Origin of the sequence: Adlercreutzia shanghongiae (assembly GCF_035830635.1) — a bacterium.
Lineage (GTDB): Bacteria > Actinomycetota > Coriobacteriia > Coriobacteriales > Eggerthellaceae > Adlercreutzia > Adlercreutzia shanghongiae.
Map to the genome: position 1 here is coordinate 172,356 of NZ_JAYMFI010000011.1, position 46,682 is coordinate 219,037.

Genomic DNA, 46,682 nt, shown 5'->3' on the forward strand with positions numbered 1-46,682 from the left:
CAGCTTCTTCGGCTACGAGTCCCAGGTCATGCTCTGCCTGCCTACGGGGGATGTGGTGGCCTCAACCGATGCGGCCTGGGTGGGGCGCAACCTTCTGGAAGAGGCAGCCGTCGATTCCTCCGATTCCTCCGGCGCTCGCAGGCTGGAACGCGCTTTCGTCCATCACGAGGGCATCACGTTCACCTATCAGACCGATCAAGGCCCCGGTTCGGCCTGTCTGCGGGAAGTGTCCGGGCTCGGCTGGATGGTGCTCGAGACCTTCCCGGCTGCCGCCACCGAGCAGATGATCAGCGAGGCCAACGAGGGCGGCTGGAACACCCTGTTCATCATCGTCGTGGTGTTCATTCTCGTTATCGCCGGCATCATCGCCTACAACAATCGGCGCCATCGCTCGCTTACCCGGTCGATGCGCGACCGCGAGGACGTGCAGCGCGGTGTGGCCAAGCTCACCGAGCGGCTCGTGCTCATCGATCTGGATGAAGAGCGCTACCTGCTCATGAGCGCGCCGGCGCCCGGCGATGGCCCCGACGACGCTTCGGGCACCTACAGCCAGTTCGTCGAGCGTCTGCAGCGCAGGGTGCTCGGCGACGAGGCCAAAGAGGAGGTGGCGAAGCTCTTCGACAAGCATCGCATCATCGAGCTTCTGCCTCCCGGCACCGATAACGTTCGCTTCGAGTATCAAATGAATCGCGTGGGAGTTCCCACCTGGGAAGACATCAACTTCATCTGCGTGCAGCGCGACACGGCGGGGCATCCGGTGCGCCTCGTGTACACCACGCAGGACGTGAGCGTGCTCAAGCAGCGCGAGAAGCTGCTGCAAAACGCCATGGAGGATTCCTACCGGGCGGCCGTGGCGGCCAATCATGCCAAGAGCGATTTCCTCTCGCGCATGTCCCATGACATTCGCACGCCCATGAACGCCATCATCGGCATGACCGAGCTGGCGCGCATGAGCGAGGGGAGCTGGGATAAGGTGGATGCCTGCCTGGCGAAGATCACGCTGTCGAGCAACCATTTGCTTGCTCTCATCAACGAGGTGCTCGATTTGTCCATGATTGAGAACGGCCGGCTGGAGCTGACCGTGGGCGAGGTGGATCTGCGGGCCCAGGCCCTTGAGATGGAGACCATCTTCTCCCAGCGCTGCGAAGAGCGCGATATCCACTTCGTCGTCGATGCCGACCAGCTCGCCCATCCGTTGGTGGAGGGCGACGAGCTGCGGCTGCAGCAGGTGTTTATGAACATGCTCGGCAATGCGGTGAAGTTCACGCCCGCCGGCGGCACGGTGTCCCTGCGCATCCTAGAGCACCCGTCCCGGGTCGAAGGGGCAAGCGACTACGAGTTCGTGTTCTCCGACACCGGCTGCGGCATGGCCCCGGAGTTCATCGAGCACGTTTTCGAGCCCTTCGCCCGCGAGCACGATTCGCGCACCGAGCCGGTGGAGGGCACGGGCCTCGGGCTTTCCATTGCCCTGTCGGTGGTCTCGCTCATGGGCGGCACCATCGATGTGGAAAGCGAGCCGGGCAAGGGCACCACCTTCACGGTGCGCGTGAGCCTGCGCCACGCCCAGGCCGGGAGGGCCGGCGAGACGCCCGCCTCCGACGGCGGCCGAGCGCCCGCTTCCGCCTCCGCGGTGCCCGACCTTGCCGGCGCATCCGTGCTGCTCGTGGAGGACAACGAGCTGAACAGCGAGATTGCCGTGGCGCTTTTGGAGTCTCTCGGCGCCTCGGCGGCGACGGCGGCCAACGGCCAGGAGGCCCTCGAGGCGCTTGAGGCCAGCGAGCCGGGGCGCTTCGATGTGGTGCTCATGGATATCCAGATGCCCGTTATGAACGGTCTTGAGGCCACCCGCCGCATCCGCCAAAGCGAGCGCGAGGATTTGCGGACGCTGCCGGTGGTGGTGCTCTCGGCCAACGCCTTTACCGAAGACGTTCAGGAATCGAAGCGCGCCGGCGCCGACGACCATCTTTCCAAGCCCATCAGCGTGAGGGATTTGGCCGCCACTCTGGGCGGAATCCTCGGGCGCGGACGAGGGCCCGAGTGTTAAGATAGCCTGCACGTAACAGCGAAGGGGAGCGGCGGCGTCATTGGTCGCATCGCGCCCGGAAAAGGAGCCATGCAGGCATGTCCAAGGGAACTTTCAGCGTCACTACGCCCATCTACTATATCAACGCCGCGCCGCATCTCGGCACCGCCTACACCACGGTGGCCGCCGACACTATCTGCCGCTACCAGCGCATGAACGGCTACGACGTGGCCTTCGTGACCGGCACCGACGAGCACGGCCAGAAGATCGCCGAAACGGCCGAGAAGAACGGCATGACCCCGCAGCAGTGGTGCGATTCTCTGGCTCCGGCCTTCAAGGAGGCCTGGGAGCTGCTCGATATCAACTACACCGACTTCGTGCGCACCACCGAGGAGCGCCAGACCCGCACGGTACAGGATTTCTGGTGTGGCCTCTACGATGCCGGCTGGCTGTACAAGGGCGCCTACGAGGGCTGGTACTGCGTGCACGAGGAAACCTACTACGCCGAGAGCGACCTGGAGAAAAACGACGAGGGAGAGTTCGTCTGCCCCGACTGCAAGCGCCCGGTGCGCCGCGCCGCCGGCGAGGAGAACTGGTTCTTCAAGCTCTCCGAGTTCCAAGACCGTCTGCTCGAGTTCTACGAGGCCCATCCCGACTTCATCCGCCCGGAAAGCCGCAAGAACGAGATCGTCTCCTTCGTGAAGGGCGGCCTGCAGGATCTGTCCATCTCCCGCTCGTCGTTCGACTGGGGCATTCCGCTGCCCTTCGACGAGGGGCATGTCTGCTACGTGTGGGCCGATGCGCTTTTGGCCTACTTCACCGGCATGGGCTACGACCAGACCGAGCGCGGCGACGAGTTCGAGCGCCGCTGGCCCATCCAGTACCACTTCGTGGGCAAGGACATCACGCGCTTCCACTGCGTCATCTGGCCGGCCATGCTCATGGCCGCCGGCATGCCCGTGGCCCACACCGTCTTCGGCCACGGCTTTCTACTCACCAAGGGCGAGAAGATGTCGAAGTCGAAGGGCAACGGACTTATGCCCGCCGATCTGGTGAAGGTGTTCGGCGTGGATGCCTACCGCTACTACTTCATGAGCGACGTGCAGTTCGGCCACGACGGCTCCATCTCCATGGAGCGCATGGTGCAGGTGTACAACGCCGATTTGGCCAATACCTGGGGCAACCTCGTCTCCCGCGTGACGAACATGACCACGAAGTACTTCGAGGGCCGCGTGCCCGAGGCATCGGCCGGCGCCGAGAGCAATCCTTTGCGCGAGATCGCCGACGCGCTGTACGCGGAATACGATGCCTGCATGGCCGAGGTGGACTTCACCGGTGCCGCGGCGGCCGTGCAGAAGCTCGCGGGCCGCGTGAACCTGTACGTGGAGGAGAGCGCGCCGTGGGCCTTGGCGAAAGACCCGGAGAAAGCCGACGAGCTGGCCGCGGTCATCTACAACTGCTTGGAGGCCATCCGCATCATCGCCCTGTACATGGCGCCGTTCATGCCCAACACCTCGGCGGACGTGTTCGGCCGCTTGGGCCTGGGCGACATCGCCGAGGTCACCGATATCGAAGCTGCCACAGCCTGGGGCCAGCTGCCCGCCGGCAACCCCATCGAAATCGGCGATCCCCTGTTCCCGCGTCTCGACGTCGACAACCTCCCCGAACTGTAATGGTTGCAGAAGACCCGCTGTTCTACGACGCGCTGTTCCGGCAGAAACGCAAGGGGGGCAAGTGGCGCGTTGTGCCCGCGCCGGTGCTCCCGGGTCCGGTGGCCGACACCCATGCTCATCTGCAGATGCTGCAGGACCCGGCGCTGGAGCTGGCCCGGGCCGGTGCTCACGGCGTCAGCTTCGTGGAGACCATCGTGGATCCGGCCGACGACGGTTTCACCACCTTCGAGGCGCTTCCCGGCTGGCTCATGGAAGCGGCGCGCGTTCTCAAGGTTATGGAAGACGAGGACGACGGCGAGGCCGGCGTCGTGGCCCATCCCGCTGTGCCTGCGGTGCGCATCGCCGCCGGCGTGCACCCGCACAATGCCAAGGATTGGACGCCGGCGCTCGCGGCCGACCTGCGCGAGCACCTGCGCGACCGCCGTGTGAGCGCGGTGGGGGAGATCGGGCTCGACTACCACTACGACCTCTCGCCCCGCGACGTGCAAAAAGACGTCTTCCGCGCCCAAGTTCGCCTGGCCAAGGAAGCGGGGCTGCCCGTCGCCCTGCATATGCGCGAGGCCCACGACGACGGGTTTGCCATCCTCTCGGAAGAGGGCTTTCCTGCGGCGGGCACGCTCTTGCACTGCTTCAACCTGGACGCGGCAGAACTTGCGCGCTGGGTGGAGGCGGGCTGCTACATTGCCTTTGGCGGGCCGGTCACGTTCAAGCGCGCCGACGAGGTGCGTGAGGCTGCGGCGCTCGTCCCAGCAGATCGCCTGCTCACCGAGACAGATTCGCCCTACATGACCCCCGAGCCTCTGCGCGGCACCGATTGCGGCCCGGCCCACACCATTTATACCGCCGAGAAGCTCTGCGAGGTCCGCGGTGCGCAGACGCCCGAGGCCCGCGCCGAGCTGCTCGCTCAGCTTTACGAGAACGCCCGGCGTCTGCTGAACTGCCCGGCTACTCCGTGGCAGAATGAGAGGGCGTAGATTACTTTCCGCCCGCGAAGAGGGCGGCGCTTGTTCCATCTGCAGCTCTTGAATCCCGAATGGGAAGATTCCGAGAGAAATCGAAGAATCTTCCCATTCGGTACTATAATGCCCATCATCGCTAAAATAGTACGAAATGGGAAGAATATGTATTCGGATGCGCAGATGACGTTCGGCCAAGGCAAGCCCCGCAATCCGCGGGGAAAGATTCGCGATGCCGAGGATTTGGGCCAGACTATTCGCAAACGCCGCAAAAAGCTCGGCCTTACGCAGGCGCAGCTTGCCGATGCTTGCCGATGCTCCCCGCGGTTCATCGGCGAGCTTGAGCGTGGGGTCGCAGGAGGCAACATCAAGCAAGTGCTCTATGTTTGCCAGTCCATCGGCCTCGATCTGTATGCAAAGGGGAGGGGGGAGGAGTGAGGCTGGAGGTTTATCGCGACTTTCACGGGTCATGGGAGCTGGTGGGAGCGTTCGCTCCAGCGAGAGACGAGGTGTGTTTCTTCTACGATGTGGGCTATGTGCAGCGAGGAGAAGAGCGAGGCGAATGGGGCGTCTCCGAGAGCCTGCCCCTTGATTTCGGGCCCTACGAGCCTCGGGAGTACGCCCCCTTCTTTCATGGTCTGTTGCCCGAAGGTACCGTGCTCGCCAACTTGGCCGAGCGCTACCAGGTGCCGCGCAACGACTTCCTTGCGTTCTTCGAGAAACTGGGATGCGAAAGCATCGGCGCGCTCACTTTTGTGGCAGAGGGGGCGAAGCTGGCCGACTTCAAACCATCCTACGCTCTCTTGGAATCCTCGACGATCGACCGGATGCGCGAGGATGCCGAGCGGGCAGTGACGGAGATGACCGACGAGCTGAGGCTTTCGCTCTCCGGAGCGCAATCGAAGGTGGCATGGTACTTGCCCGCGGAAATCGATGCACGGGATGCCGCCTTGTGCGATTGGCGGCTGCCGCTTGGGACTGCGCCGTCCTCGCATATCGTGAAGATTGCCCGAAAGGGCAGAGAGGAACTTGCCTATAACGAGTTTGCGTGTATGGAAATCGCTCGCCAGTGCGGCTTCGTCACGCCTGATGTTGCTCTCGTTCCCGAGATCCCCGGCGCCATTGCCGTCAAACGCTACGATCGTGTTTCGATTGGCGAGGGCGGTCTTGTGCGTTTGCATCAAGAGGATTTCTGCCAAGCGCGCGGGCTTCCCCTGTACTTGAAATATGCCGATGCTCACCCAGAGGTCAGTTACGTGAGGGTTATAGCCGAGCTCGTTGGCGCTGTGTCCGAGAATCCAGTGCAGGACAGGCTCGAGTTGGCCCGCCGGCTCCTCTTCCATTATCTCATCGGGAACTCGGACAACCATCTTAAGAACTACGCGTTCTTGTACAGCGCCGATTGGCGGCACCGCACGTTGGCGCCCTTGTACGATCTGACGTGCATTCCCCTTACGGGCTATTCGACCAAGATGGCCTTTGCTCTTGGCAGTCATCGGGAATTGAGCGAAATCACGCCCGGCGATCTTGCTCGTATGGCCCAAGACATGGGTGTCTCCTTGACGGTCCTGAGACGGGAGGCACGGCGAATCGCCGAACGCTTCGGGGCTATCGCCCCCGCGCTCTTCGAGATGTCCGAAGTGCAGACCATGGCAAGGCGCATTTTGGAGAACGCCGAGCCGCGTCGAGCGGTCCTGGAGTCTTTCGCCTCCCCGAATGCCGCGTGATAAGGCGCTGGATTTGCATTTGCGGCCTAAACGCGAAGATGCTGTAGATGCCCTTGCCGTCGGCTATATAATGCATCGGAGCGAAACAAGGAAAGGATGCCCATGCATCGAGTGATTCTCCACGGATCGTGCCGAGCCGACGGGCGTAGTGCCGCGCTGGCCGACGAGCTGTTCAACGCCTGTATCGAGGAGTGCCCCGATGACGGGGTGTCCATCGTGTCGGTGTCTTCCGCTGAGGTGCGTCCCTGCATCGGCTGCGATAAGTGCCGTGCAGTGTCGGAAGAGCCCATCCATGTGTTCCAAGAGGGCGACCCGCTGCTGCCCCAAGAGGCCGTGGTGGAAACCGACGCGCTGTTCCACCATTGCATTATCGACGACGACATGAACGAGGTGCGCAAGCACCTTGACGCGGCCGACGAGCTCATCGTGGTGTGCCCGGTGTATTTCGCCAGCGTGCCGGCCCAGATGAAGGCGCTGCTCGATCGCCTGCAGCCCTACTATTTCACTGACTTGCGCACGCGTCCGAAGCGCCCGGCGGTCATCCATGTGGTGGGCGAGGGCGGCGACCCCCATGGCTTCGAGCCGCTCATTGGCACGGTGCGCTCGGCGTTGTCCGTGGCGGGCTTTTCCGTGGAGCTCGTGCTCGACTGGGTGGGGAAGATTCGCGCCGATGGCGAAATCACCGCCGATGCCGAGGAGTACCCGCTGCCCCCCGTGGGCGGCTTCGGCGCCCTCGGCTTCGGCGGCGACTACGAGTGCATAGAGGTTGCGGATGGCGATGCGCCTGTAGACGGGGCCTTTGCCGACGGGGCCTTCGCCGGCGAGCCGGAAGACGAGCTCGGCGATGGCGCTGACGATGGTTTTGAAGACTTCGTCGTCGCCGAGCGCGCTTGCAGATCTGATGGCCGCGCCAAGCTCTCGGTCAGCCAGAAGCCCGCTCGTCCGAAGGAGGGCGCCGAGTCCGGGCGCCACGCCGGCGGCAGGGGAAAGGGCCCGCGCAAGCCCTCTAAGAGCGGCGGCCCGGCTTACGGCAAGAAGAACACCAAGAAGAAGGGCAACGGCCGTGGCGGGCGCCGTTAGCTTTGCCGAGGACGGCCGCCTGTCGCCCTTGTCCACGCCGAGCGCCACCCGCGCCGTGCTCGAGGCCCACGGCATCGGCACGAAGTACACGCTCGGACAGAACTTCCTCGTGAACGATGACGTCCTGAAGAAGATTGTCGCTTTGGCCGAGGTGGAAGAAAACGATCGCATTCTGGAAGTCGGTCCCGGTATCGGCACGCTCACCATCGCCCTGCTCAAGCACGCCCAAAGCGTCGTGGCCATCGAGCGCGACCCCGATTTGCCCGCCGTTTTGGCCGACACGCTGCATCCCTGGCGCGAGAAGTTCGCCCTCATAGAAAAAGACGCGCTCGACGTAACCGCAGATGACATCACTGCGGCTATGGAGGAGTGTAGAGGGGTTCCGGGTGGTGCTCACCAAGCGAGTTCCGCAGCGAACGCGATCAGCCCAGTGGGCTGTCGCGCCGAGCGAGGACTGTCTGAGCGACTGAGCGCTACCCGGAAGCCCGACCCCGGGGAGTCGCCGAGCGAGGACGGTCTGAGCGAATCAAGGTACCCTGCGGCTGAGCCCCCGGGAAGCTCTCAGTGGCGTTCTCCCAACAAGCTCGTAGCCAATCTTCCGTACGCGGTGGCCGCGACCGTCGTCCTCGACTTTTTCCAAAACTTCCCCTTCCTCGATTCCGCCACCATCATGGTGCAGAAAGAGGTGGCCGATCGCATGGCAGCGGCTGTGGGCACGAAGAGCTACGGCGCCTACACGGTGAAGCTCGGCCTGTATGCCGAGCCCGCCGGTCGCTTTGCCGTGGGTCCGGGCAACTTCTTTCCGCCGCCGCGCGTCGATTCGGCGGTCATTCGCCTGAACCGCCGCGTGCCGGCTATGGCCGACGGCGCAGAGGCAACCGCTGAGGTTATCGCCGCGGCGGGCCTCATGGCCGACGCCGCTTTCACCAACCGCCGCAAGACCCTCGCCAACTCCTGCAAGACCTACTTCTCTGGGCGCAAAAGCCTCACACTGCCCCAGGCGGAAGGCCGTGCCTGCGAATACGACGGCGCCGCCCTTGCCGCCCGTCTGCCCGAGCTCTTCGAGGCCGCCGCCATCGACCCCCGCCGCCGCGGCGAGACCCTAAGCCAGCAAGAGTTCCTCGCTCTCGGTGACGCCCTTTTGGAGACGATGGCGTCCTAATCTGCCTCCTGGGTTCGGCGGTGTACAATGGCGAACTCAGTGATAGCGATAGTGCGGGCCGCAAGGCCCTGGAAGTGAGTGCAGTATGGGGCAGGCGACAGGTTCGGGACGGTTCGTGCGCATCGGGATTGCCGTGGCGGCGCTGGTGGCGCTCGTCGGCATCGGGGTGGCTCTCGCTACGACTGTGGGCGATATCGCACCGGCGCCGGATTCGAACGCTCTGGTAGTGGAAGAGCCGACGACCCGCCCCATCGACACGTTGGAGGCGGAGCCCGAAGCTGCGCAAGACGATGACGCCGAAGCTCCGACTGAAGAGGCCGCGCCGCCTGTGCCCACGCCCTCCACGGCCGGCGCGTTGCACGTGGAGGGAACCCAGCTGGTGGATGCCGCAGGCGAGCCGGTGCAGCTGCGCGGCGTCTCCACCCACGGGCTGGCCTGGTACCCGCAGTACGTGAACCAGGAGTTCTTCACCGAGCTGCGCGAGGTGTGGGGTGCTAACGTCGTGCGCTTGGCCACCTATTCCGCCGAAGAGGGCGGCTATGCCACGGAGACGAGCGACCGGGCCGCGCTGAACGATTTGGTGGTGCAGGGCGTCAAGTGCGCCGCGGCCGCCGATATGTATGCGGTAGTCGATTGGCATACGCTCTCCGACGCCAACCCGGCGACGAACCAATGGGCCGCCGAGGAGTTCTTCCGCATGGTTTCCGGAGCGCTGGGCGACGCCGACAACGTCATCTACGAGATTTGCAACGAGCCCAACGGCACCACCACCTGGGCCGACATCAAGGCCTATGCGTCCGCGGTCATCCCCCTTATTCGCGCCAACGACCCCGATGCGGTCATCGTGGTGGGCACGCCCACGTGGTCCCAGGACCTGGCGGCCGCGGCGGCCGACCCGCTGACCGACGCCAACATTATGTACGCGCTGCACTTCTATGCGGCCACCCACGGGGACGACCTGCGCAAGACGCTCTCCACGGCCGTGGCCGGGGGGCTTCCGGTGTTCGTGACCGAGTTCGGCATCTGCGAGGCCAACGGCGCGGGCGAGATCGACTACGCCTCGGCGAACTTGTGGGTCCGTCTCATGAACGAGCTGAACGTGAGCTATATCTGCTGGAACCTCTCCAACAAAGACGAGACGTCGGCGCTGTTCAAGCCGGGCTGCGCGAAAACGTCGGGATTTGCGCTGGATGATTTGTCCGACGAGGGCCTGTGGCTCATCGATACGCTGAAAAGCCCCGGCTTCTCGCGGGAGGATGTGGCGCTGGCCCGGGCCGAGGTGAAGCCGAACGCCGCCGGCTCCGAGATGCTCGTGTCGGCCGAGGGCACCCTGCAGTGGACGTTCCAGGTGGCCGACCGCTGGGAAGAGGACGGTCGCACCTTCTTCCGTTATGAAATGGCCGGGTCGAATTACGGTGCGGGCGTGAAGAGCTGGTCGATAGACGTGCCCTTCAACGGCGAGATAACCCTGGAAGACGCATGGAACTGCGAAGCGTCGGCCAAAGGCAAGAACCTGACGCTTGCGAATGCCTCCCACAACGGCAAGGTGGCCGCCGGCGAGTTCGTGCGCGATGTCGGCTTCATCGTGAGCGGCCCGGCCGATTTGGCCGTGGTCGAGTACTGATTCTGCGCGCGGTGGAAAAGGTGCGACGGCGCTGAGAAGCGGGGGAGAAGTTGCGGGGACCACGGCCTTTGGCGGGCGGGGTATACTGACGTTGCGGGTATGGCGCTGAGGGCAAGGAGCAGCATGGAATTAGCGGCAATGAAACGGGCGCAGCAGGTGCTGGCCGAACGGTTCGGCTACGACGAGTTTCGGCCGGGCCAGAAAGCCGTGGTGTCCGCGGTGCTCGAGGGCCGCGACGTGCTGGCCGTTATGCCCACGGGCGCGGGCAAGTCGGTGTGCTACCAGGTGCCCGCTGTGGCAGCCGACGGTCTTGCCCTGGTCATCAGCCCGCTTGTGTCGCTTATGGCCGATCAGGTTCGTGCCGTACAGGAGGCGGGCATTCGCGGCGCCTATTTGAACTCGACGCTCACATTGGGCCAGCAGGCCGAGGTGTTGCGGCGTGCCGAGGCGGGCGCCTACGACCTTATGTACGTTGCCCCCGAGCGTTTGGCCGATCCGCGCTTCGCCGAGTTCGCCGAGCGGGTCGCGCTCTCGCTTCTGGCTGTGGACGAAGCCCACTGCGTGTCCCAGTGGGGGCAGGATTTCCGTCCCTCCTATCTGGCCATCGGAGATTTCATAACCTCGCTCCCGACGCGCCCGGTTGTGGCGGCTCTCACGGCTACGGCCACAAGCCCGGTGCGTCGCGATATCGCGCGCCTGCTCGGCCTGCGTGATCCCGTCGAGGTTGTGACCGGCTTCGACCGGCCGAACCTGCGCTTTGCCGTGGAGCGCCATGAGCCGAAGCGCAAGCTCGCGCGCCTGGATGCCTTCATTGATGAGCGGCGCGCCGAATCAGGCATCGTCTATTGCGCCAAGCGGGCGACGGTGGAGGAGGTTTGCGACCATCTGCGCGAGCAGGGCATTGCGGCCACGCGCTACCATGCGGGGCTGCCTGCCGCCGAGCGCGAGCGCAACCAGCGGGCCTTCGTGAACGACGAGGCGCCGGTTATGGTGGCCACCAATGCCTTCGGCATGGGCATCGACAAATCGAACGTGAGCTATGTGGCGCACTTCAACATGCCCGGTTCGATGGAGGCCTACTACCAGGAGGCGGGACGTGCCGGACGCGATGGGCAGCCGGCCGACTGCCTGCTGCTGTGGTGCGACGGCGATATCGCCACGGGCCGCTTCTTCATCGAGCAGGAATCGGCTCACGAGGGCCTCACGCCCGAAGAGGCCGAAGTGGTGCGTGCCAGCCGCCGCCGCATGCTGGAATCCATGGTCGGCTATTGCTACACCACCGGCTGCTTGCGTGCCTACCTGCTGCGCTACCTCGGCGAAGACGTTGCAAGCGAAGGCCGTCTGTCGCAGGGAGGGGCGGCTGAGGAAGCTCCCGCAAGCTCGTTAGCAAAGCGCTGCTGCTCGAATTGCGCCGGCGAGTTCGAGGCGGTGGATGTGACGGCCGAGGCCCGCGCGGTCATGCGCTGCGTGCAGGCGTTGCGCGGCCGGTTCGGCAAGACCACGGTGGTGGACGTGCTGCGCGGCGCCGATACGGAGAGCCTGCGCCAATGGGGGCTTACGGGCCTGCCCGTTTACGGCGCTTGCGAGGCAAGGCGCCCCTTGCTCATGGAGGTGGTGGAGCTGCTCGCCGCCGACGGCTACCTCGCCATCACCGAGGGCAAGTTCCCGCTCGTCGGCTTCGGTCCCCGCTACCGTGAGGCCGCCGAGCCGGATTTCTCGCTCACGATGAAGCAGACGCCCAAGGTGCGCAAAGGCGCTGCTGCCAAGGCGTTGAAGGTGGCCAAGCGCGCCGGCGCCACCGAGCTTTCTGCGGAAGGCCAAGTGCTCTTCGAGCGCCTCCGCGCCCTGCGTCTGCGTCTGGCCCAGGAGGCTGCCGTTCCGCCCTATGTTATCTTCCACGACGCCACTTTGGCCGCCATGGCCGCCGCCCGCCCAGCCACCGAAAGCGAACTGCTCGCGCTTCCCGGCGTAGGCGAGAAGAAGCTCGCCACGTACGGCAAAGCCTTCCTGGAGGCAATGGCATCAGAAGTCGAAGCAGCTATGGAAGAGTAGGGTGCGCGGGCGTGAGGGGAGCCCGCGCGCAGGTTGCGCAGCGAACGGAACAGTCCGGTGGACTATTCCGCCGAGCGAGCCATTGTTTGAGCACGGGCTTTCCTCGCGTCCGCGCGCCCGGATGTTCCTGTTCCCCGTTACAACCTTGTTTCTAGGCGAATTGCGGAGTGAATCGCTTACATTTCGCGGTAGCATTAGCGCCAGCAAGTTCGAAGCAAAGGAGCACCATGGCCAAGATTCAAATGAAGACGCCGCTCGTGGAGATGGACGGCGACGAGATGACCCGCATCATCTGGCAGATGATCAAGGACGACCTGATCTGCCCGTTTGTGGACCTCAAGACCGAGTACTACGATTTGGGCTTGGAGAACCGCAACGCCACCGATGATGCGGTCACCATTGAATCCGCCGAGGCCACCAAGCGTTTGGGCGTGGCCGTGAAGTGCGCCACCATCACGCCGAACGCCGCGCGCATGGACGAGTACGACCTCAAGGAGATGTGGAAGAGCCCCAACGGCACTATCCGCGCCATGCTGGACGGCACGGTGTTCCGCACCCCCATCATCGTGAAGGGCATCGAGCCCTGCGTGCGCAACTGGGTCAAGCCCATCACCATTGCCCGCCACGCCTACGGCGACGTATACAAGAACACCGAGATCCGCGTGCCCGGCCCCGGCAAGGTGGAACTCGTCTACACCGGCGACGACGGCACCGAGATCCGCGACCTGGTGTTCCAGTTCGAAGGTCCCGGCGTGGCCCAGGGCATGCACAACCTGGACGCCTCCATCGCCAGCTTCGCCACCAGCTGCTTCGAGTACGCCCTCGACACCAAGCAGGATTTGTGGTTCGCCACCAAGGACACTATCTCTAAGAAGTACGATCACCGCTTCAAGGACGTCTTCCAGGAGATCTACGACGATAAGTACGCCGCCCGCTTCGAGGAGGCCGGCATCGAGTACTTCTACACGCTCATCGACGATGCCGTGGCCCGCGTCATGAAGGCCGACGGCGGCTTCATCTGGGCCTGCAAGAACTACGACGGCGACGTGATGAGCGACATGGTGTCGAGTGCCTTCGGCTCGCTGGCCATGATGACCTCGGTGCTCGTGAGCCCGGCGGGCGTCTACGAGTACGAGGCGGCGCATGGCACCGTGCAGCGCCACTACTACAAGCACCTGGAGGGGAAAGAGACGTCCACGAACTCCGTGGCCACCATCTTCGCCTGGTCGGGCGCCCTGCGCAAGCGCGGCGAGCTGGACGAGCTGCCCGAGCTGGTCGCCTTCGCCGACCGCCTGGAGAAGGCCACGCTCGACACCATCGAGGCCGGCGAGATGACCGGCGACTTGGCCCGCATCACGAGCCTGCCGAATCCCACGACCCTCTCCACCGGCGACTTCATCAAAGCCATCGCCCGCCGCCTGGCCGCTTAAGCTGCAAGGGGCCCTTGCGTACCCTCCGGGTTCCTCAGCTGCGAAGCCCAACGCTTTCGGCCCGACCGCCCCTCCCGCGGCCGGGCCTTTTGCTTCTCCAACATGGAAATCGTGCTTTTTTGGAACGAGAATTTGGAAAATGTGCTTTCTTGATTTTGAAAAACACCTAGTTTGACCTGCAAAAACTCAAGAAATCCCAGGTCATAGCAGCGAACAAGAAAGCACATTTTCCAAGATTCCAGGCACGTTTTCCGTCGCTGTGAGCCGAGAAGCGCGTCGGTCTCAGCAGTCCGATTCGCAAAGTGCCCCTACTTCGCGAGCGCGCGGGGCAGCGCCTCGGGGTTCACGCAGGCCTCGGGATTGCGTCCGAGCACCACGTCGATGGCGTTCTGCGTGCAGCGGAGCCGCAGCTCGGCAGCCGACTCCTCGGACCAGTAGGCCGCGTGCGAGGTGAGCACGGTGCGGGGCGCGCCCATGATGGGGGCGTTAGGCGAGACAGGCTCGGTTTCGAACACGTCCAGCCCCGCGCCCCAGAGCTTTCCCGTGCAAAGCGCGGCGGCCACGGCGTCGTTGTCGATGACCGCGCCGCGGGAGGTGTTCACCACGACGGCGTCGTTCTTCATAAACCCGATGTTCTCGGCATTCAGCAGATGGCGCGTCTCGGGCACGAGCGCCGTGTGGAAGCTGACCACGTCCGCTTCGCGCAGCAGGTCCTCGAGGGCCAGATAGGGAAATCCCTCCGCGGTGGCGGTGCCGGGTGCGCCCTTGCGGTCCCACACTACCACGGAAAAGCCCAGGCCTGCGGCCTTGCGCGCCGTCGCGCGGCCGATGTTGCCGTAACCCACTACGCCGAAGGTGCGGCCGCGCACCTGGCCCAAGGGCCGGTGGCGGTGGAAGTCCCACACGCCGGCGCGCATGTCGGCGTCGATCTCGTTGATGCGCCGCAGGCAGGCGAGGGCCAGCGCGATGGTGTGATCGCTCACCACCTCGGTGCCGTAGTCCGGCACGTTGCACACGGCGCAGCCGGCTTCGGTGGCGGCGACCACGTCGATGTTGTCCACGCCGGTGCCGGTCTTGCTGATCACCTTCAGGTTCGGCAGCGCCTCGAACACCTCGGCGGTGAAGCGCCCGTAGGAGGTGATGGCCCCGTCGGCTCCGTGCAGATGCTCGATGATATCGCCGGGGGTGCGGGCACCCTTGCCGTTGAAGCTGGCGAAGCGAATGCCGGCGGCCTCCACCGCCGCGCGCTCGAAGTCGCAGTCGTCGAAGTCGAAGTCCGCCATCACGATTGTGGCCATGAGTGCCTCCCGTCCAGTTGTTTCGCTGAGGGCCATTGTAGGCATCGGGTCATCTTGCGGCCGCCAGAGCGCCGGGCTGGTCGGCAAGCTGTTATCGGAGGTGCCGCCTTTAGAGATAAGATTCTGGGGGCGGTCGCAGCGGCGAGCGAAGGGTTTCGCTCTGCGCTTCCGAAGCACAAGATGAACAGCTTGAAGACGCTTCGCTGCTGCAGGGACTCATTTGCCTTATACTGGGAATCGACCAGGGTCATTTATTCGAACAGAACGGAGTCGAATATGAAGAAACTCGAAGGACGCGTCGCCATTGTGACCGGCGCCAGCTCCGGCGTGGGCCGCGGGCTTGCCAAGGTGCTCGCCGAGAACGGCGCGAAGATCTGCGCCTGCGCCCGCCGCGTGGAGAAGCTCGAGGAGCTGAAGGCGGAAGTGGAAGCCTTCGGCGGCGAGGTGCTGCCGGTGGCGTGCGACGTGACCGACGTCGACCAGATCAACAACGTGGTGGCCCAGTGCGTCGAGTGCTTCGGAGGCATCGACATCCTCGTCAACTGCGCCCAGGGCGCCATGCAGTACCGCGAGATCAACGACGTGGACGAGGCCTATGCGCTGGAGGCCTTCGAGAGCGGCCCGCTCGCTTCCATGATGTTCATGAAGGCGTGCTTCCCCTATCTGAAGGAGAGCGGCCACGGGCGCGTCATCAACACCGCCTCGGCGGCCGGCTATGACGGCAATGCGGGCTTCGGAGCCTACGGCATGGCCAAGGAGGCCATCCGCGCCATCACGCGCACGGCGGCCAACGAGTGGGGCAAATACGGCATCACGGTGAACGTGTTCCTCCCCATCATCGCCACCGACTTCTTCCGCGAGACGCAGCCCGAGGCTTTGAAGAACCTGGAGTCGAAGACGCCGCTCGGCCGCATCGGCACCACCGAGGCGGACTGCGCCCCGCTCATCGTGCTGCTCGTCAGCGACGAGGGTGGGTATTTCACCGGCCAGTCCTACATGGTGGACGGCGGCATCCACAAGCACTCATAAGCGCTGCGGAATCTGTTGAAGCGCACTTCAAGTGAAGGCCCCGCTGGGGGCCTTCGTCGTTCCCGCAACCGAAAAAAGTTGCGAGGCTTGACAATCGTGGTATGATATGGGGCTGTACTTGTACCGCCAGCACACGTGAGGAAGTTCGTCAATGGATTTGGCCAAGCAGGCAAAGATCGTCGATGGCATTCATGATACCCTGAATGATTTCGTCGGTCAACGACTGAAGGTGCGCGCCAACATGGGCCGCTCGAAGATCGTCGAGAGCGAGGGTGTTCTCACTCAGGTTCATCCGCAGTTGTTCATCATGGAGGTCGATCGCAAGCGCGGTCGTACGGCCCGTCAGTCCTATCAGTACGTCGATGTCCTCACCGGCATGGTGGAGCTGTCCCAGAACGGCGAGCCCCTGTTCGCCCCGTTCGTGGACGAGTCCATGGAGCTTATCGACGTCACCGTCGAAGAGCGCATCGTCTCCTAAATCTACGGTTGACATTTGTCCTGAAAACGGGCAAACTATTGCCTTGCGCGATAAGCGCACCTTCGTGGGGATGTAGCTCAGCTGGGAGAGCATCACGTTCGCAACGTGGGGGCCGAGGGTTCGAATCCCTTCATCTCCACCATCGATTTATGGTACGAACACCTTCTGAACTGGCGTTTAGGGGGTGTTCGTTCTTTTTCAGGGAGACGAGTTCTTCCCATCCGAACACCTCGTCATCGTCGCCGATGGCGTAGACGATATGTATGTTCTCTCTATCTATGTAGATTTTGTCAATAAAGGTCTCGACAAGTATCTTGCACTGTTTGTCGTCGCACTCCGCGGCGTCGGCCATGCGGGCTATGTAGTCGCGCACGTCCTCCTCGTCGAGCAGCTTCCGGCGGTCGTACTCCTCGCGGGCCAGCTCCATGCCCAGGTGCAGGATGCGCCTCTCGTTCTCGTCGATCTTCGCCGATATGGTGGCGACGCCCTGGTTGTAGGACAGGGCCGCCGTCAGCGACTCGTTGGCGCGCTTGAGCTCCTCGCGCTCGGCCTCCAGCTCGTCCTTGCGGGAGGGGATCGAGGCGGCGTAGGCGAGCACCTCCTCCACCATGGCGTCCACCGCGCCGGGGTCCTCGAGGATCTCCCGTATCTCGGACAGCACGGCGCCCTCCACGCGGTCGGCCGGCAGCCTCATGCCGCCGCACGACCCCTTGCCGTTGCATATGTAGTAGCGGTACTTGTCCTTGGACTTGGAGGTGCCGCTCGAGCCGCACATGGGCGCGCCGCACTCTGCGCAGCGCAGGACGCCGGAGAGGGGGTACACGGCGCTCCTGGCGCGCTTCCTGCGCCCCTTGCGGCTCTTGCGCTCGGCGTCGGCGTCCTCCCAGAGCCACGGCTCCACGATGACGGGCATCTGCCCCTCGGCCACGACGCCGCCGTAGCGGTAGACGCCCTTGTAGGCCGGGTTCATGAGGACCTTGTTCACGGACGCCACCGTCCAGGGGTTGCCCATGCGCGTGCGGCTCTTGCGGTCGTTGAGGCGCTCGGCTATGGCGCCGGTGGACAGCCCTCCCACGTACCACTCGAACATGTCGCGCACGTTGGCGGCCTCGGCCTCGTTGACGACGAAGCGGTCGCGCTCGTCCACGTCGTAGCCGTAGACGCGCCTGCCGCTGGCGAGGTAGCGCTCGGCGTTCTTCCTCACGCCGTCGCGGATCAGCTTGGAGAGGTTGCGGCTGTAGTACTCGGCGATGACCTCTCCCATGGCCTCGTTCAGGAAGCCCTCGGCGGTGCCGGTGGACTCGCCCTCGCGGACGCTGGCGAAGCGGACTCCGGCGGCCCCGAGGCGCCGCTTGGCCGCCCGGGACACCTCCACGTTGCGGGCGAAGCGATCGGTCTTGAGCACCACCACGGCGTCGAACGCGCCGGACTCGGCGTCGGCGAGCAGGCGCTGGAAGGCGGGGCGGTCGGCGTTGGTGCCGCTCATGGCGAAGTCGCAGTAGGTCTCGCAGACGTCCCAGCCCTTGGCCGCGCACCAGTCGGCGCACTGCTCGATCTGTATCTCGATGGACTCCTCGCGCTGGCTGTCGGAGCTGTATCGGGCGTAGATCGCCGCCCTAGTCGCCGTCATTGTTCAGCACCTTCTCCTCGAAGTCGTACACGACGCTCATGAGCATGTTGCGCTGCCGGTTGTTGGCTGCGCTGTAGATGGCGATGAAATCGCGGATGTTGTCGTCCAGCTCCTCTCCGAGGGGGTGGCTTTTCGGCAGTGCGTGATCCACATTGACGACGATTGCCTCATCTGCGTCACTCGGCTCCGTCGTCTTGCTAACCAATTGTTGCTGCGAAAGCAGCTGCTTCTTGTTCTTTTTGCCAGTCGGTTTGACATCGGCAAGCCTCGTGCTGCCGTGAATGGACAGGACTTGGTCTATAGGGTCATCGAAAAAATCTGCAACTCTACAGTGCAAAAGATCGGCGAGTTTTTGGAGCTCGTCGGCCTTTGGGATTGTTCCGTTGCTTTTCCATGCAGAAGCTGCGCTTTTATTCTTTCCTAGCGCGATAGCCATGGCGCTAGGACTGGTCGCGTTCTGGCGACAAATGCGCTCAAAGTTCTCGTAAAACACAGTTCCTCCGAAAAAAGTTACAGATTACCTATTGACATTACAGTTCAACTCCGTAAAAATACGGAACAGTTCGATAACCTAATCAAGACATGAAACGAGCGAAACCTCGGACAATGACGAGGTCAGGACGTTTATTGCCTTAAATCAAGTTGGGAATCGATACTACCGTGACCTTACGTAAATGTCAATAACAAATACGTAAAGTTCCGCACCTTAAAAAGTGAATGACCGATGGACACGCTGGTCGGAAAAGCGACTCCAACATTCATCACGGGGGAATTAGGCCAGTGGCAGACCGCCGTGGGGCCCTCCAACAGAGACGCGGTGCGGAGGTTCGATTCCTCCATTCCCCCTAGACGCCGGGGCGTAGCCCAATCGGATAGAGCGCCCGCCTCCTAAGCGGGAGGTTGCCGGATCGTACCCGGCCGCCCCGGCCATTTCCATGCCATCCAACTATCAGAAATTGATAGCAGAACTATCAGAAATTGATTCTCCCGAACGGGAACCTTTACTAGCAACAGAGCGCTCGCCGCCCTCGCGGGCAGTGCGCGCCGAGATCGAGAGGAAATCGAATGTGCGAGATCAGAGAGGAGATTCGGCGCCTGTGCAAGGAGCTGGGCATCAGCCAGACGGAGCTGGCGCGCCAGCTGACGGCCCAGGGCCGCTACCGAGTGAACTCGAGCGAGTTCTCCCAGTTCATGCAGGGTCTGAACACCCCGAAGGGGAACCGCGTCCTGACGGACGCCCTGGCGCTGCTCGTGAACGAGCGGGACTATCGCGAGAACCTGGTGCGCCGCGCCAAGCACGAGGAGGTCCTGCCGGGCACGTGCAACGCCCCGGCGTTTACCGGCAACTGAGGCCCGAGAGGCGGCGGTCCTTCGCGGAGGCCGTCGCCCGCGCAATCAGAGAGGAGAAGAGATGCAGGGCACAAAAAAGCGCCGCCCCGACCAAGGAAAACGGCGCAGCAGCGGGAACGTGACCGCTGACCAGATTGTATCAAAGATCGCGCTTCTGTGCGCGTCGGCAGCGGCGCTCATCGCCGCCTCGTCGGCAGGGGGCGCAGACGCCCTCGTCGTCTGCGTGGCGGCCTACGGCGGAATCGTGGCCGGCTACGCGGTCGGCAGGAGCGAGGCGGCGCCGCGCCGCAGGGTGCACCGCAGGCGCGCGCCGAGGGGAGACGTGAGCATACCGAGAGGAGCCGCGAGATGAGCGGAATCAAGATTTTCGACAACCCGGAGTTCGGAGCGGTCCGGACATCCGAGCAGGACGGGGAGATCCTGTTCTGCGCCAAGGACGTGGCCGTGGCGCTCGGCTACAAGGACCCGACCAACGCAATCAAGCTGCATTGCAAGGGGGTGGTAAAACGCCACCCCCTTCAGACGCCAGGGGGAACCCAGGAGGTGCGCTTCATCGGCGAGCCGGACGTGTTCCGACTCATCGTGTCGAGCAAGCTGCCGAGCGCCCAGCGCTTCGAGGCGTGGCTCTACGAGGAGGTACTGCCGGCAATCCGCCGCGGCGGGGCCTACGTGGCCTCGATGCCCGACGAGACGCCCGAGCAACTCATCGCACGGGCGCTGGCGGCGGCCCAGGAGGCGCTGGCCCGCAAGAGCGCCCAGATAGACGAGATGCGCCCCAAGGCGCTGTTCGCCGACGCGGTGTCCGCGTCGAGCACGAGCATCCTCATCGGAGACCTCGCCAAGATCCTCAAGCAGAACGGCTACGACACTGGCCAGGTGCGCCTGTTCGAGCAGCTGCGCGGCGAGGGCTTCCTCATGAAGCAGGGCGCCTCGCGCAACATGCCGACCCAGCGCGCCGCCGAGGCGGGGCTGTTCGAGGTCAAGGAGTCCACGTTCCAGAACCCCGACGGGTCGGTGCGCGTGATCAAGACAACCAAGGTGACCGGCAAGGGCCAGGTGTTCTTCCTGAACCGCTACCTCGGCAAGGGCAACTGGGACGAGGGGGTGCTCGACCGTGATTAAGGTGCCGGCATCCGTGCTCAAGGCGGCCCAGCTGTTCACCGCCGCCTCGGGGCCCATGGCCCGCGTGAGCGTCCGAGGGGGCGAGTCGTTCTTCGACGTGTGCGCCACCGACCGCTTCTGCGTGTTCCGCGCGTTCAACGCCGGGCTGTCCAAGGGCGGCGAGGAGATGACCGTCGACGTGTCCGACCTCGCCAAGAAGCTGCGCGCGGGCGACGGGACGGTCGAGCTGTCCGACGTGGGCGGCGGCTACGTCCGCGCCGACGTCGTCGACGGTAGGCGCCGCTTCATGCGCCTGGTGGGCGAGATGCTCAAGTCCACCGACGCCAAGTTCCCCAACGCCCGCGACCTGGTGCCGCCCGACGCCGCCCCGGCCGTGGGCCTCGCCCTGGCCGACCCGAAGCACGTGCTGCGCGCGTGCCGCGCCGCCGAGGCGCTCAAGTCGGCGGGCGTGGAGGTGGGCTTCCTGCCCCGCGACAAGGGCGAGGCGCCCCTGCTCTTCGATCTTGCCCCGGGCAAGGAGGGGCTGTGCGCCCTCGCCCTCGTGGCGCCGAAGGTGCGGCGATGAGCGGCATCGAGCTGTACTCCCACCAGGAGACCGCGCTCGCGCTGCTGCGCGCCAACGACGGCTTCGCCCTGTTCATGGAGCAGGGCACCGGCAAGACTTTCCCCGTGCTCTTCCGGCTCGCCGAGCTGGCGGGGCAGGGCAAGGTCAGGAGCGCGCTCGTGGTGGCCCCCAAGGCCGTCTGCGACGGCTGGCGCGAGAAGATAGGGCAGCTGTCGGGGGAGCAGCGCCGCCAGCTCGGCTCCATCGAGCTGCGCATCGCCTCCTACGACATAGCGTGGCGGCGCGGCGACATAGCGGACGGGACCTTCGACGCCGTGGTGCTCGACGAGTCCCACTACGTGAAGTCGCCCTCGGCCAACCGCACCAAGGCGTGCATCAGGATAGCCTCGCGGGCGCGCTACCGGTGGATCCTCACCGGCACGCCGACGTCCAACGGGCAGCTGTGCAACCTGTGGTCGCAGATGGCCGTCGTCGACCCCGTCGCGGTAGTCTCGCGCGGCCGGGAGTACATATACCCGGGGTGCCTGGGAGGGGACTCCTACTACAAGTGGATCGAGCGCGTGGCGCTGCTGGACAAGTGGCGCAAGCCGCGCAAGTACATCGACGTGCAGGGCGTCCAGGAGGCCGTGGGCGCGCTGTCCTACCGCATCACCAAGGCCGAGTGCCTCGATTTGCCCGAGAAGCTGCCCGACGAGGTCCTGCGCGTGTCGCTCGACCAGACGGTCAAGCCCAAGTATCGCTCCATGGCGAAGAGCTCGGCGATCCTCGAGCTGGACGCCCTGGCGGGCAACCCGCTGGCGCGCTCGCTGAGGCTTCGCCAGATCGCCTCGGGCTTCATCGACACCGACGACGGCCGCGTGGAGCTGGCCTGCCGCAAGCCCGCCGCGCTCAGGGAGTTCATAGGCGGCTTCGAGGGCAAGTTCGTGGTGTTCTGCGAGTTCCGCCGCTCCATCGACGAGGTGTCCTCCGTGCTCGCCGCCGAGGGCGTCGGCCACGTCGTGCTGGACGGCCGCAGCCCCGACAAGGGGGTGTGGAGGGAGTTCCAGGCGGACCCGACGGTGAGGGCGATTATCTGTCAGTACCAGACCGGATCCGCCGGCATCGACCTCTACGCCGCCGACACGTGCATCTTCTACGAGCCGACGCTCAGGAGCGACCTCAACGAGCAGGCGCGCGACCGCATCCACCGCGTGGGGCAGACCCGCGCGTGCTCCTACTACTACATGCTCACCGAGGGCACCGTCGAGACGGCCATCTACCGCGCGCTGCGCAACTACGAGGACTTCTCCGAGGCCCTGCTCACGGAGTACCTCTCCGAGTACACGAAGGGGGAGAGGCTATGAGACCACGGCTTTTCATGGGCGACTGTCTGGATATCATAGCCGATCTGCCCGGCCACAGCGTGGACATGGTGCTCTGCGACCCTCCTTACGGCTGTACGAGGAACAAGTGGGACTGCGCCGTGGACCTCGGCGCGCTGTGGGACGGGCTGCTGCGCGTTACCCGGCCCGGGGCGGCTGTGGTCATGTTCGGCAGCGGCATGTTCACGAGCGACCTCATGCAATCCAATCGGAAGATGTGGAGATACAACCTCGTGTGGCGCAAGACGAACCCGACGGGCTTCTTGAACGCGAGGCGCCAGCCGCTGCGCGCCCACGAGGACATCGTTGTCTTCTGCGACCGCCAGACCGCCTACAACCCCGTAATGACAAAAGGCCCCAGGAAGGTTTCCTCGGCCGAGCACCGCCGCAACTCGAGGCTGTCGGACAACTACGGCGCCTACGAGCCCAGCGGGTACGACTCCGACGAGCGATACCCGACGAGCGTCCTCACCTTCCCCAGGGACACGCAGAGAAGCCCCCTGCACCCGACGCAGAAGCCCGTGGCGCTCCTGGAGATGCTGGTGCGCATGTACTCGGACGAGGAGGCGACCGTGCTGGATTGCTTCATGGGATCCGGCTCGACGGGCGTCGCCTGCGCGAGGACGGGCCGCGGATTCGTGGGCATCGAGGTCGACGAGGGCTACTACGAAGTGGCGAGAGAGAGGATCGAGGCCGAATGCTCAGATACATAAGCCTTTTCAGCGGCATAGAGGCCGCGTCGGTCGCCTGGGAGCCCCTGGGATGGGAGCCCGTGGCGTTCAGCGAGATAGAACCGTTCCCGTGCGCCGTATTAGCGGAGCGGTTCCCGGAAGTGCCCAACCTGGGCGACATAACCGAAATCGATTGGAAGGAGGTGCTCGATGAGCTCGGAGAAGTCGACCTCATCGTCGGCGGAAGCCCTTGCCAGAGCTTCTCTGTCGCAGGGAACAGGGCCGGCCTCGCGGGAGAGTCCGGCCTCATGTTCGAGTACATACGAGCTGTTCGCGAGGTCCGTCCGAGATACTTTGTCTGGGAGAACGTCCCGGGAGCGCTCTCGAGCGAGGGCGGGGCTGCTTTCGGACAGCTGCTCCGGGAAATGGATGCGCTCGGGTACGGTCTGGCGTGGCGAGTTCTCGACGCGCAGTTCTTCGGCGTGGCCCAGCGGCGCGAGCGTGTGTTTCTTGTCGGATGTCTTGGAGACGGGGGAGCACCTGCGGAGGTACTGTTTGAGCCCGAGGGCCTGCGCTGGGATACTCCGTCGAGCCGAGACAAGAGGAAAGCCCTTGCCGCCGCTGCTCTACAGGGCGCTGTGGAGCGTCATCCTGGAGCACCTGGGCAAGGCGATGACGGAGCTGACCGATGCCGACCTCGACGAGTTCGAGGACAAGGGCAAGAGGCTGTCCCTGCCTGCACCCTCCAGGTTCGCTGCGGGTGCGCCGGGGGGGGCAAGGGAGCCCTGATACAGGAGGAGGTGAGCGCCACGCTCTCGACCTCCAACGTGCAGACGCTGTTCCAGCCGATCGGGTTCCCCTATAACGCAGCCGGCAATGCCGCTGGCTACGGGATGGGCGAGAACGTCGCACCTACTATTCGCGCGGCTAGATCCGGCGAGAATGCCGTGCTGTGCATCCAGGGCACCGTCGCCAACGGCAAGCGCATGGGCCAGAACGGCTCGGGCGTGTGCGTGGACGGCTCGTGCTACACGCTCGACACCATCGACCCCCACGCGGTCTGCTACGCGCAGAACCAGCGGTACGAGGTCCGCGCCGAGAACGGCGACGGAGCCATCTGCGGGGCGCTGCCCGCCAACCCGTCGGGAAAGCAGCTCCAGTTCGTGGCCTACGCCATCCCCTCTAACGCCATAGGCGCGCCCAACAGCGGCACCAACAGCTCCATGGCCGTGGAGGAGCTGTGCCCCACCATGAAGTCGGACGGAAAGGCCCACGCGGTCGTCTGCATGGCCGACGGCAACGCCAAGGCCGCCGTGGACGAGGACATGTGCGGCTCCCTGAAGGTGGGGGGGGGGTCGGCCGTTCGTTGCGTACCGAGCAACGGGGAGGACATCGTCGGTGCCCTCTGCGCACGGGACAGCAAGGGAGTCGGCAGCCAGTGCGTCGGAGAGGGGAAGGTGATAGCGATGGCCTGTGAGCGCATCGAGCCGCCCGAGTACATCGTGCGGCGGCTGACCCCCACCGAGTGCGAGCGGCTTCAGGGCTTCCCGGACGGGTGGACCGATGTCGAGCACAAGGGCAAGCCCGCCAGCGACGCAGCCCGCTACAAGGCGCTCGGCAACTCCATGGCCGTGCCGGTCATGCGCTGGATAGGGGAGCGCATCGAGGAGGTGGAGCTGTGGAGCTTGCTGACCTAGACATAAGGGTGTTCGACTGCGAGGTCTACGCCCACGACTGGCTGTTCTGCTTCAAGCGGCGCGGCGCGGATGAGCGGTTCTCGGTATGGAACGACGCCGGGGCCGTGAGGGACTTCCTCGACGGGGCCGACGGCGCGGTGCTGTGCGGCTTCAACTCAAAGCACTACGACCAGTACATCCTCAAGGCGGTGCTGGCCGGCTGCGAGCCGGAGGAGGTCAAGGACGTCAACGACTGGATCATCGCGGGCAACACGCCCTGGGAGCACCCCTACCTCAGGGGCCTCTTCACGGCCCTGCCCCAGACCGACCTCATGGACGACATGCAGGTGGGCACGTCGCTGAAGTCCATCGAGGCCCACCTCGGCCGCGGCATCGTGGAGACGTCGGTGCCCTTCGACATCGACCGTCCGCTCACCCCCGCCGAGCGCGAGGAGGTGGAGCGGTACTGCTGGGAGGACGTGGACGCCACCGAGGCGCTGCTGGAGCTGCGAGGGGACTACCTCGCCACCAAGCTGCACCTGGCGTCCTACGCCGACATCGACCCGGTGCGCGCGCTCGGCATGACCGACCCGAAGCTGGCGGCCGCGATCTTCAAGGCCGAGGCCATAGCCGACATAGCCGAGGACGAGCGGGACTACGAGTTCCCCGAGAGCCTCGACTACGGGGTCGTGCCGGCCGACGTCGTCGAGTTCTTCGAGCGCATCCGCGACCCGTCGGTGGGCGACGAGGAGCTGTTCAAGTCGCAGCACGTGCACCGCTTCGCCGGCTGCGACGTCACATTCGCCTTCGGCGGCCTCCACGGGGCCGTGCCGAAGCTCAGGGCCGAGGCGCGCCCGGGCAGGCTGCTGCTCAACTACGACGCCGGCAGCCTGTACCCCTCGCTCATGATCAACTTCGGCTACGTCTCGCGGGCGGTGCCGTCCCCGGACGTGTTCCGCGGCATCAGGGACGAGCGCTTCGAGGCGAAGGCCGCCGGCGACAAGCGCACGGCCAACTCGCTCAAGAGCCCGCTGAACAAGGCCTACGGCGCCATGGGCAACCGGTACAACCCGATGTACGACCCGAAGAACAAGCTCTCGGTGTGCGTGAGCGGCCAGCTGGCCGTCGCCGAGCTGATGGCCCGCTACGAGAAGGTGGAGGGGCTGCGCATCATCCAGGCCAACACCGACGGCGTCGCCATCGACGTGCCCGAGGGCGCCTACGGCGAGGTGCTGGCCGTCAACGACGAGTGGTCCGAGCGCACGGGCTTCCTTCTCGAGGAGGACAGGATCGACCTGCTCTGGCAGAAGGACGTCAACAACTACGCCATGCGCAAGACCGACGGCTCCGAGAAGGTGAAGGGCTCGTACCTGGTGCGCGGCATCAGCCCCATCGGCGCGTGGAGCATCAACAACAACGCCGTCGTCGTGGCCGAGGCGCTCAAGCGCTGGCTGCTCGACGGGGTGCCCGTGGCCGAGACCATCACGGCCTGCGACGACCCCATGGCCTTCCAGCTCGTGGCGAAGGCCTCGGGCAAGTACTCGGAGGTGTTCCAGGTGCGCGAGCTGCCGCACGGCGACCCCCGCGAGGGGGAGGGCCCGCGCGCGCTCGGCGAGCTGGGCGTCGCCAAGGGCGGGTCCCCGCCGCGCCTGGTGGGCGTCGGCAGGGGAGACGGCTACATCTGGGAGCTCGGCGGCCGGGGGCGCTCGAGGGCCTACGAGCTGCGGCGCAAGGTGCCCATGCAGCGGTGCAACCGCGTGTTCGCCACGAGGGACCCCACCCTCGGGCGGCTCTACAAGGTCAAGAGGGCCGACGGGTCGGTCGCGCGCATCGAGTCGCTCCCGGAGCACTGCCTGGTGTGCAACGACCTGCCGCCCTCGATCCTGAACATCGACAAGAGCTGGTACATCGCGCTCGCCGAGAGGCGGGCGCTCGACTTCGAAAAGGAGGAAAAGTTGGAAGAGAACGAAGTCAAGGAGGAGGTGGCGGCGAAGAAGCCGGCCTCCCGCAAGAAGGCGGCCCAGCCGCCGGAGACGGACTGGAAGTCCGCGAACGTGTGGCAGAAGCTCGCGACGGCGCGCCGCCGGTTCATCGAGGGCGGCATCGAGAAGAGCGGCGTCAACCCGAGCCAGTCCTACGACTACTTCGAGCTGGCCGACATCGTGCCGCGCCAGACGGCCATCTTCGAGGAGCTGGGCCTGATCGAGCTGGACACCTACTGCAAGCCCGCCGTGGTCGGCTACGTGCCCGGCAGCGACGGCGAGGCCGTGCCGGTGATGAGCGAGCCCGAGGGCGTCGCCACGGTCGTCAACACCGACAACCCGACGGAGGCCATCGAGTTCCGCATGAAGTGGGGCGAAGTCGAGGCCATCATCTCGAAGAGCAGCGGCAAGGCCGTGAACATGCCCATCCAGCGCAACGGCTCGGAGGAGACCTACATGCGCCGCTACCTGAAGATGCTCGTGCTGGACATCGTGGAGGCCGACAAGGTCAACTCGGTGGACCGCGACGAGGTCGAGGCCCCGGCCCCGGCCAAGAGCGCCAAGACGAAGGCGCCGAGCGCGTCCAAGCCCAAGGCCGCCAAGAAGGCCTTCAAGCCCGTCAGCGCCTCCGAGCGCGGCGCGGCGGCAGAGAGCGTGTCGGACCCCGACGGCCCCGCCAACGCGCTGCAGCTGCGCGCCCTGAAGGGGTCGATCAAGAGCGTGATGGTCTCCTACGGAAAGAACCACCCCGAGGTCGCCCAGTACATCTCCCAGCTGTCGGTGGAGACCGACAAGCTCGCCAACATCAGCAAGTCGCGCTGCGAGGAGGCCATCAAGGCCCTCGGCGACTTCGCTGCCGAGTACGAGAAGGAGGCCTAGGTTGGACATCCAGTGGAACACCGACGGCACCGTGTCCGTCGCCCCTCCCAAGCGCCCGAAGAAAATGACTGGAACACGGTTCGCCTCGGTGCTCGGGCTCAACCGCTGGAACACCCCGTTCCAGATGTGGTGCGAGATCACCGGCGCGTGCCGCATGCCCTTCGAGGACACCAAGTACACCCTCGCCGGCAAGGCCATCGAGCCCAAGCAGATCGCCTACATGCGCGAGGCCTACTGCATGGGCGACCTCATCGACCCGACCGACGTGTGGGGCGAGGGCTACTTCAAGAAGACATGGGGCAACTTCTTCCGCCACCCCGTGCTCGGCGGCATGTGGGACGCGCTGCTGGTGTCGGACGGATGGGATCGCAGTCCCGAGGGCCTCGAGGGGGCCACGGAGGCCGTCCTCGAGTTCAAGACGACCAAGCGCGCCGAGGACTGGGTCGACGGCCCGCCGGAGTACTACGCGCTGCAGGCGTCCCTCTACGCGTGGCTGCTCGGCTGCGACGAGGTGATCATGGTCGTCACGATCCTGGGCGAGGGCGACTACGACCGACCCGAGGACTTCGAGGTGAGCGCAGCGAACACCACGCCCTACACCTTCAAGGTCAGCGAGCGCTACCCGGACTTCGGCGAGAGCCACATCGAGCCGGCTCTGGCATGGTGGCGCGACCACGTCGAGACTGGCGACTCGCCGGCCTACGACGAGCGCGCCGACGCCGACTACCTCAAGGAGATGCGCAACACGAGCCTGAACCCCGAGAGCGACATCGACGCCCTCGTAGCCGAGTACCAGTCCCTCTGGGACGACATCGCCGCCGTCGAGAGCACGGTGGCCGACAAGCAGAAGCGCCTCGACGCCGTGAAGAAGCAGCTCAAGGCCTACGCCGAGGAGAACATCGGCGAGGGGGACACCTGCACGTTCGGGGGAGGGCGCGTCAAGTGCAAGCTCTCCCGCACATCGAAGAAGAAGGTGGACGAGTCGGCCATGAAGGTCGACGGGGTCTACGAGAAGTACCTGGTGGACGCCGAGAGCACGCGCTTCACCGTGACAGTGGACAAGGAGGACTAGACATGCCGAAGATCATGCTCGGGGAGGGCTACCGCAACCTGAGGGTGGGCCACGCCCAGCTGCTGCGCATCAAGAAGGCCAGCTACGACGAGAAGTTCATGGTCGCCAAGCTGACGTTCGAGGACGCCGAGGGCCGCACCCAGACGGAGCAGTACCGCCTCATGGGCACCAAGAAGGGCGAGATGAACCAGGGCGCCCTCGGGGCGCTCAGCACCGTGGCGAAGTGCGCCACCAAGAACCACAAGAACCGCGAGATCGACCCGCTGAGCCTCAAGGGGCTCTACGTCGTGGCCGACGTGGTGCAGCAGGACGAGCGCAACGAGGACGGCGAGCTGACGGGCCGCTCGTTCCTCCACCTGCGCAACATCGACGAGGCCGAGGAGGAGTTCTCCGATTCCGGGGACGACGCCGAGGAGACCGCCGCCGACGATGCCGGCGACGAGGACGATGACGACTTCGACCTCGACGACATCCTCGCCTGATGCGCGAGAGCGAGCTGCAGCGGAAGTGCCTGGACTGGGCCAAGGCCCGGTTCGGGCGCTCCATGCTCGTCGTGAACGTCCACGGCGGGGGCTATTGCAACAAGGGCTTCCCCGACACCCTGCTCATGATGGGCGGCCGCGTCGCCGCCTTCGAGCTGAAGAGCGCCGACACCGGCTACAGGCTGCAGGAGGACCAGAAGGTCTGGCAGCGCCGGTTCGAGCGGTCGGGGACGCCCCACTACGTGCCGAGGAGCCTCGAGGAGTTCGAGGCCCAAGTGAGAAAGGAGTTCGGAGATGGAGCTTGCCAAGAACGTGAGCCCTGACGAGAAGATCGTGTACAGGAAGCACGTGGGCGCGGGGCACTTCGTCCGCTCCCAGATGCCGGCCAGCTGCGCGCTGGAGATCGCCAAGCGCTGCGAGGGCGCGAGGGTCGACGGGGACGAGCTGGTGTGCGACCGCATGCACTTCCCCCTGGGTAAGTTCGGCATCGGCGGCGGGGAGGCCCCCGCGCGGGCGAGGGCGGCCGCTCCCAAGGGCCGCGCCAGGGCCTCGGAGTAGGGCCGTGCCGACGCTGATGGGGGCGGTGCCCCCCGAGATGCGCGCCCTGAGGCGTTGGGTGGCGGCCGATGCGGGGTCCAAGCGGCCGATGCGCTGCGACGGGCCCCGCGCCGCCTCGGTGAGCGACCCGGCCAGCTGGTGCGACTGGGACGACGCCCTCACCGCCGTGCGCAGCGGCCGGCGCGAGTGGGCCGGCTTCGTGTTCGCCGGCGACGGGCTGGTGGGCATCGACATCGACGGAGCCTTCGGGGACGACGGCATGCCCACCGATGAGGCCATGGAGGCCGTCCTCGCCTGCCGGTCCTACACCGAGGTGAGCCGCAGCGGCCGGGGGCTGCACATCGTGTGCAGGGGGGAGCTGCCCTTCAAGGGGCGCAACAACCGGCGGGGCTGGGAGGCCTACGCCGAGGGGCGCTACTTCCTCATCACCGGCCGCGCGTTCGCCTTCGGGGAGATAGCCGACGCCCAGGGCGGCATCGACGCCGTGGTCGCGGCCCACTTCTCCGAAGAGCCCGCCGAGCCGTCCGCTGGCGGGGCCTGCGGCCAGAGGATATGGGAGCCGGCGTGGTCGGTGGACCCGGCCACGGGCCGCTTCTCCATGGAGATGCCGCCCGTCGCGCCGGGCAGCCGCCACCTGTCCCTCGTGAGCCTGTGCGGGCAGATGCACAGCGCCGGGGCGTCTCGGCCGGCGGTGCTGGCCGGGGCGCGCGAGGCCAATGCCGCCTGGATGGAGCCGCCCCTTCCCGACGAGGAGGTGCTCCAGATATGCAAGTCAGTGACGAGGTATCGGAGGTGATGCCCTTGGACCCCGAGTCCCTCATCGAGCCCTTCGACGGCCATGTGGCGCTCAGCAGGAACGCGACCGAGCTGAGCCTGTGCGCCGAGGGGATAGTCGCGACGTTCGTCCGATACAGGGCCGCATCGGCGACAGTGCGCTGGGAGCGGACGCCCTATTCGATCGACGAGCTGTGCAGGGGCCTGCGCAACGTGTGCCGCAAGGCCGCGTTCTCGAGACTCGTCGAGGTTCACAAGACGCGGGGGCAGATCGTCCTCGTGAGGAAGCAGCCGAAGGCTGCGGAGAGGAAACAGGAAAATGATAGTTTTCGGTAATGTCAGCGCTAGCTCGGAGCAGTGCACGCTGTCGAGCCGGGGAGCAGACCGGCTCTTCAAGGTCGAGGCGACGGGCCGCACGAACTCGTTCAAGAGCCTCGACGACATCTGCGTGGAAATCCACAAGCTGCTCAACGCCGGCCGCCGCGCGCGCGTGGAGCGCATTCTGCACCACGGCCCCGCCACGATCCTGTTCTGGAGCGACGGAGAGAAAACCGTGGTCAAGTGCCGCGAGTGCGCCGCGTGCTCGCGCAAGGAGGGCAGGTGCGGCTTCGTGTCGCCCTATGACCCGGAGAAGGCCGTCATGGCCGCCATGCTCAAGCGCCTAGCCCCCGGCTGGCAGGGCGAGGTGCGCAAGGCGGAAGAGGAGGTGCTGTGATGGACCTCAACACCCTCGTCGTGTGCATAACGGTCGTCATCGTGGCGATCGTGGCGGCCGCCGCCGTGCTCGGGGTGGCCGAGCAGTACGCCAAGATCCACCGCCCGATGACCCTGCGCGAGCTCGTCTGCGGCATCGACGAGCGCGGCGGGAAGTCCCCCGAGGACGGGGAGGGCCGGAATGAGTAGTCAAATGAGCGCTTCGGAGATGCTGCGCAAGGCATCTCGCGAAATGCGCGTAGAAGCCGAAGACTCGGCCGACTGCGTCGACTGCCTGCGCAGGACGTTCGGCGTTGAGATGAGCGACTACTGCTACGTGGACGACATGGCCCGCTCCCTAGAGGCCGTTGCCGACAAGGTGGACGCCGAGCAGAGCGCCATCATCGAGGCTCGGCGCAAGAGCGCCCACCACATCATGAGGATATGGGCGGAGAAGCGCGGGATGCCGCTCAAAGAGCGCGAGTCCATCACCGAGTGGCTAGACCGCTGGTTCATCCAGCGCCCCCGCTTCGAGGACGGCGAGCCAGTGCAGTGGAGCGACGGAAGCGACATCGAATGGGACCACGGGGATGCATGGTACTTCAACGCAATCGATAAGGGCGGTGCGCCGCTCGCAATCGGCCACGAAGCCATAATTGCCCGCGCCGCGATGGTCGGGGATGGCCGCGTGAAGCGCCCCGCCCCCGAGGTGCTGGGAGCGGACGGAAAGCCGCTGAAGGCGGGCGAGACGGTGTGGGGCATCTACGGCGGAGGGCCTATCACGATTGACCGTATCGCGCCCAGCCCCGAGCAGGACGAACTCGTCGTCTGGAGCGCCGACGGCAAATGGACATCGCCGTACCTGCTGACCCACGAGAAGCCCGACAGCCTCGAGCAGCTTCGCGACGACATGCAACGCTCATGGGAGAACAGCGGGAACATCGCGCTCGGAAAGTACATCGACCGCATCGACGCCCTGATTGCCCGCAAGGGAGGCGAGTAGCCATGTGCGAGTACTGCGAAAACGGGAAGCAGCTCGAAATAGACCGATTCGCAACGTCGGATGAGCTGTTCGATGTTAGCGCGCTCATCGAGGGCGCTGACTTGGGCGACCCAGTAATCACGGTGTTCGCTGACGGTGCTCCGATATACATCAGGATGAGGTACTGCCCCATGTGCGGGCGCGACCTGAGGGAGGCCGACCATGGCTAGGCTCTACATCAGCGGCCCCGTGACGGGCATCGAGAACGACAACCGCGCGGCGTTCGAGGAGGCCAAGCGCAGGCTTAGCGCCAAGCACCCCGAGGTCAACATCCCTCACCACTTCATCGCGAGCGGGACGCCGTACCCGAAAGCGATGCGCATATCGCTGTCGAGGGTGACCAGCGGGGTGTACTACGGCGTCGCCCTCCTGGCCGGATGGGAGAACTCCAATGGCGCTCTGCTCGAGAAGCAGGTGGCCGAGGCGTGCGGCATACCGTGCAAGACCGTGGACGAGTGGCTTGAGGAGGCGCGATGAGAGAGTACATCGTCAAGGCCGGCCCCGAAGAGGACGGAACCTACCTGACGCAGTTCCCCGATCCGCTCGTGCGCTGCGGGGACTGCAACTGGGCCGACGAGACGCCCGAGGGCGGTATGCCGAAGTGCGGGAAGCTACACAGGCGCGTCCCGCGCGACGGGTACTGCCACATGGGAGAGAGAGGAGAGAGATGAGCGACGAGCTGAAACCGGTATGTCGGACTTGCGTCTACGGGTTCCCGGCATCGTTTAACGACAGCGGAATCATGTACTCGTGCGGCATTACCAGGAAGCCCGTGGCGGTTGTCGTCACCCGCTGCGGCGCGTACGAGCCTAAAGCGGAATTCCGGGCAACGATAGGAGATGCCCGATGAGCGATGAGCTGAGGCCTTGCCCGCGATGCGGAGGTAGCGGCAAGGAGGTCTGTAAGTTGCCCGAAATGGGTGGGATTTTCCGAGTCGTGTGCACGGAGTGCGGTGCCAGGACCAGGCTGTGGCATTGTCCCAGCATCGCCAGAGAGGCGTGGAACAGCGGAGCGTTCGAGAGGAGTACGAGAAGATGAGCGCCACGACCGAGTACGCCCTGCGGTTCCTGCTCTACCTGGCCGCGAGCGGCGGTACCGCCAAGTCGTACGACATATCGAGGGAGATGGGCATACCCCGCGACTTCCTCATCGTCATCGCCCAGCCGCTCAGGGCAGCGGGCGTCGTCGAGTCGGTCGCCGGCAGGAACGGCGGCTACCGCCTCGCCAGGGACCCCGGCGAAGTGAGCTTCGCCGAGGTGAGGGAGCTGGTCTCCAAGGGGCGCGGCGGGCACGCCAGGGCCGTCGAGCCGGCAGCGGGGGCGGCGGCGCTGGCCTCGCGCGCCGTCGCATCGTTCTCCGCGGCGGCCGCGTCGTTCGAGAGGGGCGCCACGCTCGCCTCGATGCTGTCCGATGCAACCGAACACAGGGGAGCGGCGGCCGCGGAGCCGCCCTCCCGCAGGAAAGGAGGACTATGAGTCCGGAAGATACACTGGCGTCGGTGTGGCAGATAGCCGAGCCGCTGTCGGGGCAGTACGCCGAGGCGTGCATCGCCACCTCGGCGATCCGCATCGCTGCGATAGCCCTGGCGCTCGCAGCCGCCGCGATAGCCGCGGCCGCGACGGCCCGGAAGTACGAGGAGTGGAAGGGGATCGACGAGAGCATTGCGAGGCTCAAGCACCTCAACGCCTGGTCCAGGCCGCTCGTGGCGTGCGCCGTGGCGGCGGTCGCCCTGGCGGTCGCGCTGACCCTCGCGCTGTACGTCGAGCTGCCGAAGATCGCCGCGTGGGCCGGATGGCCCGAGGCGAGGATGCTCAACGAGCTGATACAGGCGGTGGGGCGATGAACGCGAAGGAGCTCATCAAGCGCCTCGAGGCCGCGGCGGAGATCGACCCCAAGGCCGAGGTGGTGTTCTGCGTGCACGGCGACGGCTTCAACGACGGATGGCCCATCTGCGGCAGCTACGCCGTGTCGGACGGCGCGGGCGGGTCCCGCATCGTGCTCGTGAACGACGAGAAGGTGATCGAGTGAGGCCCTACGAGATGGCCGACGGCACCGAGGTCTCCGGCTTCCGCGCCAGCGTCATGAGGGCGCTGGACGCCATGGACCCCCTCGACCCCTCGAGGCCGCGCGTCTACGCCGACGGCACCACCCGCGCCGAGATGCTCAGGTGCATGGGCGAGGCCCGCTGGTGCGACAGCATCGGCGCCGCGGTCGTGCCCGACTGCCGCGACATGTTCTCGCTGGAGGGCGACGAGTGGCTCCAGCGCAGGATCGAGGAGTTCCTCTCGGCGAGGCTGGCCTGGGCCCTCGACCAGAGGGCGCGCCACCCCGGCCACGAGAAGGAGATAGACCCCTACGTCAAGTTCTGCCAGCGCCAGGACACCGCCGCCAAGGCCCGCGACATGAAGGCCTCGTTCAAGGCCCACCGCCGCATAGACGTGTCCGAGCTCGACCGCGAGCCGAGCCTGCTGGGCACGCCGCTGGGCGTCCTCGACCTGGACACGGGCCTCATGCCCGGCGAGGAGGCCGAGGAGGAGGCCGTCTGGTGCGACATCGAGCCGGACTACGCCGCCCGCATGTTCCGCATCACCCGGCGCACCGAGGCCGACATGGGCTCGGACGTGCGCCGCGTGGAGCGCAGGTACGACGCCAGGTGGGACTCCTTCGTCGCGGAGGTCATGGACGGCGACGCCGAGCGCGCGGCGTTCCTCAAGCGGGCGCTGGGCTACAGCCTCTACGGAGGAAACCCCGAGAAGGCCACCTTCGTGCTGTGGGGCCCCAAGCGCGACAACGGCAAGTCCACCCTCATGAACGTCGTGAAGCGGGCGCTGGGCGACTACGCCGCGAGCGCGCCGGCGGGGCTCCTGCTCGACTGCGGGCGGGAGAGCTACACGGCGGCCAACCCCGTGCTGGCGTCCCTCGTCGGCAAGCGCCTGGTCGACGTGTCCGAGCCGCCCCTGGGCGCCGCGCTCGACTGCGCCATGGTCAAGAAGCTCGCCAGCGGCACCGACGAGATCAGCACCCGGCACCTGCACCGCGACGAGTTCAGCTACGTGCCCCAGTTCACCATCTGGATGCACTGCAACGCGCTGCCGGTCGTGGGCGACACCACGGCGGTCGACCCGCGCCACATGTTCGTCGTCGAGTTCCCCCGCAGCTTCGAGGGGGCCGAGCGCGACACCGGCCTCGCCGACCGGTTCGCCACCCCCGACGGCATGCACACCGTGCTGGTGTGGCTGGCCGAGGGCTACCGCGACTACCGGGAGCAGGGGCTCAACCCGCCGGCGTGCGTCACCGAGGCCACCGAGCAGTGGCTGAAGAGCTCGGGCACCTGGCTCGACTCGTTCCTCCGCGACCGCTGCGTGCTGGGCGCCGACGAGAAGTGCCTCGTGTCCGACTTCAAGGAGGCGGCATTCGCCTACGCCGAGGGCCTGTGCGAGGACAAGATGACCATGCGCGAGATGAACCGATACCTGAGGCAGCTGTCCATCGCGCCGAGGCCCGTCCACGGCAAGCGCTGGTACTACGGAGTGGGCCTGTGCGAGACCGAGGCCGAGGCCGTCGTGAGGGATGCCGAGAACGTGCTCAGGAGTGCCGGGGGCACGCCTTCGGGCGGCAATCCGACCATCACGCTCATCTGATCCGCCAAAAATACGTTGGCACCAAGGAAAACATTGACACCGTGGGCACTCGAGGCACACGTCGGGCACACGTCGGGCACGTTTCGAAAAACGCTACCTGACCTGCTATTTTCCTTATATATATACTTAAGCACTCTTTTTATAATAATAATATGTATATGAAGAGAATAAGGGTATATGTATATATAGGGAAAGAAACCCGCCGAAAAGCGTGCCCGAGTGCCCCCGTGCCTAGAAAGGAGCTTGCCTATGGGAGGAAAGGGAAGCGGCGGCTACCGCCGCAACGCCCTGCCTAGGGAGAGCAACCCGATCGTGCAGGGCAACGACCCGCTCAACGTCGACCCCGACCAGAACCGGCGGGCCATCGCGTTCGGGAGGGCGCTCATGGGCCTGCCCGACGTCGACCTGTCGGACGCCCCGGCCGTCGAGGAGAGGTTCTTCCTGTACCTCGACATGTGCGACCGGCACGGCGTGAGGCCGCTGGTGTCGGGCATCATCATGGCCCTCGGGCTCGGCAGCAAGCAGGCGCTCAGGGGCATCGCCACGGGCGACCCGCACTTCGCCAAGTACCGGGGAGTGACCCCGGAGACCGTGCGCGTCATTCAAAAAATCTACGAGTTTTTGGAGATCCACTGGGAGGATCGCTTCATGGAGGACTCCGGCAACCCCGTGAAGTACATCTTCATGGGCAAGAACCACTTCGGGTACAAGGACCAGGCCGAGCGCGTCGTGCACCACGTGGACGAGCGCAAGGCCCTGCAGACTCCCGAGGAGGTGGCCGAGAAGTACCGCGCCATGGCGGGCCGCCCCGACTCCGAGCCGCTCGAGATCGAGCCGGTGAGCGTCGAGAGCCTGCCGACTCCCGCCGATTCGGGGGAGTGAGCGACTCCCCGACTCCCCGACTTTCCCGCGCACGGACGGGCGCGCGGCCCCTCGGGCCCCGGCGACTTTGAGGCGCGCGGGCCCGCGGCCCCTCCCGCGGAGGAGGGAGGCCGTAAACGAGAAAAGCCCCCTGGGCGGCCCTTATCGGGCTGCTGCAGGGGGCTTTTTCGCGTTCTCGGGCCGCCGGTCCGCCGCCTAGGAGGGCCCCGCTGCGGGGCGTCCCGGCGGCCTGTCGGCGGTATATGGGTGTCGTGGGATACGGAAATATCGCGTATGAGCACGTTCTCGCGGCGAAATAGGTGCCGTTTCTGTCTGGAACGTGTCCGTACTAGGTATTGAGAAAAGTACGGCCTTAAATCGGCTTAGAATCGCTCTGGCGGTGCGCCCGGAACGGAGAAGGCCCCCGCGCTCTGGATCGGAGCCGGGGGCCTTCTTGCGTCGGGGCATGGAAAAGGCCCGCGCTCGGCGGGCCTTGGGGGCTATTGCATCTTGAGCAGCTTCCCCAGGATGACGGCGGGGCCGATCAGGATCAGCAGCAGGGCGTTAATCACGAACACGGGTCTACCTCCCTTCGATCTTGCGGCGCCAGTCGCGCGCCTCCCTCGCCTCGCGGGACAGCCCCCGCTCTTTGGCCGCCTCGGCGGCCCTGGCGCCCTTCTCGTCGCCGTTGCGGCGCGCCACCGCCGCGCATATGGCCCACTGCAGGGAGTCCATTACTCGCCGCCTCCTTCGCTATCGGCTCCGGCGGCCTCCCAGGCCTCGCACAGCTCGCCGCTCAGCTCGCCCAGGGCGATACACCGGGCTATGACGTCCACGGCCTCGGGGCCCTCCTTGGTCGGCACGCCGTCCCATCCGTATTCGCGGCAGCGGTCGGCGAAGTCATCGTCCCAGATGATGCCGGCCACGTTCTCGGCGGCCTCGGCTCGGCTGAACGTGTAGGAGCCGGAGCCGTTGCCGGTAACGCTGTCGTTGATGAAGAGCGCGTCATAGACGCTTTCCCACTCCTCGAAGTCGCCGCCGTACTCCTTTACGGCCTCCAGGGCGTCGGCCCTTACTTCCCCCATGTAGTCGTTCCAGTCCATCATGGTATATACTCCTCTCGGTTTCGGGGCCTCGGCCCCGGCTTTCAGATCAGGCCCGCCCGGATGCCGCCGGCGCGGGCCGTTTTGCTTTCCTAGGCGGCTTTTCCGGCCATATAGGCCGCGTATGCTGCGTGCACGTGCTCCCGGTCGCACTCGCCCCGCTCGATCAGGTCGCGGAGCGCCTCGAATAGCGGCGCGTTATAGCGGTGGGACAGCTCCACGCCGTCGACGGTTACGCGCATGGTGTCCAGGGGCGCCCACTGCCCCGCGTGGTCGTTGTAGCCGAATACGGGGCGGTGATGGTGATGCTCGGTTTCATGGTCTGTCTCCTTCTCGCTAGGCGGTGAGCGCGGCGGCCTCGGCCGGCTCGACGAACATGACGGCGCATTCCCGAAGCTCGGCCATGATGCACTGCTGGGCCAGGGCCCCGGCCAGCGCCGGCACCAGATCCAGCAGGCGGGCGGCCTCGGCGTCGTCCAGGGCGCACACCTCCAGGCGGGTGCTCGGCTCGGCCTCGCCGCGCCACATGCCGGCGCACGAGATAGCCGTGTAGGCCTCGCATCCGGTCACGTCCTCGAAGGCGGCGCGCACGTCCTGGGCGCTCCAGGTGCGGCCGGTCGGCGTGTTGTGGCCTATGGTGAGAATCAGCGTTTTCATGGTGGGGCTCCTTCCGAGGTATTAAGGCCATTGCCTTATGACATGCATACTATAAGGCTAGAGCCTTATAATCAATAGCGTACACAGTTTCTTCATAAGTTGATTGCCTTATACAATGGCGTATTACGTCAGGGTGTGCCCTGATGATGCGCAGGGGATCGCAGCGGATCAGCGCCCCCTCCAGGGGGTATATATGGATATAGTACGCGCGGGTGGTAAGTACCGCGCGTATTCTCGAAAAATAAAAATCGAAAACTATAAGGCTATCTCTTGACAAGGCTATAACCTTATGAAACAATCGGTGCAAGTTAGGAGGAGCCATGAACGTGAAAGAAGCGCTGATCGCCATCATGAGCGACCAGGGAAAAACGAAGGCGGAGCTCGCCCGCCTGAAGGGGGTCACTCCCCAGAGCATCAACTCGGTGTTCAACTCGCAGAAAACGATGTCGGTGAACTTGCTGGAGGAGCTGGCCGGCTATCTCGATTACAGGGTAGCCCTGGTTCCGAGGAGCAAGAAGCTGCCCGACGGCAGCGTCGAGGTTTCGGACAGGCCGGCGAAATGAGCCCGACGCTCCCATTGGACAAGTGCAAATCCGTCAGCGCCAGGTTGTGCTGCGCACTGTGCGGCAGGGGATTCGACATCGAGCCGAGCCAGGTCGAGGATTGTCTGGAGATTCTCCCGGATATGGGGTGGCTCGTGGTTGACAGCAGCGATGGGACGACGGATCTGTTCTGTCCAAGCTGCTCTCCGTGGGCCGAGAGGCTATCTAGGCTGTCGGAGCACAGCCGCATCGTGCCCGGTCTTGACGGCACGTTCCTGGCACTCGACACTGGTGACATCTGCGAGTTCTACGGCAAGAGGTCGTGGGATGGCGAGAGATGGGTGCCGTGGAGGTGCGTGCTACTGCCGACATGTGTGGACCAAGGTGGCTACATTCGCGTTAGTGTGAGGGAGGACGGATCCATCGTCCAAAGGCCCGCTCACAGGCTGGTGGCCGAGGCGTGGCTGGGAGAAGGCGGAGAGCTGCCGATCGTCGACCACATAAATAGGAGGCGCTACGACAACCGTCCGGAGAACCTAAGATGGGCCTCCTACGAGCAGAACAACGCCAATAGGGACTACACGAGGCCCCTTGTGGCGATAGGCGATAACGGAAGCGTTGTTGAGTTCAAGTCTGTGACAGCCGCACAGCAATTCAGCAGACGGGCTATGATGTCAGCGAACAGGGACTGGTTTGATTTCTCTGACGGCTTCGTTTTCGTCTACAAGGACGAGTACGACGACATCGAGCCAGGGCCCTATATAGAGCAGATGCTTGAGGCCGGGTCGAAGAAAGAGGTGGCGAGAATGAGGTACTTTGATTGGCTGGGCGTGAGTAAATCGAGGAGAGGGGCCTCAGATGCCTAGCGCGGCGCCGGGCATGTGCCCCAGGTGCGGAGGGCGCCTCGGCCCGTGGCACGAGGAGCGCGTGCGGCGGGGCCTCCCGTGGTGGGGGCACGTCGCGTTCTGGGCCGCCGAGGCGTCGTGGGCGCTGGCGCTGCCGGCGCAGCCCCTGCTCGCCCTGCTGGCGCCCGTGGCGATAGCGGCTCTCGCGTGGTACGTCGCGTCGCTGACGACGAAGGCGCCGGCGCTGGTCAGGACGTGCGAGGGCTGCGGCAGGGCGGTGCCCGCCCCGGCTGCCCCGAGAAATCGCCGAAAGGCCAAAAAGGCCCCCTCCGCCGCGGGCGGGCCGTCGGACGGCAAGCGGGCGGACAGGATGGCCGCCGCGGCCGTGGCGGTGCTGCTGGCGGTCGGCATGGCGGCGGTGCTCGGGGGCCTCGGGCTCGTCATGGCCCTGGTGGCGGTGGTGTTCATCGTGCTCAGGCTGCTGAGCATGAACGACTGAAAAAAAACTAAGGGCGACCCGTCGCAGCGGACCGCCCTTTGCAAACCGCCCCGGCCCGCAAGCCGGAGAAGTTTTCGTGCGAGAGGAGTGTACCACATGACAGTTTACGGATACGTGCGCGTGTCCACGGCGGAGCAGAACGTCGAGCGCCAGATCGCGAAGATGCGCGGGATGGGCATCGACGGGGACGCCCTGTTCGTCGACAGGTGCAGCGGCAAGGACATGGACAGGCCCGAGTGGGCGAGGCTCATGTCGGCCATAGGCGGGGGAGACCGCATCGTGGTCGACTCGCTCGACCGCCTGGGGCGCAGCTACGACCTGGTGACGGCCGAGTGGAAGCGCATCACGCGCGAGGTCGGCTGCGACATATCCTGCCTCGACCTCGAGTTCATGGACTCGGCGGCCATGAGGGCCATGGGAGATGTGGGAAAGGTTGTGGAGGACATGATGCTCTCGCTCCTGTCCTACGTGGCCGAGGCCGAGCGCAAGAAGAACCTGCAGCGGCAGGCCGAGGGCATCGCCATCGCCAAGGCCGCCGGCAAGTACAAGGGGGGCGCGCCCAAGCGCCACGATCCCGCGCTAATGGCCGAGGCCGAGCGAGCGCTCGCCGAGGAGGGCAAGTCGGCGGCGGCCCGCGTGCTCGGCGTAGGGCGCGTCACCATATACCGGATGATCGAGGACGGGAGGCTCGGAAATGGCGCGGCTTAACAACTACCTGCAGTCGCTCGCGCGAAGCCCGCGCATCTGCCCAAAGTGCAGGTCGCGCAGGCTGCGCCTCGAGGAGACGCTCAATCCGAACGTGGGCAAGTGGAGGTGCGACTGCGGCTACTTCATGGCGCAGACGTGCCCGGAGGCGGCCAACGTCCCTGTGGATGACGACCCGCCGGAGAGGGGCGGGGCGCGTATAATAAGGCCAGATTTCGGGGGCAACGGGCGCTAGGGGACATCGCGCCGGCCGGGAGAGGTTCCGCACTCAGTTGCGGAGCCTTTTCTTTTTCCGGAGGTGGTCCCTATGGACAATCAGATTCTGCTGGACGCCATCATGGCGGAGCTCGAGGGCGCGCGGGGCGCCGAGCCGTTCGAGGACGCGCTGGCCGTTCTCGCGGCCCTTGCCGAGGAGTCGCCCGTGGTCGAGGTGGCCTACGCCAGGTGGGTGCGCGAGACGGCGTGCGACCGCGTGGCCTGGATGGCCGACCGGGGCGACGGCGAGGGGGCCGAGCGCCTCCTCGCCTGCGTGGAGGAGCTGCTCAGGCTCAACGCGCGGGCCGACCTCGACAGCTACATGCTGTTCACGGAGTGGCGCCGCCCCCCGGCCAAGCAGTTCTGGCGGCCGCGCCGCCACGTGCTCTACGAGGTGTGCGAGGGCTTCCAGGACCTCGAGGACGGGCGCATCGAGGTGCTCGTCGTGCAGCTGCCGCCGCGCGTCGGGAAGTCGACGACGGGGTGCTTCGCCATGAGCTGGCACATGGGGCGGCACCCCCTGGACGCCAACCTCATGAGCGGCTACGCCGAGAAGCTGACCGACGGCTTCTGGACCGAGGTGCTCGACCTGGTGCGCGATTCGGACACCTACCGCTTCGCCGAGGTGTTCCCCGACGCCCGGCTCGCCGGCACCAGCGCCAAGGACAGCACCATCGCGCTCGTGAGGGAGGGGCGCTTCCCCACGCTGCAGTGCCGGCCCATCGGCGGATCCAACACGGGCATCGTCGAGGTCGGCCAGGAGGGCTGGCTCTACTGCGACGACATGGTCAAGGAGCTGGAGGAGGCCCTGTCGGCCGACCGCATGGACAAGCTCTACGCCGCCTACGCCAACCAGCTGCGCGACCGAAAGCTCGACGGCTCCAAGGAGGTGCACGTCGGCACGAGGTGGGTGCCCAACGACGTCATAGGCAAGGTGATCGACCACTGGGCCGGCGACCCCAGGTGCCGGGTGATCGCCATACCGGCGCTCGACGAGCGCGACGAGACGAACTTCGACTACCTGTACGGCCTGGGCTTCGGCACCGAGTACTACCGCGACCAGCGGCGCGCCCTGTGCGAGGAGAAGATGGAGCACGCCTGGTCGGCGAAGTACATGGCCGACCCGTTCTGGGTGGGCGGCGTCATGTTCCCCGAGAACGACCTCAAGTGGTACGACGAGCTGCCCGAGGGGGAGCCCGACGCCGTGCTGGCGGTGTGCGACACGAAGGACAGGGGGGCGGACTACGCCGTGCAGCCCATCGGCCTCGTCTACGGCACCGAGCACTACATCGTCGACATCACGTGCGACAACGGCCTGCCCGAGTCCATCGAGCCCAAGCTCGCCTCGGCGCTCGCGAGGCACGACGTGGGCCTCGCCCAGTACGAGTCGAACAGCGCCGGCGGCCGCGTGGCGGACTCGGTGGCGGCCCGGTGCCGCGAGCTCGGGCACGCCATCGACATCCGAAAGAAGTACTCCACCGAGAACAAGGAGACCCGCATCCTCAACGACTCGATGTGGATCAAGGCCCACTGCCATTTCAGGCGCGACTCGCCGGACCCCGAGTACCGCCTCGCCATGCAGATGCTCATGCGCTACACGACCGAGGGAAAGAACAGGCACGACGACGTGCCCGACGCGCTGTCCATGTATAAGCGCCTCGCCTCCACCGTCGGCGTCGCGCGCCTCGAGGCCGTGAGGCGCCCGTGGTGACGGCCTGGGCGAGCTGATCCGAACTGATAAAAATGCATAAAAACGCGAACCAATGCATCCGAATGCATCCGAATGCGATCTTCTCTGGACTTGCCGTTCCCGCACCGTGATTATGCGCCTCGGCGGAACCTCTCCGCTGCCGGCGGCCGGGCCGCGCCAATTTCCCCTCCTTTGTTTGGCACGGAGCATCCCCTCTCTCATGCGGCCCGGAACGCCCGGAACTACCTACGAGAAAGGCGCGCGAGTTGGCAGATACTATCGGACAGGACGCGAACGGGCCGGTCAGGCCCGTATACAAGGGCCGTGCTACGGTCTACTCGCGCTTTGACGAGATCTGCGAGGACAACGTGGTGCAGGCCCTCGAGGAGGCCCTGCCGTGCTTCCGGGCCAACTCGGCGCAGATCCAGTACCTGTGGAGCTACTACAAGGGCGTCCAGCCCATCCTCGGGCGCGAGAAGAAGGTGCGCGAGGACATCAACAACACGGTCGTCGAGAACCACGCCCAGGAGGTAGTCGCCTTCAAGATCGGCTATCAGCTCGCCGAGCCCCTCCAGTACACCTGCCGCATGCAGGAGTCCGACGACGATTCCGACGCGTCCTACGACGACACGCTCAAGCAGGTCAACGAGCTGAACACGCTCATGTTCGCCGAGGACAAGGCCTCGTGCGACCGCGACCTGTTCGAGTGGATGGCAGTGGGCGGCATCGGCTTTCGCATGTGCGAGGCCGACTCCGCCGCCGATGCCGAGGACGGCGGCGCCCCCTTCGAGATCTACACGCTCGACCCGCGCCGCACCTTCGTCGTTCGCTCGCGCTCATACCACCACAGGGTGGTCATGAGCGTGTGGGCGGGCATCGACTCCGATGACGACGAGGTCTACAACGTCTACACCGACGAGATGTGGTTCCTCGTGAAGAACGGCAGCGTGAGGGATCGCGGGCCCATCACCTACGGCGCGAACCCCATCGTCGAGTACCAGCTGAACAACGCGCGCATGGGCGTGTTCGAGCCGGTCCTCGGCCTGCTGGACGCGATAAACGTCATCGAGTCCAACCGCCTCGACGACATCGAGCAGACGGTGCAGGCGCTCATGAAGTTCGTGAACTGCGAGGTCGACAAGGACGAGTTCCTCGAGATGCTCGACCTCGGGGCCGTGAAGGTCAAGACCATCGACCCCCAGTTCAAGAGCGACATCGACGTCATCAAGACCGACCTCGACCAGACGGGGGCGCAGGTCGCCAAGGAGGACCTCTACCAGAGCGTCGTGAACATCTGCGGCATGCCCAACCGCAACGGCCAGGGCGGGTCCACCTCCGACACCGGTGCCGCTGTGCTGCTGCGCGACGGGTGGACGCTGGCCGAGTCCCACGCCAAGAGCTACGAGCTCCAGTTCAAGCGCGCCGAGCGCGACTTCCTGCGCGTGGCGCTGTCCATCTGCCGTCAGAGCGCGGACTGCGCCATCGACCTGCGCATCCGAGACATCGAGCTGGCGTTCAACCGGCGCAACTACGAGAACATCCTGGTCAAATCCCAGGTGCTCACGACGATGCTCGAGTCGGAGAAGGTGCACCCGCAGCTGGCGTTCCAGGCATGCGGCCTTTTCACCGACCCCGACGCCGCCTACCGCCAGTCCCAGGAGTACGCGGACGAGCGGGGCACCGACCTGGCGGCCGCCGCGATGGCGGTGGCCTCCGAGCAGACGGTCGCGAGGACCGTCGCGGCGGGCCCCCAGGCGGGAGTGCCCGAGCCCGAAGAAGGCGAAATCGCCCCTGTGGCGTAGCGCATACACGAGTCCGTGCGGTGCCGGCCGCGTCACCAACCCGGCGTAGGACGAAGGAGAGAAATGAAGAGAGAAGACGTGCTGGGGATCTTCCCCAACGCCACCGACGACGAGATCGACGCCCTGCTCAACCGATTCGGCAGCGAGCTGAACCCGGTCAAGAAGGCCCTCGCCGACGCCGAGAGGGCCGGCGAGCAGAGCAAGACCGAGAGGGACGCCGCGCTCGCCAAGGCGGCCGGCTTCGAGCAGCAGCTCGCCGAGGCATCCGAGAAGATCAAGGCGGGCATGACCGCCGAGGAGCTCCTCGCCGAGCGGCAGGCCCAGGCCGAGCAGATGCAGCGCGAGTTCGCGATCAAGGCCAACGGCCTCGACGCCAAGGCCCTGTTCGTCGAGTCGGGCTTCTTCGAGGCCGCGGAGGTCGACGAGCTCGTCGGCCGCGTGGTGAGCGAGGACGCGGACGCGACCAAGGCGTTCGCCGAGTCGATCATCGGCACCGTGCGCAAGCAGCGCGAGGCGGTGGAGAAGGCGACCAAGGACGAGCTGCTCAAGGCGAACCCGAAGCTCCAGGGCGCCGGCGGCGGGGACGGAGGAGTCTCGATGACCCGCAAGGAGTTCCTGTCGCTGCCCTACGACAAGCAGCTGCAGCTCAAGGCCGACAACCCCCAGATCATGTCCCAACTGAAGAAGGAGTAGCAACATGCCAGCAACACTGACGCTCGGAAACTCGAGCATCCCGTTCGACGAGGAGATCTTCGGAGCCTACTTCGACGACGAGCCCGACCTCATGAGCACCGCGCTCATCCAGTCCGGCGCCATGGTCGAGGACAGCTACATCAACTCGATGATCGCCGGCGGCGGAGACCTGTACACCCTGCCGTTCTACGGCCTGATCGACTACGACGACGCGCCCGTCAACTACGACGGCCGCACCGACATCGACGTGGGCACGCTATCCGGCGGCTCGCAGACCGGCGTCGTGTACGGCCGCGCCAAGGCATGGGGCTCCCGCCAGTTCGCCGGCGACTTCACCGCGGCGAACCCCATGCAGGCCATCGCCGTGCGACTCGCCAAGTACTGGCGCGTGTACAAGCAGCGCACGATGCTCGGCATCGTCGACGCCGGTATGAGCCACGCCAAGATGAAGGACCACGTCCTCGTCAAGACCGAGCTCACCGAGACGACTCTCGACGACGCCTGCGAGGAGATGTTCGGCGACTACGCCTCCAAGATCGCCCTGGCGGTCATGCACTCGTCCGTGGCCCAGTTCTACAAGGACAAGGAGAGGGTCGAGTACCTCAAGTACACCGATCCCACCGGCCTCGTGCGAGAGCTGAACATCTACCAGATCAACGGCATCAACACCGTCGTGTACAACGACGGCCTGAAGATCCCGGGCACCGCCGCCTCCGGCGACACGCCCGCCACGGGCAACACCTACGCCACGTGGCTGTTCGCGCAGGGCGCCCTGCGCCACGGAAGCGCCCCGGTGAAGCTCCCCGTCGAGCTCGGCCGCGAGCCGCTCAAGAACGGCGGCGAGGACTTCCTGGTCAACCGCCTGCGCGAGACCATCCACCCGGACGGCTTCACGTTCACCAAGCCCAAGACCGGCTACACCGAGTCGCCGACCGACGCCCAGCTCAAGGCCCCGGCCAACTGGGCCCCCGCCTACAGCGACGCGAACGCCATCCCGATC

53 protein-coding genes, 3 tRNA genes and 1 pseudogene (1 of these 57 only partly in view) are annotated in these 46,682 nt (G+C 65.6%); 51 read left to right on the top strand and 6 right to left on the bottom strand.

All coding sequences use genetic code 11. The features are described 5' to 3' along the window. The 10 genes from VJ923_RS07000 to VJ923_RS07045 form a co-directional block, all read left to right on the top strand. On the top strand, positions 1-2,044 hold the 3' portion of the coding sequence (locus VJ923_RS07000) for a hybrid sensor histidine kinase/response regulator (RefSeq protein WP_326439956.1). It extends 551 nt beyond the left edge of the window; only the last 2,044 of its 2,595 coding nucleotides appear in the window; its start codon lies off the left edge, out of view; its stop codon occupies positions 2,042-2,044. Between the two features lie 77 nt (positions 2,045-2,121). Further along, positions 2,122-3,696, top strand: a complete 1,575-nt coding sequence (gene metG / locus VJ923_RS07005; RefSeq protein ID WP_326439958.1) for a methionine--tRNA ligase — start codon at positions 2,122-2,124, stop codon at positions 3,694-3,696. Beyond that, positions 3,696-4,670, top strand: coding sequence for a TatD family hydrolase (locus VJ923_RS07010; protein ID WP_326439960.1), 975 nt, complete (start codon positions 3,696-3,698; stop codon positions 4,668-4,670). Before metG ends, VJ923_RS07010 begins: the two co-directional genes overlap by 1 nt. Before the next feature lie 30 nt (positions 4,671-4,700). Then, on the top strand, positions 4,701-5,090 hold the full coding sequence (locus VJ923_RS07015; protein ID WP_326439962.1) for a helix-turn-helix domain-containing protein: 390 nt from the start codon (positions 4,701-4,703) through the stop codon (positions 5,088-5,090). 41 nt (positions 5,091-5,131) lie between these two features. Then, positions 5,132-6,379 (top strand): HipA domain-containing protein, encoded by a 1,248-nt coding sequence (locus VJ923_RS07020; protein ID WP_326440057.1) that lies wholly within the window; start codon positions 5,132-5,134, stop codon positions 6,377-6,379. Between the two features lie 102 nt (positions 6,380-6,481). Then, complete coding sequence (locus VJ923_RS07025) at positions 6,482-7,459, top strand: flavodoxin family protein (protein WP_326439964.1); 978 nt, start codon at positions 6,482-6,484, stop codon at positions 7,457-7,459. After that, the gene (locus VJ923_RS07030; RefSeq protein ID WP_326439966.1) at positions 7,443-8,621 is read left to right on the top strand and encodes a ribosomal RNA small subunit methyltransferase A; all 1,179 of its coding nucleotides are present in this window, start codon (positions 7,443-7,445) and stop codon (positions 8,619-8,621) included. Before VJ923_RS07025 ends, VJ923_RS07030 begins: the two co-directional genes overlap by 17 nt. Positions 8,622-8,706: 85 nt before the next feature. Beyond that, the gene (locus VJ923_RS07035; protein WP_326439968.1) at positions 8,707-10,245 is read left to right on the top strand and encodes a cellulase family glycosylhydrolase; all 1,539 of its coding nucleotides are present in this window, start codon (positions 8,707-8,709) and stop codon (positions 10,243-10,245) included. Between the two features lie 123 nt (positions 10,246-10,368). Beyond that, positions 10,369-12,297, top strand: coding sequence for a DNA helicase RecQ (recQ, locus tag VJ923_RS07040; RefSeq protein WP_326439970.1), 1,929 nt, complete (start codon positions 10,369-10,371; stop codon positions 12,295-12,297). A 227-nt stretch (positions 12,298-12,524) separates the two neighbouring features. Beyond that, positions 12,525-13,727 (top strand): NADP-dependent isocitrate dehydrogenase, encoded by a 1,203-nt coding sequence (locus VJ923_RS07045; protein ID WP_326439972.1) that lies wholly within the window; start codon positions 12,525-12,527, stop codon positions 13,725-13,727. A 308-nt stretch (positions 13,728-14,035) separates the two neighbouring features. Here the strand turns inward: VJ923_RS07045 and VJ923_RS07050 are convergent, their stop codons facing one another. Continuing rightward, positions 14,036-15,025 carry a C-terminal binding protein gene (locus VJ923_RS07050; RefSeq protein WP_326439974.1) on the bottom strand — a complete coding sequence of 330 codons (990 nt, stop codon included), beginning with the start codon at positions 15,023-15,025 and terminating at the stop codon, positions 14,036-14,038. Between the two features lie 276 nt (positions 15,026-15,301). Here VJ923_RS07050 and VJ923_RS07055 point away from each other — a divergent pair, with 276 nt between their 5' ends. The 3 genes from VJ923_RS07055 (at position 15,302) to VJ923_RS07065 (ending at position 16,674) form a co-directional block, all read left to right on the top strand. Beyond that, on the top strand, positions 15,302-16,054 hold the full coding sequence (locus VJ923_RS07055; protein WP_326439975.1) for an SDR family NAD(P)-dependent oxidoreductase: 753 nt from the start codon (positions 15,302-15,304) through the stop codon (positions 16,052-16,054). A gap of 151 nt (positions 16,055-16,205) precedes the next feature. Next, positions 16,206-16,532, top strand: coding sequence for a Veg family protein (locus tag VJ923_RS07060; protein WP_326439977.1), 327 nt, complete (start codon positions 16,206-16,208; stop codon positions 16,530-16,532). Positions 16,533-16,598: 66 nt separating this feature from the next. Then, positions 16,599-16,674 (top strand) — tRNA-Ala (locus VJ923_RS07065). On the opposite strand, the gene VJ923_RS07070 is transcribed toward VJ923_RS07065, so the two are convergent. Beyond that, a complete protein-coding gene (locus VJ923_RS07070) occupies positions 16,663-18,162 on the bottom strand; it encodes a recombinase family protein (protein ID WP_326439979.1) in 1,500 nt (499 codons plus the stop codon). The two genes, VJ923_RS07065 and VJ923_RS07070, sit on opposite strands and share 12 nt — an antisense overlap. Beyond that, complete coding sequence (locus tag VJ923_RS07075; RefSeq protein ID WP_326439981.1) at positions 18,149-18,655, bottom strand: helix-turn-helix domain-containing protein; 507 nt, start codon at positions 18,653-18,655, stop codon at positions 18,149-18,151. Before VJ923_RS07075 ends, VJ923_RS07070 begins: the two co-directional genes overlap by 14 nt. A gap of 273 nt (positions 18,656-18,928) precedes the next feature. Between VJ923_RS07075 and VJ923_RS07080 the strand changes: the two genes are divergently transcribed. The 29 genes and pseudogenes from VJ923_RS07080 (at position 18,929) to VJ923_RS07220 (ending at position 36,912) form a co-directional block, all read left to right on the top strand. Next, positions 18,929-19,008: transfer RNA gene (locus tag VJ923_RS07080), tRNA-OTHER, on the top strand. A 7-nt stretch (positions 19,009-19,015) separates the two neighbouring features. Next, positions 19,016-19,092: transfer RNA gene (locus VJ923_RS07085), tRNA-Arg, on the top strand. Positions 19,093-19,227: 135 nt separating this feature from the next. Continuing rightward, a complete protein-coding gene (locus VJ923_RS07090) occupies positions 19,228-19,512 on the top strand; it encodes a hypothetical protein (RefSeq protein ID WP_326439983.1) in 285 nt (94 codons plus the stop codon). Positions 19,513-19,573: 61 nt separating this feature from the next. Further along, a complete protein-coding gene (locus VJ923_RS07095) occupies positions 19,574-19,864 on the top strand; it encodes a hypothetical protein (RefSeq protein ID WP_326439985.1) in 291 nt (96 codons plus the stop codon). Then, positions 19,861-20,634 (top strand): phage antirepressor, encoded by a 774-nt coding sequence (locus VJ923_RS07100; RefSeq protein WP_326439987.1) that lies wholly within the window; start codon positions 19,861-19,863, stop codon positions 20,632-20,634. Before VJ923_RS07095 ends, VJ923_RS07100 begins: the two co-directional genes overlap by 4 nt. Beyond that, positions 20,627-21,199, top strand: coding sequence for an arginine repressor (locus VJ923_RS07105; RefSeq protein WP_326439989.1), 573 nt, complete (start codon positions 20,627-20,629; stop codon positions 21,197-21,199). The genes VJ923_RS07100 and VJ923_RS07105 overlap by 8 nt, the downstream gene beginning before the upstream one ends. Continuing rightward, positions 21,196-22,542 (top strand): DEAD/DEAH box helicase, encoded by a 1,347-nt coding sequence (locus VJ923_RS07110; RefSeq protein ID WP_326439991.1) that lies wholly within the window; start codon positions 21,196-21,198, stop codon positions 22,540-22,542. Before VJ923_RS07105 ends, VJ923_RS07110 begins: the two co-directional genes overlap by 4 nt. Further along, positions 22,539-23,273, top strand: coding sequence for a DNA-methyltransferase (locus VJ923_RS07115; RefSeq protein WP_326439993.1), 735 nt, complete (start codon positions 22,539-22,541; stop codon positions 23,271-23,273). The genes VJ923_RS07110 and VJ923_RS07115 overlap by 4 nt, the downstream gene beginning before the upstream one ends. After that, positions 23,258-23,701 (top strand): annotated as a pseudogene (locus VJ923_RS07120) (DNA cytosine methyltransferase); the annotation flags it as partial. The gene VJ923_RS07115 and the pseudogene VJ923_RS07120, both read left to right, overlap by 16 nt. A 142-nt stretch (positions 23,702-23,843) precedes the next feature. Next, positions 23,844-24,020: a hypothetical protein gene (locus tag VJ923_RS07125; RefSeq protein WP_326440063.1), complete on the top strand. Its 177-nt coding sequence runs from the start codon at positions 23,844-23,846 to the stop codon at positions 24,018-24,020. Between the two features lie 11 nt (positions 24,021-24,031). Next, the gene (locus VJ923_RS12310) at positions 24,032-24,928 is read left to right on the top strand and encodes a DNA cytosine methyltransferase (protein WP_326440061.1); all 897 of its coding nucleotides are present in this window, start codon (positions 24,032-24,034) and stop codon (positions 24,926-24,928) included. After that, a complete protein-coding gene (locus VJ923_RS07135) occupies positions 24,910-27,768 on the top strand; it encodes an ERF family protein (protein WP_326439995.1) in 2,859 nt (952 codons plus the stop codon). Before VJ923_RS12310 ends, VJ923_RS07135 begins: the two co-directional genes overlap by 19 nt. Position 27,769: 1 nt before the next feature. Continuing rightward, a complete protein-coding gene (locus tag VJ923_RS07140) occupies positions 27,770-28,840 on the top strand; it encodes a YqaJ viral recombinase family protein (RefSeq protein ID WP_326439997.1) in 1,071 nt (356 codons plus the stop codon). A 2-nt stretch (positions 28,841-28,842) separates the two neighbouring features. Next, positions 28,843-29,322, top strand: a complete 480-nt coding sequence (locus tag VJ923_RS07145; RefSeq protein ID WP_326439999.1) for a hypothetical protein — start codon at positions 28,843-28,845, stop codon at positions 29,320-29,322. Next, positions 29,322-29,645 carry a hypothetical protein gene (locus VJ923_RS07150; RefSeq protein WP_326440001.1) on the top strand — a complete coding sequence of 108 codons (324 nt, stop codon included), beginning with the start codon at positions 29,322-29,324 and terminating at the stop codon, positions 29,643-29,645. Before VJ923_RS07145 ends, VJ923_RS07150 begins: the two co-directional genes overlap by 1 nt. Continuing rightward, positions 29,617-29,880 carry a hypothetical protein gene (locus VJ923_RS07155; RefSeq protein WP_326440003.1) on the top strand — a complete coding sequence of 88 codons (264 nt, stop codon included), beginning with the start codon at positions 29,617-29,619 and terminating at the stop codon, positions 29,878-29,880. Before VJ923_RS07150 ends, VJ923_RS07155 begins: the two co-directional genes overlap by 29 nt. A 4-nt stretch (positions 29,881-29,884) precedes the next feature. Continuing rightward, positions 29,885-30,676 (top strand): primase C-terminal domain-containing protein, encoded by a 792-nt coding sequence (locus tag VJ923_RS07160; protein WP_326440005.1) that lies wholly within the window; start codon positions 29,885-29,887, stop codon positions 30,674-30,676. After that, positions 30,646-30,990 carry a hypothetical protein gene (locus VJ923_RS07165; RefSeq protein WP_326440007.1) on the top strand — a complete coding sequence of 115 codons (345 nt, stop codon included), beginning with the start codon at positions 30,646-30,648 and terminating at the stop codon, positions 30,988-30,990. The genes VJ923_RS07160 and VJ923_RS07165 overlap by 31 nt, the downstream gene beginning before the upstream one ends. Continuing rightward, a complete protein-coding gene (locus tag VJ923_RS07170; protein ID WP_326440009.1) occupies positions 30,974-31,369 on the top strand; it encodes a hypothetical protein in 396 nt (131 codons plus the stop codon). Before VJ923_RS07165 ends, VJ923_RS07170 begins: the two co-directional genes overlap by 17 nt. Next, the gene (locus VJ923_RS07175) at positions 31,366-31,557 is read left to right on the top strand and encodes a hypothetical protein (RefSeq protein WP_326440011.1); all 192 of its coding nucleotides are present in this window, start codon (positions 31,366-31,368) and stop codon (positions 31,555-31,557) included. The genes VJ923_RS07170 and VJ923_RS07175 overlap by 4 nt, the downstream gene beginning before the upstream one ends. A gap of 4 nt (positions 31,558-31,561) precedes the next feature. Beyond that, positions 31,562-32,350, top strand: coding sequence for a hypothetical protein (locus VJ923_RS07180; protein WP_326440013.1), 789 nt, complete (start codon positions 31,562-31,564; stop codon positions 32,348-32,350). Between the two features lie 2 nt (positions 32,351-32,352). After that, on the top strand, positions 32,353-32,559 hold the full coding sequence (locus tag VJ923_RS07185) for a hypothetical protein (RefSeq protein ID WP_326440015.1): 207 nt from the start codon (positions 32,353-32,355) through the stop codon (positions 32,557-32,559). After that, positions 32,552-32,866 carry a DUF4406 domain-containing protein gene (locus VJ923_RS07190; RefSeq protein WP_326440017.1) on the top strand — a complete coding sequence of 105 codons (315 nt, stop codon included), beginning with the start codon at positions 32,552-32,554 and terminating at the stop codon, positions 32,864-32,866. Before VJ923_RS07185 ends, VJ923_RS07190 begins: the two co-directional genes overlap by 8 nt. Next, positions 32,863-33,060 (top strand): hypothetical protein, encoded by a 198-nt coding sequence (locus VJ923_RS07195; RefSeq protein ID WP_326440019.1) that lies wholly within the window; start codon positions 32,863-32,865, stop codon positions 33,058-33,060. Before VJ923_RS07190 ends, VJ923_RS07195 begins: the two co-directional genes overlap by 4 nt. Positions 33,061-33,423: 363 nt before the next feature. Continuing rightward, complete coding sequence (locus tag VJ923_RS07200; protein ID WP_326440021.1) at positions 33,424-33,864, top strand: Rrf2 family transcriptional regulator; 441 nt, start codon at positions 33,424-33,426, stop codon at positions 33,862-33,864. Then, positions 33,861-34,232: a hypothetical protein gene (locus VJ923_RS07205; protein ID WP_326440023.1), complete on the top strand. Its 372-nt coding sequence runs from the start codon at positions 33,861-33,863 to the stop codon at positions 34,230-34,232. Before VJ923_RS07200 ends, VJ923_RS07205 begins: the two co-directional genes overlap by 4 nt. Beyond that, a complete protein-coding gene (locus VJ923_RS07210) occupies positions 34,229-34,417 on the top strand; it encodes a hypothetical protein (RefSeq protein ID WP_326440025.1) in 189 nt (62 codons plus the stop codon). The genes VJ923_RS07205 and VJ923_RS07210 overlap by 4 nt, the downstream gene beginning before the upstream one ends. After that, a complete protein-coding gene (locus tag VJ923_RS07215) occupies positions 34,414-36,030 on the top strand; it encodes a DNA primase family protein (RefSeq protein WP_326440027.1) in 1,617 nt (538 codons plus the stop codon). The genes VJ923_RS07210 and VJ923_RS07215 overlap by 4 nt, the downstream gene beginning before the upstream one ends. Positions 36,031-36,279: 249 nt before the next feature. Further along, positions 36,280-36,912: a hypothetical protein gene (locus VJ923_RS07220; protein WP_326440029.1), complete on the top strand. Its 633-nt coding sequence runs from the start codon at positions 36,280-36,282 to the stop codon at positions 36,910-36,912. A gap of 561 nt (positions 36,913-37,473) precedes the next feature. On the opposite strand, the gene VJ923_RS07225 is transcribed toward VJ923_RS07220, so the two are convergent. From VJ923_RS07225 to VJ923_RS07235, 3 genes are all read right to left on the bottom strand, one after another. Continuing rightward, positions 37,474-37,626 (bottom strand): hypothetical protein, encoded by a 153-nt coding sequence (locus VJ923_RS07225; RefSeq protein ID WP_326440031.1) that lies wholly within the window; start codon positions 37,624-37,626, stop codon positions 37,474-37,476. After that, positions 37,626-37,997 (bottom strand): hypothetical protein, encoded by a 372-nt coding sequence (locus tag VJ923_RS07230; protein WP_326440033.1) that lies wholly within the window; start codon positions 37,995-37,997, stop codon positions 37,626-37,628. The genes VJ923_RS07225 and VJ923_RS07230 overlap by 1 nt, the downstream gene beginning before the upstream one ends. 333 nt (positions 37,998-38,330) lie before the next feature. Beyond that, positions 38,331-38,651 carry a hypothetical protein gene (locus VJ923_RS07235; RefSeq protein WP_326440035.1) on the bottom strand — a complete coding sequence of 107 codons (321 nt, stop codon included), beginning with the start codon at positions 38,649-38,651 and terminating at the stop codon, positions 38,331-38,333. Positions 38,652-38,971: 320 nt separating this feature from the next. Here VJ923_RS07235 and VJ923_RS07240 point away from each other — a divergent pair, with 320 nt between their 5' ends. The 9 genes from VJ923_RS07240 to VJ923_RS07280 form a co-directional block, all read left to right on the top strand. Continuing rightward, positions 38,972-39,214 (top strand): helix-turn-helix domain-containing protein, encoded by a 243-nt coding sequence (locus VJ923_RS07240; RefSeq protein ID WP_326440037.1) that lies wholly within the window; start codon positions 38,972-38,974, stop codon positions 39,212-39,214. 14 nt (positions 39,215-39,228) lie between these two features. Continuing rightward, positions 39,229-40,059, top strand: a complete 831-nt coding sequence (locus tag VJ923_RS07245) for an HNH endonuclease signature motif containing protein (RefSeq protein WP_326440039.1) — start codon at positions 39,229-39,231, stop codon at positions 40,057-40,059. Positions 40,060-40,120: 61 nt separating this feature from the next. Next, on the top strand, positions 40,121-40,537 hold the full coding sequence (locus VJ923_RS07250) for a hypothetical protein (protein ID WP_326440040.1): 417 nt from the start codon (positions 40,121-40,123) through the stop codon (positions 40,535-40,537). A gap of 96 nt (positions 40,538-40,633) precedes the next feature. Further along, positions 40,634-41,245: a recombinase family protein gene (locus VJ923_RS07255; RefSeq protein ID WP_326440042.1), complete on the top strand. Its 612-nt coding sequence runs from the start codon at positions 40,634-40,636 to the stop codon at positions 41,243-41,245. After that, positions 41,232-41,477, top strand: coding sequence for a hypothetical protein (locus VJ923_RS07260; protein WP_326440044.1), 246 nt, complete (start codon positions 41,232-41,234; stop codon positions 41,475-41,477). The genes VJ923_RS07255 and VJ923_RS07260 overlap by 14 nt, the downstream gene beginning before the upstream one ends. A 72-nt stretch (positions 41,478-41,549) precedes the next feature. Further along, complete coding sequence (gene terL, locus VJ923_RS07265) at positions 41,550-43,208, top strand: phage terminase large subunit (protein WP_326440046.1); 1,659 nt, start codon at positions 41,550-41,552, stop codon at positions 43,206-43,208. Positions 43,209-43,453: 245 nt separating this feature from the next. Beyond that, positions 43,454-44,989, top strand: coding sequence for a phage portal protein (locus VJ923_RS07270; RefSeq protein ID WP_326440048.1), 1,536 nt, complete (start codon positions 43,454-43,456; stop codon positions 44,987-44,989). A 63-nt stretch (positions 44,990-45,052) separates the two neighbouring features. Then, a complete protein-coding gene (locus VJ923_RS07275; RefSeq protein ID WP_326440050.1) occupies positions 45,053-45,682 on the top strand; it encodes a hypothetical protein in 630 nt (209 codons plus the stop codon). A 4-nt stretch (positions 45,683-45,686) separates the two neighbouring features. Next, positions 45,687-46,682 (top strand): hypothetical protein (locus VJ923_RS07280; RefSeq protein ID WP_326440052.1); only part of this gene is annotated, 996 nt, incomplete at its 3' end.

Excerpts from the sequence above, each read along its gene's own strand:
- metG (WP_326439958.1), top strand. The coding sequence starts at position 2,122 with ATGTCCAAGGGAACTTTCAGCGTCACTACGCCCATCTACTATATCAAC.
- VJ923_RS07010 (WP_326439960.1), top strand. The coding sequence starts at position 3,696 with ATGGTTGCAGAAGACCCGCTGTTCTACGACGCGCTGTTCCGGCAGAAA.
- VJ923_RS07025 (WP_326439964.1), top strand. The coding sequence starts at position 6,482 with ATGCATCGAGTGATTCTCCACGGATCGTGCCGAGCCGACGGGCGTAGT.
- VJ923_RS07035 (WP_326439968.1), top strand. The coding sequence starts at position 8,707 with ATGGGGCAGGCGACAGGTTCGGGACGGTTCGTGCGCATCGGGATTGCC.
- recQ (WP_326439970.1), top strand. The coding sequence starts at position 10,369 with ATGGAATTAGCGGCAATGAAACGGGCGCAGCAGGTGCTGGCCGAACGG.
- VJ923_RS07045 (WP_326439972.1), top strand. The coding sequence starts at position 12,525 with ATGGCCAAGATTCAAATGAAGACGCCGCTCGTGGAGATGGACGGCGAC.
- VJ923_RS07050 (WP_326439974.1), bottom strand. The coding sequence starts at position 15,025 with ATGGCCACAATCGTGATGGCGGACTTCGACTTCGACGACTGCGACTTC.
- VJ923_RS07055 (WP_326439975.1), top strand. The coding sequence starts at position 15,302 with ATGAAGAAACTCGAAGGACGCGTCGCCATTGTGACCGGCGCCAGCTCC.
- VJ923_RS07060 (WP_326439977.1), top strand. The coding sequence starts at position 16,206 with ATGGATTTGGCCAAGCAGGCAAAGATCGTCGATGGCATTCATGATACC.
- VJ923_RS07070 (WP_326439979.1), bottom strand. The coding sequence starts at position 18,162 with ATGACGGCGACTAGGGCGGCGATCTACGCCCGATACAGCTCCGACAGC.
- VJ923_RS07090 (WP_326439983.1), top strand. The coding sequence starts at position 19,228 with ATGTGCGAGATCAGAGAGGAGATTCGGCGCCTGTGCAAGGAGCTGGGC.
- VJ923_RS07095 (WP_326439985.1), top strand. The coding sequence starts at position 19,574 with ATGCAGGGCACAAAAAAGCGCCGCCCCGACCAAGGAAAACGGCGCAGC.
- VJ923_RS07100 (WP_326439987.1), top strand. The coding sequence starts at position 19,861 with ATGAGCGGAATCAAGATTTTCGACAACCCGGAGTTCGGAGCGGTCCGG.
- VJ923_RS07110 (WP_326439991.1), top strand. The coding sequence starts at position 21,196 with ATGAGCGGCATCGAGCTGTACTCCCACCAGGAGACCGCGCTCGCGCTG.
- VJ923_RS07115 (WP_326439993.1), top strand. The coding sequence starts at position 22,539 with ATGAGACCACGGCTTTTCATGGGCGACTGTCTGGATATCATAGCCGAT.
- VJ923_RS07145 (WP_326439999.1), top strand. The coding sequence starts at position 28,843 with ATGCCGAAGATCATGCTCGGGGAGGGCTACCGCAACCTGAGGGTGGGC.
- VJ923_RS07150 (WP_326440001.1), top strand. The coding sequence starts at position 29,322 with ATGCGCGAGAGCGAGCTGCAGCGGAAGTGCCTGGACTGGGCCAAGGCC.
- VJ923_RS07155 (WP_326440003.1), top strand. The coding sequence starts at position 29,617 with ATGGAGCTTGCCAAGAACGTGAGCCCTGACGAGAAGATCGTGTACAGG.
- VJ923_RS07165 (WP_326440007.1), top strand. The coding sequence starts at position 30,646 with ATGCAAGTCAGTGACGAGGTATCGGAGGTGATGCCCTTGGACCCCGAG.
- VJ923_RS07170 (WP_326440009.1), top strand. The coding sequence starts at position 30,974 with ATGATAGTTTTCGGTAATGTCAGCGCTAGCTCGGAGCAGTGCACGCTG.
- VJ923_RS07180 (WP_326440013.1), top strand. The coding sequence starts at position 31,562 with ATGAGCGCTTCGGAGATGCTGCGCAAGGCATCTCGCGAAATGCGCGTA.
- VJ923_RS07185 (WP_326440015.1), top strand. The coding sequence starts at position 32,353 with ATGTGCGAGTACTGCGAAAACGGGAAGCAGCTCGAAATAGACCGATTC.
- VJ923_RS07190 (WP_326440017.1), top strand. The coding sequence starts at position 32,552 with ATGGCTAGGCTCTACATCAGCGGCCCCGTGACGGGCATCGAGAACGAC.
- VJ923_RS07195 (WP_326440019.1), top strand. The coding sequence starts at position 32,863 with ATGAGAGAGTACATCGTCAAGGCCGGCCCCGAAGAGGACGGAACCTAC.
- VJ923_RS07200 (WP_326440021.1), top strand. The coding sequence starts at position 33,424 with ATGAGCGCCACGACCGAGTACGCCCTGCGGTTCCTGCTCTACCTGGCC.
- VJ923_RS07205 (WP_326440023.1), top strand. The coding sequence starts at position 33,861 with ATGAGTCCGGAAGATACACTGGCGTCGGTGTGGCAGATAGCCGAGCCG.
- VJ923_RS07210 (WP_326440025.1), top strand. The coding sequence starts at position 34,229 with ATGAACGCGAAGGAGCTCATCAAGCGCCTCGAGGCCGCGGCGGAGATC.
- VJ923_RS07220 (WP_326440029.1), top strand. The coding sequence starts at position 36,280 with ATGGGAGGAAAGGGAAGCGGCGGCTACCGCCGCAACGCCCTGCCTAGG.
- VJ923_RS07225 (WP_326440031.1), bottom strand. The coding sequence starts at position 37,626 with ATGGACTCCCTGCAGTGGGCCATATGCGCGGCGGTGGCGCGCCGCAAC.
- VJ923_RS07230 (WP_326440033.1), bottom strand. The coding sequence starts at position 37,997 with ATGATGGACTGGAACGACTACATGGGGGAAGTAAGGGCCGACGCCCTG.
- VJ923_RS07235 (WP_326440035.1), bottom strand. The coding sequence starts at position 38,651 with ATGAAAACGCTGATTCTCACCATAGGCCACAACACGCCGACCGGCCGC.
- VJ923_RS07240 (WP_326440037.1), top strand. The coding sequence starts at position 38,972 with ATGAACGTGAAAGAAGCGCTGATCGCCATCATGAGCGACCAGGGAAAA.
- VJ923_RS07255 (WP_326440042.1), top strand. The coding sequence starts at position 40,634 with ATGACAGTTTACGGATACGTGCGCGTGTCCACGGCGGAGCAGAACGTC.
- VJ923_RS07260 (WP_326440044.1), top strand. The coding sequence starts at position 41,232 with ATGGCGCGGCTTAACAACTACCTGCAGTCGCTCGCGCGAAGCCCGCGC.
- terL (WP_326440046.1), top strand. The coding sequence starts at position 41,550 with ATGGACAATCAGATTCTGCTGGACGCCATCATGGCGGAGCTCGAGGGC.
- VJ923_RS07275 (WP_326440050.1), top strand. The coding sequence starts at position 45,053 with ATGAAGAGAGAAGACGTGCTGGGGATCTTCCCCAACGCCACCGACGAC.